The 53838-nt window shown below is 68.5% G+C and carries 59 protein-coding genes (1 of these 59 only partly in view); 38 read left to right on the top strand and 21 right to left on the bottom strand.

Annotated features, from left to right (window positions below):
* A protein-coding gene (locus P1J78_RS08875) for a response regulator (protein ID WP_374213214.1) crosses the window boundary here: on the top strand, positions 1-243 show its end. 570 nt of this gene lie to the left of the window's left edge; the window shows 243 of its 813 coding nt (coding positions 571-813); its start codon lies off the left edge, out of view; the stop codon is at positions 241-243.
* Positions 244-340: 97 nt separating this feature from the next.
* Here the strand turns inward: P1J78_RS08875 and P1J78_RS08870 are convergent, their stop codons facing one another.
* Positions 341-514, bottom strand: a complete 174-nt coding sequence (locus P1J78_RS08870; RefSeq protein ID WP_275566983.1) for a DUF1328 domain-containing protein — start codon at positions 512-514, stop codon at positions 341-343.
* Positions 515-785: 271 nt separating this feature from the next.
* Between P1J78_RS08870 and P1J78_RS08865 the strand changes: the two genes are divergently transcribed.
* From P1J78_RS08865 to P1J78_RS08855, 3 genes are all read left to right on the top strand, one after another.
* Positions 786-1127, top strand: a complete 342-nt coding sequence (locus P1J78_RS08865; RefSeq protein WP_275566982.1) for an ElaB/YgaM/YqjD family protein — start codon at positions 786-788, stop codon at positions 1125-1127.
* Entirely contained in the window at positions 1124-1486 is a 363-nt protein-coding gene (locus tag P1J78_RS08860; RefSeq protein ID WP_275566981.1) for a hypothetical protein, read from the top strand. The genes P1J78_RS08865 and P1J78_RS08860 overlap by 4 nt, the downstream gene beginning before the upstream one ends.
* A gap of 141 nt (positions 1487-1627) precedes the next feature.
* Positions 1628-2071, top strand: a complete 444-nt coding sequence (locus P1J78_RS08855; RefSeq protein ID WP_275566980.1) for a hypothetical protein — start codon at positions 1628-1630, stop codon at positions 2069-2071.
* Here the strand turns inward: P1J78_RS08855 and P1J78_RS08850 are convergent.
* Both P1J78_RS08850 and P1J78_RS08845 read right to left on the bottom strand, forming a co-directional pair.
* Positions 2068-3195, bottom strand: coding sequence for an AI-2E family transporter (locus P1J78_RS08850; RefSeq protein WP_275566979.1), 1128 nt, complete (start codon positions 3193-3195; stop codon positions 2068-2070). The genes P1J78_RS08855 and P1J78_RS08850 overlap by 4 nt on opposite strands.
* On the bottom strand, positions 3188-3394 hold the full coding sequence (locus tag P1J78_RS08845; protein ID WP_374213213.1) for a PLD nuclease N-terminal domain-containing protein: 207 nt from the start codon (positions 3392-3394) through the stop codon (positions 3188-3190). Before P1J78_RS08845 ends, P1J78_RS08850 begins: the two co-directional genes overlap by 8 nt.
* Before the next feature lie 146 nt (positions 3395-3540).
* Here P1J78_RS08845 and P1J78_RS08840 point away from each other — a divergent pair, with 146 nt between their 5' ends.
* The gene (locus P1J78_RS08840; protein WP_275566978.1) at positions 3541-3759 is read left to right on the top strand and encodes a hypothetical protein; all 219 of its coding nucleotides are present in this window, start codon (positions 3541-3543) and stop codon (positions 3757-3759) included.
* Positions 3760-3829: 70 nt separating this feature from the next.
* On the opposite strand, the gene P1J78_RS08835 is transcribed toward P1J78_RS08840, so the two are convergent.
* The 4 genes from P1J78_RS08835 to P1J78_RS08820 all read right to left on the bottom strand — a co-directional run bounded on the left by P1J78_RS08835 (position 3830) and on the right by P1J78_RS08820 (position 7857).
* On the bottom strand, positions 3830-5143 hold the full coding sequence (locus P1J78_RS08835; RefSeq protein WP_275566977.1) for an ABC transporter permease family protein: 1314 nt from the start codon (positions 5141-5143) through the stop codon (positions 3830-3832).
* Entirely contained in the window at positions 5143-5826 is a 684-nt protein-coding gene (locus P1J78_RS08830; protein ID WP_275566976.1) for an ABC transporter ATP-binding protein, read from the bottom strand. The genes P1J78_RS08835 and P1J78_RS08830 overlap by 1 nt, the downstream gene beginning before the upstream one ends.
* A 10-nt stretch (positions 5827-5836) precedes the next feature.
* Complete coding sequence (locus tag P1J78_RS08825; protein WP_275566975.1) at positions 5837-6262, bottom strand: hypothetical protein; 426 nt, start codon at positions 6260-6262, stop codon at positions 5837-5839.
* A gap of 107 nt (positions 6263-6369) precedes the next feature.
* Positions 6370-7857 (bottom strand): alkaline phosphatase, encoded by a 1488-nt coding sequence (locus P1J78_RS08820; RefSeq protein WP_275566974.1) that lies wholly within the window; start codon positions 7855-7857, stop codon positions 6370-6372.
* 163 nt (positions 7858-8020) lie between these two features.
* Here P1J78_RS08820 and P1J78_RS08815 point away from each other — a divergent pair, with 163 nt between their 5' ends.
* The 6 genes from P1J78_RS08815 (at position 8021) to P1J78_RS08790 (ending at position 16474) form a co-directional block, all read left to right on the top strand.
* Positions 8021-8938 carry a LysR substrate-binding domain-containing protein gene (locus P1J78_RS08815; RefSeq protein ID WP_275566973.1) on the top strand — a complete coding sequence of 306 codons (918 nt, stop codon included), beginning with the start codon at positions 8021-8023 and terminating at the stop codon, positions 8936-8938.
* Positions 8939-9063: 125 nt separating this feature from the next.
* Positions 9064-10743 (top strand): sulfatase-like hydrolase/transferase, encoded by a 1680-nt coding sequence (locus P1J78_RS08810; RefSeq protein WP_275566972.1) that lies wholly within the window; start codon positions 9064-9066, stop codon positions 10741-10743.
* A 55-nt stretch (positions 10744-10798) separates the two neighbouring features.
* Complete coding sequence (locus P1J78_RS08805) at positions 10799-11857, top strand: TAXI family TRAP transporter solute-binding subunit (RefSeq protein WP_275566971.1); 1059 nt, start codon at positions 10799-10801, stop codon at positions 11855-11857.
* A gap of 56 nt (positions 11858-11913) precedes the next feature.
* Positions 11914-14247: a TRAP transporter permease gene (locus P1J78_RS08800; RefSeq protein ID WP_275566970.1), complete on the top strand. Its 2334-nt coding sequence runs from the start codon at positions 11914-11916 to the stop codon at positions 14245-14247.
* Between the two features lie 104 nt (positions 14248-14351).
* The gene (locus P1J78_RS08795; protein WP_275566969.1) at positions 14352-15116 is read left to right on the top strand and encodes a BUD32 family EKC/KEOPS complex subunit; all 765 of its coding nucleotides are present in this window, start codon (positions 14352-14354) and stop codon (positions 15114-15116) included.
* Between the two features lie 134 nt (positions 15117-15250).
* Entirely contained in the window at positions 15251-16474 is a 1224-nt protein-coding gene (locus tag P1J78_RS08790; protein ID WP_275566968.1) for a Hint domain-containing protein, read from the top strand.
* A 113-nt stretch (positions 16475-16587) separates the two neighbouring features.
* Here P1J78_RS08790 and P1J78_RS08785 read toward each other — a convergent pair whose 3' ends face one another.
* Positions 16588-17586 carry a phosphotransferase gene (locus tag P1J78_RS08785; protein ID WP_275566967.1) on the bottom strand — a complete coding sequence of 333 codons (999 nt, stop codon included), beginning with the start codon at positions 17584-17586 and terminating at the stop codon, positions 16588-16590.
* Positions 17587-18123: 537 nt separating this feature from the next.
* Here P1J78_RS08785 and P1J78_RS08780 point away from each other — a divergent pair.
* The 7 genes from P1J78_RS08780 (at position 18124) to P1J78_RS08750 (ending at position 23477) form a co-directional block, all read left to right on the top strand.
* Positions 18124-18582 (top strand): hypothetical protein, encoded by a 459-nt coding sequence (locus P1J78_RS08780; protein ID WP_275566966.1) that lies wholly within the window; start codon positions 18124-18126, stop codon positions 18580-18582.
* On the top strand, positions 18579-18980 hold the full coding sequence (acpS, locus tag P1J78_RS08775) for a holo-ACP synthase (RefSeq protein ID WP_275566965.1): 402 nt from the start codon (positions 18579-18581) through the stop codon (positions 18978-18980). The genes P1J78_RS08780 and acpS overlap by 4 nt, the downstream gene beginning before the upstream one ends.
* 56 nt (positions 18981-19036) lie before the next feature.
* Entirely contained in the window at positions 19037-19822 is a 786-nt protein-coding gene (lepB, locus tag P1J78_RS08770) for a signal peptidase I (protein ID WP_275566964.1), read from the top strand.
* A 221-nt stretch (positions 19823-20043) separates the two neighbouring features.
* Positions 20044-20706: a signal peptidase I gene (gene lepB, locus P1J78_RS08765; protein WP_275566963.1), complete on the top strand. Its 663-nt coding sequence runs from the start codon at positions 20044-20046 to the stop codon at positions 20704-20706.
* Complete coding sequence (gene rnc / locus P1J78_RS08760) at positions 20703-21386, top strand: ribonuclease III (RefSeq protein ID WP_275566962.1); 684 nt, start codon at positions 20703-20705, stop codon at positions 21384-21386. Before lepB (P1J78_RS08765) ends, rnc begins: the two co-directional genes overlap by 4 nt.
* A 798-nt stretch (positions 21387-22184) precedes the next feature.
* Positions 22185-23093: a GTPase Era gene (gene era / locus P1J78_RS08755; RefSeq protein WP_275566961.1), complete on the top strand. Its 909-nt coding sequence runs from the start codon at positions 22185-22187 to the stop codon at positions 23091-23093.
* A 51-nt stretch (positions 23094-23144) separates the two neighbouring features.
* Complete coding sequence (locus P1J78_RS08750; RefSeq protein WP_275566960.1) at positions 23145-23477, top strand: DUF1491 family protein; 333 nt, start codon at positions 23145-23147, stop codon at positions 23475-23477.
* On the opposite strand, the gene P1J78_RS08745 is transcribed toward P1J78_RS08750, so the two are convergent.
* Entirely contained in the window at positions 23444-24106 is a 663-nt protein-coding gene (locus P1J78_RS08745) for a Pr6Pr family membrane protein (protein WP_275566959.1), read from the bottom strand. The two genes, P1J78_RS08750 and P1J78_RS08745, sit on opposite strands and share 34 nt — an antisense overlap.
* Before the next feature lie 171 nt (positions 24107-24277).
* Between P1J78_RS08745 and recO the strand changes: the two genes are divergently transcribed.
* Together recO and P1J78_RS08735 are read left to right on the top strand one after the other, a co-directional pair.
* Positions 24278-25003, top strand: a complete 726-nt coding sequence (recO, locus tag P1J78_RS08740) for a DNA repair protein RecO (protein ID WP_275566958.1) — start codon at positions 24278-24280, stop codon at positions 25001-25003.
* Between the two features lie 62 nt (positions 25004-25065).
* Positions 25066-26232 carry a pyridoxal phosphate-dependent aminotransferase gene (locus tag P1J78_RS08735; protein ID WP_275566957.1) on the top strand — a complete coding sequence of 389 codons (1167 nt, stop codon included), beginning with the start codon at positions 25066-25068 and terminating at the stop codon, positions 26230-26232.
* Positions 26233-26450: 218 nt separating this feature from the next.
* Here the strand turns inward: P1J78_RS08735 and P1J78_RS08730 are convergent, their stop codons facing one another.
* On the bottom strand, positions 26451-28133 hold the full coding sequence (locus P1J78_RS08730; RefSeq protein ID WP_275566956.1) for an acyl-CoA dehydrogenase family protein: 1683 nt from the start codon (positions 28131-28133) through the stop codon (positions 26451-26453).
* A 168-nt stretch (positions 28134-28301) separates the two neighbouring features.
* Here P1J78_RS08730 and P1J78_RS08725 point away from each other — a divergent pair, with 168 nt between their 5' ends.
* Positions 28302-29081, top strand: coding sequence for a sulfite exporter TauE/SafE family protein (locus P1J78_RS08725; RefSeq protein WP_275566955.1), 780 nt, complete (start codon positions 28302-28304; stop codon positions 29079-29081).
* A 29-nt stretch (positions 29082-29110) separates the two neighbouring features.
* Here P1J78_RS08725 and P1J78_RS08720 read toward each other — a convergent pair whose 3' ends face one another.
* Together P1J78_RS08720 and P1J78_RS08715 are read right to left on the bottom strand one after the other, a co-directional pair.
* Positions 29111-29674, bottom strand: coding sequence for a DUF3859 domain-containing protein (locus P1J78_RS08720; protein WP_275566954.1), 564 nt, complete (start codon positions 29672-29674; stop codon positions 29111-29113).
* Between the two features lie 38 nt (positions 29675-29712).
* Positions 29713-31311: a phosphoenolpyruvate carboxykinase gene (locus tag P1J78_RS08715; RefSeq protein ID WP_275566953.1), complete on the bottom strand. Its 1599-nt coding sequence runs from the start codon at positions 31309-31311 to the stop codon at positions 29713-29715.
* A 357-nt stretch (positions 31312-31668) separates the two neighbouring features.
* Between P1J78_RS08715 and P1J78_RS08710 the strand changes: the two genes are divergently transcribed.
* The 8 genes from P1J78_RS08710 (at position 31669) to P1J78_RS08675 (ending at position 37602) form a co-directional block, all read left to right on the top strand.
* On the top strand, positions 31669-32370 hold the full coding sequence (locus P1J78_RS08710; protein ID WP_275566952.1) for a response regulator transcription factor: 702 nt from the start codon (positions 31669-31671) through the stop codon (positions 32368-32370).
* Positions 32370-34112, top strand: a complete 1743-nt coding sequence (locus tag P1J78_RS08705) for a sensor histidine kinase (protein ID WP_275566951.1) — start codon at positions 32370-32372, stop codon at positions 34110-34112. Before P1J78_RS08710 ends, P1J78_RS08705 begins: the two co-directional genes overlap by 1 nt.
* Positions 34113-34200: 88 nt before the next feature.
* Positions 34201-34614 carry an HPr kinase/phosphorylase gene (locus P1J78_RS08700; protein WP_275566950.1) on the top strand — a complete coding sequence of 138 codons (414 nt, stop codon included), beginning with the start codon at positions 34201-34203 and terminating at the stop codon, positions 34612-34614.
* On the top strand, positions 34611-35540 hold the full coding sequence (gene rapZ / locus P1J78_RS08695) for an RNase adapter RapZ (RefSeq protein WP_275566949.1): 930 nt from the start codon (positions 34611-34613) through the stop codon (positions 35538-35540). The genes P1J78_RS08700 and rapZ overlap by 4 nt, the downstream gene beginning before the upstream one ends.
* Positions 35537-35923, top strand: a complete 387-nt coding sequence (locus P1J78_RS08690) for a PTS sugar transporter subunit IIA (RefSeq protein WP_275566948.1) — start codon at positions 35537-35539, stop codon at positions 35921-35923. Before rapZ ends, P1J78_RS08690 begins: the two co-directional genes overlap by 4 nt.
* 16 nt (positions 35924-35939) lie before the next feature.
* A complete protein-coding gene (locus P1J78_RS08685) occupies positions 35940-36218 on the top strand; it encodes an HPr family phosphocarrier protein (protein WP_275566947.1) in 279 nt (92 codons plus the stop codon).
* Positions 36219-36278: 60 nt separating this feature from the next.
* The gene (locus P1J78_RS08680; protein ID WP_275567009.1) at positions 36279-37169 is read left to right on the top strand and encodes a lysophospholipid acyltransferase family protein; all 891 of its coding nucleotides are present in this window, start codon (positions 36279-36281) and stop codon (positions 37167-37169) included.
* Positions 37170-37263: 94 nt separating this feature from the next.
* The gene (locus P1J78_RS08675) at positions 37264-37602 is read left to right on the top strand and encodes a VOC family protein (protein WP_275566946.1); all 339 of its coding nucleotides are present in this window, start codon (positions 37264-37266) and stop codon (positions 37600-37602) included.
* Between the two features lie 7 nt (positions 37603-37609).
* Here P1J78_RS08675 and P1J78_RS08670 read toward each other — a convergent pair whose 3' ends face one another.
* Positions 37610-38518, bottom strand: coding sequence for a LysR family transcriptional regulator (locus tag P1J78_RS08670; RefSeq protein ID WP_275566945.1), 909 nt, complete (start codon positions 38516-38518; stop codon positions 37610-37612).
* Between the two features lie 110 nt (positions 38519-38628).
* Between P1J78_RS08670 and P1J78_RS08665 the strand changes: the two genes are divergently transcribed.
* On the top strand, positions 38629-39804 hold the full coding sequence (locus P1J78_RS08665; RefSeq protein WP_275566944.1) for a cytochrome P450: 1176 nt from the start codon (positions 38629-38631) through the stop codon (positions 39802-39804).
* Between the two features lie 11 nt (positions 39805-39815).
* Entirely contained in the window at positions 39816-40139 is a 324-nt protein-coding gene (locus P1J78_RS08660; protein ID WP_275566943.1) for a 2Fe-2S iron-sulfur cluster-binding protein, read from the top strand.
* A 94-nt stretch (positions 40140-40233) separates the two neighbouring features.
* On the opposite strand, the gene P1J78_RS08655 is transcribed toward P1J78_RS08660, so the two are convergent.
* Positions 40234-41109 (bottom strand): 3-hydroxybutyryl-CoA dehydrogenase, encoded by an 876-nt coding sequence (locus P1J78_RS08655; RefSeq protein ID WP_275566942.1) that lies wholly within the window; start codon positions 41107-41109, stop codon positions 40234-40236.
* 167 nt (positions 41110-41276) lie between these two features.
* On the opposite strand from P1J78_RS08655, the gene P1J78_RS08650 reads away from it, so the two are divergent.
* Complete coding sequence (locus P1J78_RS08650) at positions 41277-42122, top strand: DUF6473 family protein (protein ID WP_275566941.1); 846 nt, start codon at positions 41277-41279, stop codon at positions 42120-42122.
* A 70-nt stretch (positions 42123-42192) separates the two neighbouring features.
* Here P1J78_RS08650 and P1J78_RS08645 read toward each other — a convergent pair whose 3' ends face one another.
* A complete protein-coding gene (locus P1J78_RS08645; RefSeq protein ID WP_275566940.1) occupies positions 42193-42660 on the bottom strand; it encodes a c-type cytochrome in 468 nt (155 codons plus the stop codon).
* Between the two features lie 217 nt (positions 42661-42877).
* On the opposite strand from P1J78_RS08645, the gene idi reads away from it, so the two are divergent.
* Positions 42878-43402: an isopentenyl-diphosphate Delta-isomerase gene (gene idi / locus P1J78_RS08640; protein ID WP_275566939.1), complete on the top strand. Its 525-nt coding sequence runs from the start codon at positions 42878-42880 to the stop codon at positions 43400-43402.
* 173 nt (positions 43403-43575) lie between these two features.
* On the opposite strand, the gene P1J78_RS08635 is transcribed toward idi, so the two are convergent.
* From P1J78_RS08635 to P1J78_RS08610, 6 genes are all read right to left on the bottom strand, one after another.
* The gene (locus tag P1J78_RS08635; RefSeq protein WP_275566938.1) at positions 43576-44502 is read right to left on the bottom strand and encodes an electron transfer flavoprotein subunit alpha/FixB family protein; all 927 of its coding nucleotides are present in this window, start codon (positions 44500-44502) and stop codon (positions 43576-43578) included.
* Positions 44502-45263, bottom strand: a complete 762-nt coding sequence (locus P1J78_RS08630) for an electron transfer flavoprotein subunit beta/FixA family protein (protein WP_275566937.1) — start codon at positions 45261-45263, stop codon at positions 44502-44504. The genes P1J78_RS08635 and P1J78_RS08630 overlap by 1 nt, the downstream gene beginning before the upstream one ends.
* Positions 45264-45406: 143 nt before the next feature.
* Positions 45407-45979 (bottom strand): cob(I)yrinic acid a,c-diamide adenosyltransferase, encoded by a 573-nt coding sequence (locus tag P1J78_RS08625; RefSeq protein WP_275566936.1) that lies wholly within the window; start codon positions 45977-45979, stop codon positions 45407-45409.
* Positions 45979-46188: a twin transmembrane helix small protein gene (locus P1J78_RS08620; RefSeq protein WP_275566935.1), complete on the bottom strand. Its 210-nt coding sequence runs from the start codon at positions 46186-46188 to the stop codon at positions 45979-45981. Before P1J78_RS08620 ends, P1J78_RS08625 begins: the two co-directional genes overlap by 1 nt.
* Before the next feature lie 95 nt (positions 46189-46283).
* Entirely contained in the window at positions 46284-47117 is an 834-nt protein-coding gene (locus P1J78_RS08615; protein WP_275566934.1) for an SDR family NAD(P)-dependent oxidoreductase, read from the bottom strand.
* Between the two features lie 60 nt (positions 47118-47177).
* On the bottom strand, positions 47178-47975 hold the full coding sequence (locus P1J78_RS08610) for an SH3 domain-containing protein (RefSeq protein WP_275566933.1): 798 nt from the start codon (positions 47973-47975) through the stop codon (positions 47178-47180).
* A 242-nt stretch (positions 47976-48217) separates the two neighbouring features.
* Here P1J78_RS08610 and P1J78_RS08605 point away from each other — a divergent pair, with 242 nt between their 5' ends.
* The 5 genes from P1J78_RS08605 to P1J78_RS08585 all read left to right on the top strand — a co-directional run.
* On the top strand, positions 48218-50521 hold the full coding sequence (locus P1J78_RS08605; protein WP_275566932.1) for a DNA topoisomerase IV subunit A: 2304 nt from the start codon (positions 48218-48220) through the stop codon (positions 50519-50521).
* Between the two features lie 169 nt (positions 50522-50690).
* Positions 50691-51878, top strand: a complete 1188-nt coding sequence (locus P1J78_RS08600; protein WP_275566931.1) for a DUF898 family protein — start codon at positions 50691-50693, stop codon at positions 51876-51878.
* Positions 51875-53026 (top strand): M48 family metallopeptidase, encoded by a 1152-nt coding sequence (locus P1J78_RS08595; protein WP_275566930.1) that lies wholly within the window; start codon positions 51875-51877, stop codon positions 53024-53026. The genes P1J78_RS08600 and P1J78_RS08595 overlap by 4 nt, the downstream gene beginning before the upstream one ends.
* A 67-nt stretch (positions 53027-53093) precedes the next feature.
* On the top strand, positions 53094-53633 hold the full coding sequence (locus P1J78_RS08590; protein ID WP_275566929.1) for a hypothetical protein: 540 nt from the start codon (positions 53094-53096) through the stop codon (positions 53631-53633).
* Between the two features lie 110 nt (positions 53634-53743).
* The coding region (locus P1J78_RS08585; RefSeq protein WP_018590913.1) for a GTP-binding protein at positions 53744-53838 on the top strand (95 nt) is incomplete at its 3' end.

The following is a 53838-nucleotide window of genomic DNA, read 5'->3' as shown; positions in this document are numbered from 1 at the left end:
GACCTGATCCTGTCGGATATCCAGCTGGCCGACGGCTCCTCCGGCATCGACGCCGTGAACGAGATCCTGCAGGCGGCGGCGGACATTCCGGTGATCTTCATCACCGCCTTCCCGGAACGCCTGCTGACCGGGGAGCGGCCCGAGCCGGCCTTTGTCATCACCAAGCCCTATTCCGAGGATCAGGTGCGCTCCGCCATCAGCCAGGCGATGTTCTTCTCCAGCACCGAGACGCTCCAAGCGTGATCGAACGGCCCGAACGGAAACACCTCCCACCACGGGGAGGCGTTTCGCGTGAATCGTAGTTGCGCGGAGCGGCGAACCGCTCCGCGCTTTCTTCACCCTACACTGGCGGTTTGCCGCGGACCGCGCGGGCGATGAGCGCGACCACGAACAAGACCAGGAAGATGAAGAACAGAACCTGGGCGACGCCGGCCGACGCCGATGCGACGCCGCCAAAGCCGAATACGGCCGCGATCAATGCGACCACCAGAAATGTCAGGGCCCAACCAAGCATGGCGAGTACCTCCTAAAGGGTTCGATTTCCCGCACCTCTCGGCGCTTCGTTTGACGGATCAACGCGCCGCAGGACGCCTGGTTCCCAGCCAATGCCGACTTCGGGGATTGTCGTCCGGCAGATCTCCGGCCCGTTCGGGCGCGGGACGGAACCGAGCGGTTCGCATGCGCGTTGGCCCGCGAGACACAGCCGGGACAGGTCGCTTCGGCCTGCCCGTCCGACATGCAACGCACGACACGCAACGCCCGAAACGCAACGAAGGAGTGAAGAGATGGCCAACACGACGACGAACGGTCCGCAAGCGTCGCCGGTCAAGACGAGCGACATCGACGAACTGAAAGCGCAGATCGAGACGCTGAAGGCGGATATGTCCTCGCTCACCGGCACGGTGCGGGACATGGGCCGCACCCGCGCCGAAGCGCTGCGCGGTGCGGCGAGCGAGCAGGCGAATGCCTGGCGCGGCCAGGGCGAAGAGGCCGTGCGGCGCGCCCGGGCGAAGGGCCAGGAGGCCTATGGATCCGCAGAGGCGTCGATCCGCGAGAACCCGGCCACGGCCGTGGGCATCGCCGCGGGCGTCGGCTTTCTGACCGGCCTGATCCTTAGCCGCAAATGATCCCGGGCACCGCGAACCTCGCCTACGCGGCGCGCCGGGCGGCCCTGCGCTCCTCGCTGGGGCTGGTCGGCGCGCTTTGCCTGTGCGTCGGGCTGGGCTTCCTTACGGTCGCGGCCTGGATCGCGCTGACCGTGGCGGCGGACGCCCTGACCGCGGCCCTGGTCATCGGCGGGGCCTATGCCGGCCTCGGTCTGATCGTCCTGGTGATCTCGCGTCTGGCGCGGCCCCGGCCGCCCGCTCCCGCGGCCCCGGCCGCGGCGCCGGCGGCCCAGCCGGCCCTGGCGCCGGCCCTGGTGGGAGTCGCGGCGGCGTTCCTCCAGGGCGTGGGCGCCGGCCTCGCATCGCGGCGCCGGCCCTGATCGGGCGGCTCCCCTTACCGGCAAACCGCGCCCTTCCGGCGCGGTTTTTTTCCCAGGCCAAGCCATGGAATCTAAAGGAACATCCTCGACCGCGTCCGCGTTTCGCCTGCAACGATCCGATTGTTTTGGAAGAGGTGACAGATGCTGACCAGAACCGCAGTTCTTCTATCCGCACTGGCGATGCCGGCCGCCGCCGGTTTCATGACCGGCTCCGATGCTGTGCAGGAGCAGGTCGAGGCGTCGATGGCGGTCGATACGCCCGGGGCGCAGACAGACATCGTGCCCGACGACCGGCTCTATTTCACCACCGTCGATGTCGACGCGATGATGCGCGCGCCGGTCATCGACCCGCAGGACCGGGTCGTCGGCAGCGTGGCCGAACTCATGGTCAGCGGCACGGGCCAGATCACCGATGCGGTCGTCCGCCTGACCGGCGGTCCGCTGGGGCTCAGCGGCGAGCGCATCGTCGTGGGGTTCGACCGGCTGACGGTAAAGGACACCGGGGCGCCCGGCGATGAGACCTATGTGCTGCACGCCGCGCAGGAGAAGGCCGCGCTGGAAAACCTTCCCCGGTTCGAAGGCTAGAGACCTTCGGCGCGCTCCGTCTCGGCCTCCGGCTCCGGATCGGCGTCGCCCAGCACCAGCAGCCACACGAGCAGCGGGATCGCCACGATCCCCCCGACCGGGCCCCACATCCAGATCCCGAACACCACCGACAGGAACACGACCAGCGGATTGAGCTGCATCTGCCGCCCGACGAGCGACGGCGTGACGAACTGTGCCTCGGTGAAGTTGAGCGCGACGTAGCACAGCGCCGGCACGAGAGCCATCGGCCCGTCGAAATTCGCGACCCCTGCATAGAGCATCGCCAAAAAGAAGCAGGCCGGCCCGAGATACAGCACGAAATTGGCCAGAAACGCCACCAGCCCCCAGACCGGCGCGCCGGGCAGGCCGAGCTGGCGCAGCGCGATGAAGACGGCCAGGCCGAGCCCGGCATTGATCATCGAGATCGTCAGGAAGTAGCGCGACACACGGCGCTCTGCTTCCAGAAGCATCTCGGCCCGGTCTTCCGGGGATTTGCCCAGCGGCAGGCGCCGGGCGGTCCAGCGATAGATGTCCCCTCGGGTGGCGAGGAAGAAGAACAGCGTGCCCGCGAAAACGGCCATCTGGCCCAAGATCGACGGTGCGAGCCATAACGCATCGGCAACGCTGGGCACCGCGTCGGCCGCTTCTTCTTTCGGCGAGTCCTCGGCGGTCTCCTCCGGCGGAGCGCTTGCTGGCGGGCTGTCTCCCTCGCCTTCGCCCTCTTCCATCAAGATGGCATCGGCCACGTCCTTCGACACTTCCTCCACCCCGCGCATGGCGTCGCGCACGTCTTCCAGGGTCTCCTCGACATCGGCGATGACCTTCGGAGCCTGCTCGACCAACCGCATCGCGACGGGCTGCAGCAGGAACAGGATGCCGCCGATCGCGACGAGCGCCACGAAAAGATTCAGCGTTGCGCCGAGGGCGGAGGGAATGCCGATGCGCTCCCACGACACGGCGATCGGGGACAGGATGACGCCGGTCACCAGCGCCAGCGTCATCGGCGCCAGCACCGGTTCCGCCAGGTGCAGGATCGCGCCGATCGCGACGGCGCCGACGGCGACCAGGACGACGATCAGGAAACCGGGCAGAGTGAGTGGGCGGTCCGGGTCGTGCTCAGACATGCCGTTCGGCGCCGCGCGGGCCGAAAAGCAGCCAGATGATGAAGCCGAGAAGCGGGAAGACGATCACGCCCAGCGACCAGAGAACCTTTTTCCCGGTCGAGGCGCGGGAGGAGAAGATCTGGACCAGCGCGTAGATGTCGAGGGCCAGAAGGATCAGCCCACCGATACCGCTCAGTTCGAACATGCTCAACTCGCCCATTCCTGACTCCGATCGACGTCGGCCCCGTCCCGGGCCGCCGTGTTCATAACGCGCGATATGCGACGCGGTTCCCTTCGTTGACCTCGGGGCCGAGGCGGGCAATCCCGCTTTACCGAATCGTGAAAGCGGGCCATACGAGATTCGTGATGAAGGATAACACACTCGCGAAGGGCGCCCCGCTCGGGCTTGCGCGCAGGATCAACGATCTTACGGCAAGCGAACTGCATGAATTCGTGCAGGCGCGTTTGTACGAACGCGAATTGCACCTGATCGTGCGCCAGCTGAACGACGCGGTGCTGTCGCGCGTCCCCGATCAATCGAGCGCCGCGCGCGCCGCCCTGTCGCGGCTTGGCTTCGCCGACTGACAAAGTGTTCAGCCCGACGGGGGTAGCGGCCGGGTGCAACAGGGGAGTGACAGATGCGGATCCGGCCCCGTCAGGCGCGCAGGTTGGCGACGATCGGCTGCCGCAGCAGCGCCAGCGCCGGGATCAGCGCCAGGACCGAGGTCGCCGACAGGAAGGCCAGCGCCAGGGGCACCTCGCTCCAGCCCAGCGAGGCGTTGACCAGGATGTCGGTGCGCACCGTCACGATCCGCGACAGCACGGCCGAGGCGACGAACCCCAGCCCGACGCCTAGCGCCGCTCCCAGCGTCAGCAGGGTCGCGCCGTAAAGCCAGACCACAGCCGCCACGAATCGCAGCGGCGCCCCGAGCGCCCGCAGCATCGCCACCTGCCGCTGGAACAGGCGCGACAGGATGAACAGGCCCAGCAGCACGCTGGCCGCCACCAGCACCTGCGTCACCGCCGACATCAGCGACATCGCCTGCCGCACGTCCCCCATGATCCGGTAGAGGTTGCCCAGCACTGTGCCCGGAAAGAACGCCATCATCTCGCTGTCGCGGGTGAATTCGGAGCGCAGCGCGTAGTTCGCCCAAAGCTCTTCGGCCCGCACGATCACCGCCGGCGTGCCCGGAAAGTACTTCGCGTCGAAGGGCGGGCCGATCCGGTCGCCGGCCTCCGGCGCGTGGCCATTGGCCAGCCCGTGGACCTCCCAGACCGTTTCCACCGGGATCAGGATCGCCCGGTCCCAGGGCGTGCCGGTGCGCGGCATCCGCCCGACCACCTGCATCTCGACACCGGCATGCGCCCCGGCCTCGGCAGCGGCGCCGACACCGTGGGCCGGCACAAAGCCGTCGCCGAGGCCAAGCGGCACCGCGGGGCCGACAATGGCCTCGCCCGAGCGTTCCCACATCCGGCCCTCCAGCCGGTCGTCGGTCAGGTAGCGGACGAACTCCGCCGTGGTGCCGACCACCGGCGCGTCGCCGTAGCTGTCGCCGAAGGCGAGCGGCGCCGCGATATCCACGTTCTCGTGCCCGGCGATCTCGGCATAGGCGTCCCCGTCCAGAAGCCCGACGTCGGAGGGTTGCAGGAACACCGCCGCCAGCATCATCGTCAACTCGCTGCCCGGCGCGCTGACGACGAGATCGAACTTGTCGGCCGCCTGCGCCATGCCCTGGCGTAACCCGCGCTCCTGCGCGATCAGGCCGATGCCCATGCCGACCGACACGGCGATCAGCAGCACGAACAGCAGGTTGGCCCAGCGGAACCGCCACAGGATCGCGCGGGTCAGCGGGAAGGGGGCATAGCCGCGCAACAGAACGAGCGCGACGATCAGGATCGGCAGCAACAGCACCGCCGAGATGAAAAGGTCCTGCGCCAGAACCGGAAGACCGTCCCAGACATCCCGCATCAGGCTACCCCGCTTTCGCCACGCGCGATCCGCCCGTCCTGCACGGTCAGCACCCGGTCCATCCGCGATAGAAGCGCCACGTCGTGGCTGACCGCGATCAACGTCGTGCCGCTGTCCTTCGCCAGCGCCGTCAGGTCGTGGATCAGCCGGTCGGCCGCCTCGCGGTGCAGGCTGGCGGTCGGCTCGTCGGCCAGCAGGATGGCCGGATCGTGCGCCAGCGCCCGCGCGACCGCGACCCGCTGGCGTTCGCCGCCGGAAAAACTGGCGACCGGCCGCGCCGTTTCGGGCAGGCTCAGCGCCGCCAGCCGGGTGCGGGCGCGCTCGCCCACTTGGCGGCGCCTGTCGCGCGGGCGGAACAGGCTCGTGAGCGCGGCGTTGTCCTGCGCCGACAGCTCCTCGAACAGCAGAAAATCCTGGAAGATCATGCCGATATTGGCGGCGCGGAACGCCGTCCGCCGCGCTTCGCCCAGCCCCATGACGTCGGTGTCCCCCCAATGCACCGCACCGGCCGCCTGCGGCCACAGCCCGGCAATGGCGTAGAGCAGCGTGGACTTGCCGGCCCCGGACGGGCCGCGCACCCCCAGGAGCGCCCCGGCGGGGAGCTGCAGGTCTTCGACGGACAGGATCGTCCGGCCGCGCGGGCTGCGCACGTCGAGGCCGGTGACGCGGAGGGGAAGGGCCATGCGCGCCGGCTCAGGTTTCGTAATAGGTGGCGTCGGTCAGACGCACGCGGCTGACGAAGCCTGTCTCGGGGTCCTTGAACGTGCCCAGCTCCAGCACGCCGCGCGTCTCGATGTTCACGTTGAACGGGATTACGTCGATGGTGCGCTTGGCGTAGATCGCCAGGATGTCGTCGGGCCACTCCGCCTCGGTCTCGCAGAACGGGCAGACGGCCATCGGCATCTTGGTCAGCACGAAGAAGTTGGTCTCGGCCTTCAGCGGCGGCGCCATGTAGCCCTCGACCGTCACGCGCTGGCCCTCCATCGTCTGCGCCAGGTCGGAGAAGCTCTGATCGCGGTTGTAAAGCTCGCGCAGCTTGATCGGGCCGTCCTGCGCCAGCGCCGGGGCGGCGAGCGGCAGCGCGGCCGCGGTGGTCAGGAAAGTGCGGCGGGAGAGCATGCTCTTGATCCTCCATTCGGTCGCCGAGCGGTCCCGGCGATATTAACGACGAAGGGCCCCGGGTTCAGGGGGCCCTCCGCGAATTTTTTGTGACAGGGCCGGGTTTACTACTCTTCGGCGGTCATCGCGTGCAGCATCACGTGGAAGATCACGTTCTGCTCGATGGTGCCGTCCAGCAGGTGCGCCCAGGGGCCCTTGGCGTAGACCGCGACGTCCTCGCCCGAGTGGGTCTCGGAGGACAGCGGGATCAGCGCTTCCTGGGTATAGTCGATATCGGTCGCCTCGTCCTCGGTCATCGCCGAGCGGGTGCCGGTCCAGTCCTTGTCCTCGCGCAGGACCGACCCGGCGCCGTTCAGGTAGCCGGCCACGGTGTAGGGCTTCTCGTCGCTGCCCGTGTTCGGCTCGCCGGTATGCTCGATGCCGGCGCCGTCGATGCCCATGCACAGGCCCAGGATGTCCGAGCCGCGGCCGCAATAGCCGTTGAAGGCGATCGCGTGCTCGTGGTCGGCGGTGACGATGATCAGCGTGTCCGCGTCGTCCGTCATCTCGTCGGCCATGGCGACGGCTTCGGCGAACGCCTTCTGGTCGCGCACCACGCGGGCCAGGTTGCCGCCGTGGTTGGCGTGGTCGACGCGGCCCGCTTCCACCTGCAGGAAGAAGCCGTTGTCGCCGCCGGAGGCCGTCAGCGCCTCGATGGCGGTGGCGGTCATCTCGGCCAGCGAGGGCTCGCCGGTGCGGTCGGCCTCGTACATCATGTGGCTGTCCTCGAACAGGCCCAGCAGCGGCGTGCCGTCCTTCGGCAGCTCGGCGAAGGTCTCGTCGTTCCAGGCATAGGCGATGCCCATCCCGGTCGCGTCCTCGATTAGGTTCTCGCCCGCGGCGCGGCGGCCGTTGCCGCCCTCGTCACCGGTGATGTCCTCGCCGATGAAGTTGCGGCGGCCGCCGCCCAGGGCGACGTCGATCCAGCCGGCTTCCATCGCCTCGATCAGCTGCGTGGCGATGTCGGTCTGCGTGTCGCAGCCTTCCGGCACGGACGCCTCGTAGTTGCGGTCGACGGTCTTGGCATAGGCCGAGGCCGGGGTCGCGTGGGTGATCCGCGCGGTGGAGACAATGCCGGTGGCCTTGCCCATCTCGTCGGCGATCTGGTTCATCGAGGTGACGGTGTTGCCCGGCAGGGTCGAGCAGTCGCCGCGGTCGACGTCGGCGGTCACGCCGATGATGCCCGCCTTGGTCTTGACGCCCGACATCATCGCGGTGCCGGTGCCGGCGGAGTCCGGGGTCTGGGCGTTGACGTTGTAGGTCTTGACCAGCGCCAGTTCCGGGAAGGTCTCATGATGCTGGACGTATTCGTCGCCGAAGCCGCCGTCCTGCTGGCCGGCGAACACGCGCGAGGCATAGTTGGTGCCGACGCCGTTGCCGTCCGAGATCAGGATGATCACGTTTTTGGCCTGACCGGTGTTCATCATCCTCTCGATTTCGGCCTGCAGGCGGTCCTGGCCGGCGACGTACCAGTCGTTGTCGGTCTGAACGACCGTCTGGCCGGAAGCGGCGGTCGCGGCCGCAAGCGCGAATGCGGAGATCGCAAGAGTTTTCATCGGAAGCTCCCCTGGTTGGTTCCGGCCTGCTCCATCGGCCCCCGGTGTGTGGATGCTGTAAAAGGCCGGCGAAGCTTTTGTGACACTCGCCGCGCGGCGGTCTCTGTCCACAAAGTTGCCCACAGCCCTTTGCCTCCGCCCCCGGTCCGCGGATAATGGCGTCATGAGTTCCAGCCGCATTCGCATGCGCCACCTGCGCTGCTTCCTCGCCGTCGCCCGCCTCGGCTCGGCCACCCGCGCGGCGGACGCGCTGGGCACGGTGCAGCCCTCGGTCTCGCGCAGCCTGCGGGAGTTCGAGGAGGAGATGGGCGCCACCCTGTTCGAGCGCACGGCCACCGGGCTGGAGCTGAACGAGGCCGGGCGCACCCTGTTCTCCTATGTCAGCGCGGGGCTCGGGCAGGTCGACCGCGGCATCGACACGATGCGCGGCCAGCTTCGCGCCGAGAAGGTCGTGGTCTTCGCCATGCCCAACGTGGTGCGCGTGGTGATGCCGGGGGCGGTGCGCCGGTTCAAGGCGCTCTACCCCGAGATCGACGTCGAACTCGACACCGTCGCCAGCGGCCGATCCGCCGACCGGCTGCGCGACGGGATGATCGACTTTGCCTTCGGGCGGCTGCAGTCGCCCGAGAGGATGGCGGGCCTCAACTTCGAGCATCTCTACAGCGAGCCGCTGGCCTTCTTCGTGCGGGCCGGGCATCCGCTGATCGGGACGCCGGACATCGACATCAGCGATATCGACCGCTACTCGGTGGTCATCCCGTCCACCAACACCATCATCCGCGATGAGATCGACCGCTTCGTCATCGGCCAGGGGATCAGCCGGTTCAGCAACCTGATCGAGACCGTGTCCTTCGAGTTCGCGCGCAACTACCTGCAGACCACCGACGCCATCGTCTGCCTGCCGCTGGGCGGCTTCCGGCGCGAGATGGAGCTGGGCCGCGTCGCCGCGCTGGACTTCGGCGCGCCGCAGCTGATGGGCGCGGTCGGCATCACCTCGCTGGCCGACCAACAGCTTTCGGCACCCGCGCAGCTGATGGTCCAGACGATCCGCGACGAGGTGAAGGCGCTCGGTCTGTCATAGCGATCGCGTTATGATGCGGGCGAAATGACTATTTCCCAGTGCCGGACCCGCCGGTTACGGTGCCGGGCAGCGAAAAGGGGAGGAGGATACCGGCGGCCGTGTCAGGCGGCGCCGGCACGACACGTATGGCCAAGCCCAAGAATATCCTGTTCATCATGTTCGACCAGCTGCGCTGGGACTATCTCAGCTGCTACGGTCACAAGCACCTACACACGCCGCATATCGACCGGCTGGCCGCGATGGGCGTGCGGTTCGACCGCGCCTACATCCAGTCGCCGATCTGCGGCTCGTCGCGCATGTCCACCTATACCGGCCGCTATGTCCACAGCCACGGCGCCAGCTGGAACTTCATTCCGCTCAAGGTCGGCGAGAAGACCATGGGCGACCACCTGCGCGAGGCCGGCATGGACTGCTGGCTTGTCGGCAAGACCCACATGGAAGCCGACGAAGACGGCATGGCCCGCCTCGGCCTCGACCCCGACAGCAAGATCGGCGCCCGCGTGGCCGAATGCGGCTTCGACGTGTGGGAGCGTGACGACGGCATGGTCGCCGTGGGGCCGGAGGGCAGCTATTCCGAAGGCGGCCTGAACAACCCGCACAACTACACCAACTATCTCAAGGCACGCGGTTACGACTCGGAAAACCCCTGGCACGACTTCGCCAATTCCGGCGTCGATGCCGAGGGCAACGTCCTGTCGGGCTGGTTCCTGAAATACTCGAACGAGGCCGCCAACATCCTCGACCGCGACAGCGAAACCCCCTACATGACCACGCGCGGCATGGAGTTCATCGAGAGCCACGACGGCCCCTGGTGCTGCCACCTCTCCTATATCAAGCCGCACTGGCCCTATATCGTGCCCGAACCCTACCACGACATGTACGGGCCGGAACACATCCAGCCCCCGATCCGCAGCCAGGCGGAATACGACACCGCCCACCCCGTGCTGAAGGGCATGATGGAAAGCCCGGTCGGCGCGGCGTTTTCCTCCGACAAGGTGCGCGAGGCGGTGATCCCGGCCTATATGGGCCTGATCAAGCAGTGCGACGACCAGATGGGCCGCCTGTTCGACTGGCTGGAGGAGACCGGGCGGATGGAGGACACGATGATCGTGCTGACCTCCGACCACGGCGATTTCCTGGGCGATCACTGGATGGGGGAGAAGCAGTTCTTCCACGACACCTCGACCAAGGTGCCGCTGATCGTCTACGACCCCTCGCCCGAGGCGGACGCGACGCGCGGCACCGTCTCGGACGCGCTGGTGGAATGCATCGACCTTGCGCCGACCTTCGTCGAGGTCGCGGGCGGAGAGGTGCCGGGGCATATCCTCGAAGGCCACTCGCTGCTGCCGATCCCGCGCGGGCAGGCGACCGAGATGCCGCGCGACAGCGTCATCTGCGAATACGACTATTCCGCCACGCCCTTGGCCGACAAGCTGGGCCTCGGCGTGCGCGAGGCGGTGCTGTTCATGGTCGCCGACAAGCGGTGGAAGCTGGTGCATGCCGAGGGCGGGTTCCGGCCGATCCTGTTCGACCTGGAGAACGATCCGCAGGAACTGACCGACCTGGGCGACCGCGAAGAATATGCCGAGGTGATCGAGGCGATGTACGACAAGCTGTTCCGCTGGGCGCGCCGCCCGTCGCAGCGCACCACGCGGACCGAAGCGCAGCTCAAGGAGATGCGCACCAAGACCCGCAAGCGCGGCGTCGTCATCGGGGTCTATGACGAAAACGACATACCACTGGAGCTCACGGTGCATTATCGTGGGCGCAAGGCCCCGGACATGAAGCAAGGGCCGCAAGGCTGACGGAACGGCCCGTCGGGGAGGGCGGGCCGCAAGGCAAACCCAAAGGGAGGACCACATGAAACCCATTCTGCAAGGACTGGCCGCAACCTGCATCGCGGCCGTCGCCGCCACGGGCGCGCTCGCCCAGGCGAACCTGACCGCCGAGACCTCCAGCCCGGGCAACAGCCCGCACGTCTCGATCCTGCACCTGGCCGAAATCGCCAGCGCGAACGGAATCGCCAACCTGCAGGTGCAGGAAGGCCAGACCCTGACCAACTCGCTGGTCAACGTGGCCGAGGGCAAGACCGACATCACGGCGATGCCGCTGATCCTGCCGTTCCTGCTGAACGCCGGGCGCGGCCCGTTCTCGTCGATCGGCGAGGAGCGCGGGGCCGAGCTCGCCTCCAACGTCCGCGCGCTCTACCCCTACAACGCCGGCGCCTTCGGGCTGATCGCGCTGGAAAGCGAGGGCATCGACAGCTGGGAGGACCTCGAGGGCAAGAACGTCTGGAACGGCCCGCCCCGCGGCGCGGCGCTGGTCAACGCGCGGCAGGCCATCGCCGGCGTCACCGGCTTCGCCGACGGCGAGGACTATACCGGGCACCAGTCCAACTGGGCGCAGCTCGCCACGCTGCTGGTCGACGGCTCGATGGACGCCTTCGTCGTGCCGCTCACCTTCCCGTCGTCCCGCGTGACCACGATGCAGGCCGCCGGTGACGTCGTCATCGTCTCGACGCCCAAGGACGTGTTCGAGGGCGACGCCTATCAGCGCCTGTTCAACGCGCCCGGCAACGTGCCGATCGTCGTCGCGTGGGAGGATATGGGCTATTCCGACGGCGTGCGCCTGATCTCCGAGGACGCGACGTTCCGCGGGCTGGGCACCGCCTTCGCCGACCTCGTCCACAAGGACATGCCCTTCGACAGGGCCAAGGCGCTGACGACGGCCTATATCGAGTCGATGGAAGAGCTGAAGAGCAAGACGCCCTATGCCGGCAATATCGGCGTCGGCGTCCTGGATCCGAAGCTCAGCGGCTTCTGCGGCGTCAACCCGCTGAAATACCACGCCGGCGCCGTCGCCGCGTGGGAGGAAGCGGGCTACGACGTGCCCGACTGCGCCAAGCCCGAAGCGTCCTGACCGCTTGACCCGGCCGGGCGCCGCATGCGCCCGGCCCATCCCCCGGGGAGGCATCCATGACGGAGACCCAGACGCGCGACCTGTTCCGGACGCTGGCCCGCGTGCTCGGCCTGATCCTGGTGGTCATCGGCATGCTCAACACGCTGCCGGCGATCCCGGGCCTGGACGACGCGGTGACGGCGGCCTTCGGCCCTAACGTCTCGATCCGCCGCTTCCCCTACGAATACCTGTTCCCGCTGGTCTTCGTCGTCATGATGACGGTCGTGGCGATGGAGCACTCCTTCGCCCGCCAGTTCCGCGATGCCGCCCCGGCGAAACGCGGCTTCGGCCTGTTCATGGACGCCGCACTCGTCGCCATGGCCACGCTCGTCGCGCTGGGCTACCTGATCGAGATCGACGCCGTCTGCCTGGTGGACCGCATCACCGGGGAACGCGCCGCGCTGATCGAGAAGTCGCTGCGCGAAGAGATCGAGTTCGCCGAGATGATGGGCCTGCCCGCGCCCACTACCGTCGACGACCCGTCCTGCATCAACACGCTGGGCTTGTGGATCTTCCCGATGATTGCCGCCGCGGTCGCGGTCTTTCTCGGCTACAACATCCGCGTCTGGGGCCTGTCGCTGGTCATGGTCGCCATCGTGATCGCCGCCTACACGCTGCTGACCGTGCTGGTGTGGTACTTCCAGGGCGCCGAGGACATGAACAAGTACCTCGTCACCAAGCTCGGCGGCGAACCGCGCCGGCTGATCGACGGGCGCCCGAATGTCGAGGATATCCTTGTCAACAACGGCCAGGGGCTCCTGGGCCGGTTCATGGGCATCCTGCTGAACACGGTCTTTCCCTATATCGTGCTCGGCTCGCTGTTCGGCGTCTCCGCCGGGGGGCGCTCGCTGATCAAGGTGGCGTTCCTGTGGACCCGGCGCCTGCGCGGCGGCCCGGCGCATGCCGCCATCGTGTCCTCGGCGATGTTCGGCACGATCTCCGGCGGGCCGGTCGTCAACGTGCTCTCGACCGGCGTGCTGACCATCCCGATGATGCTGAAACGCGGCTTTCACCGGCGTTTCGCCGGCGGGATCGAGGCCGCCGCGTCCTCCGGCGGACAGATCATGCCGCCGGTCATGGGGGTCGCCGCCTTCGTGCTGTCGGCCATGACCGTCGTGCCCTACCGCGAGGTCATTATCGCCGCCGCCATTCCCGCCGTCGCCTATTTCGGCTGTCTGTTCCTCACCGTCGTCTTCCAGGCGCGCAAGCAGGGGATCGAAGCCGTGGGCGAGGCCACCGAAGACATGCGCCTGACGCGCGAGGACAAGATCCACCTGCTGATGATCTTCGCGCCGATCCTGCTGATCCTGATCCTGCTCTTGACCCCCAAGGAGGCGATCGGCTGCGGCCCCCTCGCCGGGCTCTGGGGCGTGACGCAGATCGTCACCGACACCGGCTGCCGGGCGGAGAACCTGCCCTGGCTGCTGCAGCTGATCCAGAATTCGGCGGGCGACGCGGGCTCGGCCGGCTGGTGGGCGACCGCGTTGCTGATCGTGCTGTTCTTCCTCGACCGGGAGATCCGCCGGCAGCCCGGCAAGATCGTCGCGGCGCTGGCCGAGGCGGGCATCCTCGTCAGCACGCTCTATCTGATGTTCCTGGCGGTGTCGGTCATCGACTTCTGTCTGAACCTCACGGGGCTGTCGAACTATATCGCCGTCGACATCATCTCTTGGCTGCGCGGCTCCGGCGGCCTGATCGGGGAAAGCGGGCTGTTCCTGTTCGCCGCGCTCGGCGCGACGATGGTCATGGCGATCATCCTTGGCATGGGGATGCCGACCGTGCCGGCCTATATCAACGTGGCGCTGCTGATGGGGCCGATGCTGGTGGGCCTCGGCATCGCCACCTTCACCGCGCATATGTTCATCTTCTACTTCGCCGTGGCCTCGGCCATCACGCCGCCGGTGGCCGTGGCCGCCTTCGCCGCGGCCTCGATCACCAAGGCCGACCCGATGTCGACGGGTTTCGCCGCCGTGAAGGCCGGCATCGTGATGTTCGTCATCCCCTTCGTCTTCGCCTTCTACCCCGAGCTTCTGCTGATCGAGCCGGCCCAGCTGAACCCGGCGGGCGGCGGCGAACGCTATCTGCCGGGGCTGGACGGCACGGTCCACTGGGGGACGCTCGCGCTCATCGCCCTGCGCGTGGCCGTCGGGCTTTACCTGCTGGCCACCGTGCTGGCCCGGTTCGACGCCCGGCGTATCGGGCGGGTCGAGGCCATTCTCCGGCTGGCGCTCGCCGCGCTCGTGGTCGCCAAGCTGCCAGCGATATGGGGCGTCGCCCTGGCCGCGACCGTTCTGCTGCTGATCTGGCACTGGCGCCGCGGCCCGGCGCCCGCGCCGGCCGACGCCAAGTAGGCGCGGCGCGAGCGCCGGGCCGTTGCCCACTCGCGACATCGGCGCCATATGCGTGCCGCATTCGTCGCGCACGGTCCGCGACATAACAAGAGCAGGAGACCCACATGGCCGTTTTGCGCGAACTCGCCGGTGACATCACCAAGGCCGTCGGCATCAACCACCTGGACGTGGAACCGATGGCGCGGTCCGCTTCGAACATGACGATGCTGCTGCGCGGCGGCGGGCAGGTGTTCTTTGCCAAGATCTACACCGATGCCGACCTGAACGCGCTGGATGCCAACCTGCGCTACGACCGCGAGAAGGAAATCCTGTCCCAGCGCTGGCCGGTGCCGACCCCGACCATGGTCTATTCGGCCGATGTCGAGCGCGTGATCGTCACGCGCGAGGTGCCGGGCCACGGGTTCAAGCATTTCATGGACGAAGGCCGGACGCTGGAGGCGCTGGGTATGATGGCGCGCTGGATCGCGGGCTTTCACGCCTCGGCCGATCCGCAGCCGCGCGACGAGACGCTCTGGGACCATTTCAGCCAGTACGAGGAACTGGAGGGCAACGCCGCCTTCGCCGACCTGCGCGGCCTGCTGCAGTCGGTGCCGCTGACCGAATACGTGCTGACCAAGGGCGACTGCACCGCGCATAACTTCAAGTTCAACGAGAACGGCGCCATAGGACTCGATTTCGAAGGCGCCGCCTATCGCGCCAAGGAATACGATCTCGTCAGCATGATTCGGGGCCTCGCGTCGCTCACCGGCGAATCGATTGAGGCGATGACGGACGTGGTTGTGCAACAATATGCAACCGTGCGCGACATTGACGATCAGGAAGCAACCAAGGCCGCGGTGCGTGCGCTGGTGGAGGTAACTGATTATTGAGATAAAGATTTCTGCAAATTCTTGATTTCATGAGGGAAATGAGCCCCTGACGTTGAAATCGGGCGAAATCTTGGCTTTGTTGGGGCCACCCTGCGGCATATAAGTTTCTCCATATGTAACGGGGAAACGCTGCCATGACTTATTCACTTTTCGGCCACTGGTACTGGGGTGGGGATTCCAAGGGCTGGTGCGACTCGAAAGGCGATCCGGTTTCGGGCTCGGGCGTCTACGAGGCCGACATCAATTCCGCCGATCAGGTCCTTATCGACAATCCGGGCGGATCCTTCGACGACAAGTCGATTCGGACCATGCAGCAGAACGTGGACAAGGACACCAACGTCTATCTCGACGGCACCGGCCACGACGCCGGCGAGTTCGTGGAGCTGAAGTGGGACTCGAAGGGCGACGACGTCGATACCGTCACCGTCGATGCCAGCCATTTCGAGGGCGACTTCTGCCTGAGCGTGCACAGCATCCAGACGATCGACAAGCTGTACATGTCGAACGTCGTGTCCTTCACCGGCCTCGACGAGCATGGCAACCCGATCACGCCCGTCTACTCGGCGAACAACGTCTTTGGCGGCGGCGAGACCGGGGACCAGAACGGCGGCGAATTCGGCGACGGCAGCTATGAGCTGAAGGAAACCGACGGCGGGTCGAACCCGGATTACTACGAGATCACCTATATCGACCGCAACGGCGAGACCAAGACGATCCAGATGAACGTCCATGTCGACTATGGCGACACGACGAACATCTCCATCGACTATATCTGTTTCGCCCGCGGCACGCTGATCGAGGTCGAGGGCGGCTTCAAGCGGGTCGAGGAGCTGACGCCGGGCGACATGGTGATGACCAAGGACAGCGGCTATCAGCCGCTGCAGTGGATCGCCTCGCGCAAGCTGGGCCGGGCCGACCTGGCGCGGAACCCCAAGATCCGGCCGATCACGATCAAGGCCGGCGCGCTGGGCGAGAACCTGCCCGAGGCCGACCTGACCGTGTCGCCGCAGCACCGGATGCTGGTGAAGGACTGGCGCTGCGAGGCGCTGTTCGGCGAGACCGAGATGCTGGCGCCGGCGAAGGCGCTGGTGAACGATCACACGGTCACGGTGGATCACGCGGCCGAGGAGGTGGAATACTTCCACTTCATGTTCGAGCAGCACGAGATCGTCTATGCGAACGGGGTGGAATCGGAAAGCTTCCATCCGGGCGACTTCGGGCTCTCGACCCTGGACCAGGCGACGCTGGAAGAGCTGTTCCAGATCTTCCCGCATCTCGAGCAGGACGTGGATGCCTTCGGCGCCCCGGCGCGCCCGGTGCTGCGGACCTTCGAAGCCCAGGCGATGATGTCGGCCTGAGGGGTCCGCATCATCGAAGGGGGAAATCGGCCGGCACGGGGGCGCCGGTCGATTTTCTTTTCACAGGGGTGTCCGAGGTTGGACGCCCCCTCAAGTTCCTGAAATCGTTATAGTTAGCGGTAACTGTCCACGGCCTGTCCGCGCTCGTCCGCGCTGTCGGAGAGCCGCGTCAGGAAGGTGGCCAGGTAGAACTGCAGCAGGCCGTGATAGGTCGGGGGCAGGGTCGGGTCGGCCGTGGGGCGGGCGTGGATCAGGCCGTGGGCGTAGAGCAGCGGATAGGCCACGCGGCACAGGCGGCGGGCCGCGTGGAGCGCCGGTGCGGCCGCGCGGTCGGTCCAGGGCGCGACGGCGGCGTCGACCAGCGCCCGGCTTTCCGCCTGGGGCAGGTTCAGCGTGGCGATCTCGCTGAAGAGCGGCACCGGGTCCAGGAAGGCGGGGCCGAGCCCGGCATCGCCCCAATCGATCACCGCCACGCGGCCGCGCCGCTCAAGGACGTTGATCCGCCGCAGGTCCATGTGAGCGAGCGTTTCCGGCGGGGCGAGCGTCTCCAGCTGCGCGCAGAGGCGTTCCAGCGCGGGGCCGGCCCGGGCCAGCCCGTTCACCACCTCCTGCGTCACCTTGTCGGCGTCCAGCGCGGCGCGGGCGGCGCGGATGTCTTCGAGATAGCCGGGCCAGCGTGCGATGCGCAGGTTCTTGGCGCCGCGCGCCAGCCAGCGCTCCGGCGCGCTTTCCGTCTGTCGTTGTAGCGCCGAATGGCGGGAGAGCAGGTCGCGCAGCAGGCCGTCCCGCAGGGCGGCGCGCAGGTCGATATCGTTGCCCGCGTCGCGCACGACCCAGCAGCCGAGATCGGCGTTCTCGGCCAGCACCTCGGGCACGTAATCCGGCGCGAGCGCGTGCAGCGCCCGGGTCAGGCCCGGTTCGTGGCGGAAGGCGCCGCGGACGTATTTCAGGAAGACGGCGCCCTCGCCGGTGCGGATCGGGACGATGACGGACCAGGCCTTGTGGATCGGCTGCATCGGGCCGTCGACCGACAGGCCGCGGGCGCGCAGGGCGGCGGCGGCCCAGCGGAGGCGCGGGTCGATCTCGGTGGCGGGGATGCGGCCGGGGGTCATTCGGTGGAGCCGGGTTGCGATGGCGGTTGGAACGACGTGCGGAGCCGCGCGAGGGCCGACGCGCGCGGTGGCGCTCCGGTGGTTGTGCTTTGCGCTTTATGGCTGCCAGACGCGGGCGACCTCGGAGCTCTGCGATAACGTCGACCACAGCGCCGCCGCTCTGGGGCGGGTCTCTCGGGCATTTCGTTCCGAAATGCCCTGCCGACAGGCGATTGCTGCGCAATCGCCGAGAGGCGGCGCTTGCGCGGCGGCCTGTCGGCCTTGTTCCGCGCAGGGCAGGGGGGCGAGCACCGGGCCAAGGCGACGCGGAATACACCGAGGGTCGAGGCGGTCATTGCGGTCTCCTTCCGGGCGCCGGCTCAGGAAACCGGATCGCGGCCGGATCGGCCAGCCCTTTTCCGCGTGGCCGCCCCCCGTTCGCCGGCCCCTGCCGCCCCTCGCGGGGCGCCGGGCCCTTCTCACGGCGGAACGGCCCGGGTTTGCCAAGCGCGGCCGCTCCGTGCAAAAGCTGGTCCATCGCAACCGGAAGGAATTGCCATGCTGAAGTTCGTTCTTGCCGCCGCCGTCGCGCTTTGCGGCCTGCCCGCCGCCGCGCAGACCGTCATTCCCTGCGACGGCTGGCAGGCCTCGGCCCGCAACATCGCCGAGCCGTGGTCGGCCCATACCCGTACCTTCGCCAACGGCGATGTCCGCGTCGCGCTTCTGGACACCATCGAGCCGGCGGCGGGGGCGTTCTATCTGCTCGTGCTGACGCCGCCCTATGGCGAGCTGGGCAGCCGCACCTGCGGGCTGGTCGCGGCCGACGGGGGCAGCATGGGGCTCGCCGGGCTGGATTTCGGCAATGTCGGGGCGAGCTATGACCCGGCGACCGGGCTGACCCTGCGGTTTCCGGCGCAGCGCTATGCCCCGGCGACCGGCGGCTACGACCCGGCGATCCTGGCGGTGACGATCAACCAGGCGACGGGCGCGATCACCCCGCGGTTCGAGGTGCCATGATCCTGGGGATCGGCACGGATCTCGCCAATATCGAGCGGATCGAGCGCACGCTGGAGCGGTTCGGCGACCGGTTCCGCAACCGCGTCTTCACCGAGGTGGAGCAGGCCAAGGCCGAGCGGCGGCGAGACACCCCCGGCACCTATGCCAAGCGCTGGGCGGCGAAGGAGGCCTGTTCCAAGGCGCTGGGCACCGGCCTGCGCATGGGGATCGCGTGGAAGGACATGGCCGTGTCGAACCTGGAGACCGGGCAGCCGGTGATGGCGCTGACCGGCTGGGCGGCCGACCGCCTGGCCGGGATGACGCCGGCGGGGCACGAGGCGATCGTGCATGTCACCCTGACCGACGATCATCCCTGGGCTCAAGCCTTCGTGGTGATCGAGGCGCGTCCGCTGACTTGACAGCCCGGGCCGGCGCGCCCATCACCACCGCGACAGAAAAGAGGCAGGGCATTACCATGGCTGAGAAGACCGGCATCGGCAGCGGGATCGTGGAGACGGTCAAGACGATCGTCTACGCGCTTCTGATCGCGGGCGTGTTCCGCACGCTCTTTTTTCAGCCCTTCTGGATCCCGTCGGGGTCGATGAAGGACACGCTGCTGATCGGGGACTTCCTGTTCGTCAACAAGATGGCCTACGGCTATTCGCAATATTCCTGCCCGTTCGCCATGTGCCCGTTCACCGGCCGCATCCTGGGCGACGAGCCGGAGCTGGGCGATGTCGTGGTGTTCCGGCATCCCACGACGGGGTCGGATTTCATCAAGCGGGTGATCGGCCTGCCGGGCGACAAGGTGCAGGTGCAGGACGGGATCCTGTATCTCAACGGCCAAGAGGTGCCGCAGGAGCCCGACGGCGTCTTCGTGGAGACGTTCGAGGCTCAGGGCCCGGCCGGAAGCCTGCCGCAATGCTCCAATCCCAGCCCGGGGCTGGGGGCCGACTGCATCAAGGAAAAGGCGGTCGAGACGCTGCCGAACGGGATCGCGCATTCGGTGCTGAACATCGGCGACACGCGGCTCGACGACACGCCGGTCTTCACCGTGCCCGAGGGGCATTTCTTCTTCATGGGCGATAACCGGGACAATTCGACCGACAGCCGCGTGGCGCAGGGCGCCGGCGGCGTCGGGATGGTTCCGTTCGAGAACCTGATCGGCCGCGCGGATCGGGTGATGTTCTCCTCGGCGGGCCGGTCGATGCTGTTCTTCTGGACCTGGCGGAGCGACCGGTTCTTCGAGGCGATTGAGTAGGCAGGCTTCTTGCCGGTTGGACCGGGGCGGGCGGACCTGTCCGAGGTCGCTGGTCTTTCGCTGCGGCACCGGCCGGCCGCCGGTCGCGAATGTGGTTGCGCGGGCGCGCCGCGTCCTGTTCTCTTTCGACGGGCGGGCGACGCGCGGTGGAGGCCTGGCGGCCCGGCAGGTCTTCCCCGGCGTCGACCGAGCCGCCCGGCCGCTGCGCGTGAGACCGATCCATGCTGCACTACCTGACCTTCGTCCTCTGGTCGCTGGCCGTCTGGGACACCTACTGGATCCCCGCCGGCTCGATGAAACCGACGCTTCTGCCCGGCGACTATGTCGCGGTCCTGCCCGCGACGCGCGCGACGCCCGGGGATGTCGTGGTGTTCACCCATCCGGTGCAGGGGACGGCCTATGTCAAGCGGGTGATCGCCGTCGGCGGGGACCGGGTGCAGATGCGAGGCGGGACGCTTTTCGTCAACGAGGTCGCCGTGGCGGCGACGCCGGTGGCGGATTTCGTCGAGCCCTATGCGCCGCAGGGGCCGGCGGGGCTGCGGCCGCGCTGCGATGCGCCGGTGGCGGCGGGCGCGCCCTGCCACAAGCGGCAGGCGGAGGAGGTGCTGGCCAACGGGCGCCGCTACAACGTGCTGGACATCCGCGACGGCCCGGCCGATGACACGGCCGTCTTTACGGTGCCGGAGGGACATGTCTTCGTGATCGGCGACAACCGCGACAACTCGGTCGACAGCCGCTTCGCGTCGGATCGCGGCGGGGTCGGCTTCGTGCCGGTCGAGGCGATCCGCGGCCGGGTGCGCTGGGTCGTGTTCTCCTCGTCCGGGGCGAGCCTCTTGGCGCCCGGGAGCTGGCGCGACGGACGGTTCCTGAGGGCCGTGCGGTGAAGCTGTCGGCGGAACAGGCGGCCTTTGCGAAGCGGCTGGGGCATCGGTTCGCGGACCCGGGGCTGTTGCAGCGCGCGCTGACCCATGCCTCGATGTCGACGCCGACGCGGCCCGACAACCAGCGGCTGGAGTTCCTGGGCGACCGGGTGCTGGGGCTGGTGATGGCCGAGGCGCTGCTCGCCGCCGATCCGGAGGCGACCGAGGGCCAGCTGGCCCCGCGCTTCAACGCGCTGGTGCGCAAGGAGACCTGCGCAGAGGTGGCCGGGCAGCTGCGGCTGGGCGAGGTGCTGCGGCTGGGCCGGTCCGAGATGATGTCGGGCGGGCGGCGCAAGCAGGCGCTTCTGGGCGACGCGATGGAGGCGGTGATCGCGGCGGTCTATCTGGATGCCGGGTTCGAGGCGGCGCGCGGCGTGATCCTGGCGGCCTGGGGCGACCGGGTGAGCACCGTCGAGGAGGATGCGCGCGACCCGAAGACCTCGCTTCAGGAATGGGCGCAGGCGCAGGGGCAGAAGCCGCCGAGCTATGACGAGGTCGCCCGCAGCGGGCCGGACCATGCGCCGGTCTTCACCATCGAGGTCCGGCTGGAAAGCGGCGAGACCGGCCGCGCCGAGGCGCCGTCGAAGCGGCGGGCGGAGCAGGCGGCGGCGCAGGCGCTGTTGAAGCGGGTGCAGGGGGTGTAGGCGCGGCACGGGCCGGGTGAGGAGCCGCGCGAGGGCCGACGCGCGCGGTGGCGCACCGGCCGGTGAGCTTTGCACTTTATGGCTGCCAGGTCCGGGCGACCTCAGAGCTCTGCGAAAACGTCGACCACAGCGCCGCCGCGTGGGTGCGCGTCTCTCGGGCATTGCTATGCAATGCCCTGCCGACAGGCGATTGCAGAGCAATCGCCGAGAGGCGGCGCTTGCGCGGCGGCCTCCGGCCTTGTTCCGCGCTGGACATCGTTCAAAGGGGGTTATCGTGCATGCCCCATACGTCTCGCACCGGCGCGCGCGAGGGTTCGCGGCGATGAAGAGAATATGCAGTGGACGTTGGTCGGTGCGAACGGGCGGAGCCCCGGAGGCGCTGGGTTCCGTTCAGCGCGTTCGAGCGATGTGAGGAGCCGCACAAGGGCCGACGCGCGCGGTGGCGCACGGGCCGGTGAGCGGTGCGCTTTATGGCTGCCAAACGCGGGCGACCTCGGAACTCTGCGATAACGTCAACCACAGCGCCGCCGCGTGTGGGCGCGTCTCTCGGGCATTGCTATGCAATGCCCTGCCGACAGGCGATTGCAGAGCAATCGCCGAGAGGCGGCGCTCGCGCGGCGGCTTCGCCTCGTTCCGCGCGGCCATCGATCAAAAGGGGTTATCGCACATGCACCACTCCACACCCGTCGCCGCTCGCGCGGCGGCCTTCGGCCTTGTCCCGCGTCCCCCCTCACTGGCCTCTGGCGCCGGCGCACGCCATCATGTAGAGGCACGCCTTTGACCGACACGGAACCTTCCATGACCCAACGCGCCGGATTCGTCGCCCTGATCGGAGAGCCCAACGCGGGCAAATCCACCCTGCTGAACGCGATGGTCGGCAGCAAGGTTTCCATCGTCACCCACAAGGTGCAGACGACGCGCGCCCGCATCCGCGGCGTGGCGATCGAGGGCGAGGCGCAGATCGTCTTCGTCGATACGCCGGGCCTGTTCCGCCCGCGCCGCCGGCTCGACCGCGCGATGGTCGCCGCCGCCTGGACCGGGGCGGCCGATGCCGACGTGGTGGTCCTGATGATCGAGGCGCATCGCGGCCTGACCGAGGGGGTCGAGGCGATCCTGGAAGGGCTGGAGGAGCGCGCGGGCGATCGCAGCGTGGCGCTGGTGATCAACAAGATCGACCGGGTCGAGGCGCCGAAGCTGCTGGGCCTGGCGAAGGAGATGAACGACCGGTTCGCCTTCGACGAGACCTTCATGATCTCGGCCGAGAAGGCCCGCGGGGTGGACGACCTGCGCGCCTGGCTCGCGGGCAAGATGTCCGAGGGGCCGTGGCTCTACCCCGAGGACCAGATCGCCGACCTGCCGATGCGGATGATCGCCGCCGAGATCACGCGCGAGAAACTGACCCTGCGGTTGCACCAGGAGCTGCCCTACCAGCTGACGGTCGAGACCGAGTCGTGGGAGGAGCGCAAGGACGGCGCCGCCGCGATCCACCAGACGATCTATGTGGCGCGCGACGGCCACAAGGGGATCGTTCTGGGCAAGCGGGGCGAGACGGTGAAAGCCGTGGGCAAGGCGGCGCGCGAGGAGCTGACGGCGATGCTGGACCGGCCGGTCCACCTGTTTCTGCAAGTGAAGGTGCGGCCGAACTGGCTGGACGAGGCGGAGCGGTATTCCGCGATGGGGCTGGACTTCTCCGATGGCAATGCCTGAGCCACGCCACCGGCAGGGACAAATCCCGCAACGGCCGACGCGCGGGGCGCGATGGCGCGGCTGAGCGCGGAGCTCTGGGTGCAGGCCTACCTGACCCGCCTGCGGCTGGCGGACATCCCGGCCTTCGTCGTGGCCAAGGGCGACGCGACGGCCGGCGCCGTGCTGGTCAAGCAGAACCCGCTCGACGGCACGGCCCGGCTGTTCCAGCGGTCCGTCGACCTGATGACCGGCGCCCGCACCTGGGTCGTGCTGGCCGACGGCCCGGAGGCCGGGGTCGACGCCTCGGTCGCGAAACAGCGCGGCTTCGACCCGGATCTGTGGGTGATCGAGGTGGAGGACCGCGCCGGCCGTCACCTGCTGGACGAGCCCGGCCTCGACGCCTGAGCGCGCTTCGCCCGCCACAGCAGCCGCAGGCGCAGGCGGGCAAGGCCCAGAAGCACGTAGCCGGCCGCGGCGAACCCCTCCATCAGTCGGGCGACGTTCCAGACCAGCTGTGTCGAGGACAGCCGCCCGGGATCGAGGAACGGATAGGGATAGATCCCGTCCACCCCGGCGCGGGCCAGCGCGTAGGCGAGATAGGCCAGCGGCCAGGCCAGCCAGATCACCGGGTCCAGCCACCACAGCCGCGCCGTCCCGGCGAAGGCCAGCCACCAGCCCAGCACCGCCAGCGGCACCACCGTGTGAACCCCGAGGTCGGCCAGGTATTCCAGCCCGCGCGGCTCCCACAGCTCGGCCAGCAGCAGGCGATAGACCAGCCCCACCGCCATGATCCACACCACCAGCCCCGCCGCCAGCCGGTCGCCGATGCGCCGCCCGGTCAGCGCCATATAGCCGAAGACCGCCAGCACCAGCGCGTTGGTGAGGATCGTGAAGTAGCGGGCGAGGCTCCAGACGATGTCGGGCAGCGTCCCGCCGGTCTCCGACACGGCCACGGCGTATTTCATCGCAAGCGCGAGGAACGCCAGAACGGCGGTCGCGGCGGCGCAGAACCGGGCGGGCGGGGCAAGCAGCATGGTCGAATCATGCGTCGCCCCCGGCCCGCGACAAGGGCCGGGCCGAGATTTCCTGGCCCGGCGTGTCCCGTTTCCGCCACATGCCCGCGCTGCCACGGGCCGCCGTGCCGGGCGATTGCAGCCCAGGGGGCGCCCCCTTGCCGCCGTGTCGCAAAGCCGGATAGTGGCGCCATGGACTGGCGCGATCAGGGGATATTGCTGTCGTCCCGCCGCCACGGCGAGACCAGCGCGATCATCGAGGCGTTCACGCCCGACCACGGCCGCCACATGGGCGTCGTGCGCGGCGGCGCCGGCCGCCGGATCGCGCCCATCCTGCAGCCCGGCGCCCAGCTCGACCTTCACTGGCGCGCGCGGCTGGAGGACCACCTGGGCAGCTTCACGGTCGAGCCGGTGAAAAGCCGCGCCGCCGCCGTCATGGGCGACCGCCTGGCGCTGTCCGCGCTGAACGCCGTCACGGCTTTGCTGTCCTTCTCGCTGCCCGAACGCGAGCCGCACCCGCCGCTCTACCACCGCAGTGTGGCGCTGCTCGACATGCTGGGCACGTCCGAACTCTGGCAACTCGCCTATCTGCACTGGGAGCTGGCGCTGCTGGACGAGATGGGCTTCGGGCTCGACCTGTCGGCCTGCGCGGTGACCGGCGCGACCGAGGGGCTGGCCTATGTCTCGCCCCGCTCGGGCCGGGCGGTGACCGCCGAAGGCGCGGGGGACTGGAAGGACCGGCTGCTGCCGCTGCCCGGCTGCCTGCGCGTGCTGCGCCCGGCGCCCGCGGCCGAGATCGCCGAGGCGCTGCGCGTCACCGGGTATTTCCTGGAAACCAACCTGGCCCCGTCCCTTGGCGACCGCCCGTTGCCGGCGGCGCGGCAGCGCTTCGCCGACCTGCAGGCGCGGCAGGGCTGACCGCAGGTCTTGTCTTCGGCGCCCCGGTCCGAAATGAAGGGGCCAAACAGGAGGACATGCCCATGCAGACCGTCGCCGCCTTCGACCGCATCGGGGAGGAAAACGCCTTTGCCGTGCTGGCCCGCGCCGGGGAGCTGGCCGCCGGGGGCATGGATGTCATCAACCTCGGCATCGGCCAACCGGATTTCCCGACACCGCCGAACATCGTCGAGGCCGCGGTGAAGGCGCTGCGCGACGGCCAGCACGGCTATACCGCCGCCACCGGCATCCCGCCCCTGCGCGAGGCCGTCGCCGCCGACCTGCACCGCCGCTTCGGCGCCGAGGTGGACCCGGGCAACGTGCTGGTCGTCCCGGGCGGCAAGGTGACGATGTTCGCCGCGATCCTGATGTTCGGCGAGCCGGGGGCCGAGATCCTCTATCCCGACCCGGGCTTTCCGATCTACCGCTCGATGATCGAGTTCACCGGGGCGAAACCCGTGCCGATCCCGATCCGCGAGGAGAACGGCTTCGCCTTCTCGGCCGAGGAGACGCTGTCGCTGATCACCGACCGCACCCGTCTGATCATCGTGAACTCGCCCGCCAACCCCTGCGGCGGGGTCACGCCCAAGGCCGAGGTCGACAGGCTGGTCGCGGGTCTCGCCGACTGGCCCGAGGTCGCGGTGATGTCCGACGAGATCTACGACCAGATGCTCTATGACGGCGAGAAGCACGTCACGCTGCTTGACTACCCCGAGATCCGCGACCGGTTGATCCTGCTGAACGGCTGGTCGAAGACCTACGCGATGACCGGCTGGCGGCTGGGCTACTCGGTCTGGCCCGACGGGCTCTACGACAAGGTACGCAAGCTGGCGGTCAATGCCTGGTCCTGCGTGAACACGCCGGCGCAATACGCCGCGCTCGAAGCACTGACCGGCCCGCAGGACGCGGTGGCCGAGATGGTGGCGGCGTTCGACGCGCGCCGCCAGCTGGTGGTGGACCTGGCGAATGATTTACCGGGGGTATCCTGCATCACGCCCAAGGGCGCCTTCTATGCCTTCCCGAACATCAAGGACACCGGCTGGAAGGCCAAGGCGCTGGCCTCCACGCTGCTGGAGGAGACCGGCGTGGCGACCGTCGGCGGCCCGGATTTCGGCGTGCTGGGTGAAGGCTACATCCGCCTGAGCTATGCCAATTCGCAGGACAACATCCGCGAGGCGCTGGGGCGGATGAAGGCGTTTCTGTCGAAGTGAACGCCCCTTCGGGCCGTGCCTCCGGCGGGCGTACTTGCCGACGAGAAGAAGTCCGGGCGCGCGCTCCTGCTTCTTCTCGTTCCAAATACGCAAATGGCGCCCCGGCGACGGCAAGCGCGACCGCGGAGGGTCAGCCCAGCAGCCTCCTCGCAATCACTTGCGCCTGGATCTCGGCGTGCAGCCGAGGGCGCCGTCCACTGGACGCCGCCTGACATCGGCTACCCGAGGAGCCTTCGTGCGATGACCTGAGCCTGGATCTCGGCTGCACCCTCAAAGATGTTCAGGATGCGCGCGTCGCAGAGGATCCGGCTGATCTGGTATTCCAGCGCAAAGCCGTTGCCGCCGTGGATCTGCAGGGCGTTGTCAGCCGCGGCCCAGGCCACGCGGGCGCCCAGCAGCTTGGCCATCCCCGCTTCCAGGTCACAGCGGCGGCCCTCGTCCTTCTCGCGCGCCGAGTAGTAGGTGAGCTGGCGGGCCACCATGATCTCGACCGCCATCATCGCCAGCTTCGAGGCGACGCGCGGGAAGGCGATCAGCGGTTTGCCGAATTGCTTGCGGTCCTCGGCGTATTGCAGCCCCACCTCCAGCGCGTTCTGCGCCACGCCGATGGCGCGGGCGGCGGTCTGGATCCGGGCGCTCTCGAAGGTCTGCATCAGCTGCTTGAAGCCCTGGCCCTCGTTGCCGCCCAGCAGGTCTTCGCCCTTCACCTCGAAGCCGTCAAAGCTCAGCTCGTATTCCTTCATGCCGCGATAGCCCAGCACCTCGATCTCGCCGCCGGTCATGCCGGGGGTGGGGAACGGGGCGTCATCCGTTCCGGGCGTTTTCTCGGCGAGGAACATCGAAAGGCCGCGGTGGTCGGTCGTGTCGGGGTCGGTGCGCGCCAGCAGCGTCATCACATGGGTGCGCGCGGCGTGGGTGATCCAGGTCTTGTTGCCGGTGATCCGCCAGTCGTCGCCGTCCTTCACCGCGCGGGTGCGCAGGGCGCCGAGGTCGGACCCGGTGTTGGGTTCGGTGAACACGGCCGTCGGCAGGATTTCTCCGCTGGCGATCTGCGGCAGCCACTGCGCCTTCTGGTCGTCGGTGCCGCCGCAGAGGATCAGCTCGGCCGCGATCTCCGACCGGGTGCCCAGCGAGCCGACGCCGATATAGCCGCGCGACAGCTCCTCGCTGACCACCACCATCGACGCTTTCGACAGGCCCAGCCCGCCATGTTCCTCCGGAATGGTCAGCCCGAACACGCCCATCTCGGACAGCTCGGACACGATCTCCATCGGGATCAGCGCGTCCTTCAGGTGCCAGTCATGGGCGAAGGGCGCGACGCGCTCGTCGGCGAAGCGGCGGAACTGGTCGCGGATCATCTCCAGCTCGTCGTCGAGTCCCGTCGCGCCGAAGGTCGCGTGGCCGTGGTTGGCGCGCATCAGCTCCACCAGCCGCATTCGCGCGGCCTGGGAGTTGCCCGACTGCGTCAGCGTCATCACCTCGGGCGCCATCAGCGCGCGCTGGTCGTCCTGGGTCAGGTACATGTCCTGCGGCCGCGCGATCTCGCCCTGGCTCATCGGGAGGCCGCCGTAGATCTGCCACAGGTACTCGCCGAAGGCGATCTGCAGGATCAGCCGCTCCATCTCACCGAACCGGCCCTCGGCCTTCAGCCGCTCGGCCCAGCCCTGCATCTCCTTCAGGCTTTCGACATAGGTCGCCAGCCAGGCCAGCGCATGCGCGGCGGTCTGGTGCCGTTCCAGCAGGGCGGGGGCCACGCGGCCGTCCTCCTCCACCTCGGCGCGCACGCGGGTGCGGGCGGTGTCCAGCAGCGCCTGCGCCGGGGCGACGGCGGCGCCGGTCAGCGACAGGAGGTCGGGCAGAATCGCGGGGGCAGAGGGCATGTCCTGTCCATCATGAGGCATCGGGCAACTCCTTCAAGGCGGGTTGCGTCCGGATATCGTCTTCGCAGGCGCAGCGCAACAAGATTTCCAAATCGACATTCAGAACGACCAAAAATGTCGCCATGAATTCCCGCATGCACCGCCCGCCGGAAGCGGGTATGAGCGGCGCAGTGCGGCGAAAGGGACGGAATGCTGGAGATTTTCGCACAGATCGGGCCGGTTCTGATGGCTCTTGCGGTGATCGTGACGCTGTTCGCCGGCTTCGTGAAAGGCGCGGTCGGCTTTGCGCTGCCGATGATCATGATCTCGGGGCTGGGCTCGGTCCTGGCGCCGGATGTGGCGCTGGCGGCACTGATCGTCCCGACGGTGGCCGCGAACCTGTATCAGTCCCTGCGCGACGGCCTCGGCGCCGCGCTGGCCTCGGTGAAGCGGTTCCGCCTCTACATGGCCATCGTGCTGGTCTTCATCGCCGGCAGCGCCCAGCTGGTGCGGGTGATCCCGGACTGGGTGTTCTACATCGCCCTCGGCGTCCCGGTGACCGGCTTCGCGCTGATGCAGATCGTCGGCTGGCGCCTGCGTATCGCGCCCGGCCACCGCCGCCGCGCCGAGATCGTGATCGGCGCCGTCGCCGGGTTCATCGGCGGGCTGTCGGGGGTCTGGGGGCCGCCGACGGTGGCCTATCTCACGGCGATCGAGGTCGAGAAGAAAGAGGCGATGCGGATGCAGGGCGTGGTCTACGGCGCCGGATCGGTCGTGCTGCTGGCGTCGCACCTGCGCTCGGGCGTGCTGAACGCCGAGACGCTGCCGCTATCCTTCGCGATGCTGATCCCCACCGGAATCGGCATGGCGCTGGGCTACTGGGTCCACGACCGGCTGGATCCGGTGCGGTTCCGCCGTGCCACGCTGGTCGTGCTGGTCGTCGCCGGTCTCAACCTGATCCGCCGCGGGGTTGCGGGCCTGCTCGACTGAGACCGCGCAAGCGGTCCGACCGCCGCCTCTCAGGACATCGGCACCATGCCGCAGGAGGCCGGCGGCATCAGCGCCGGATCCAGCACGGTGAAGGCCACGCGGTAGATCAGCCGCCCGTTCGACCGGGCCGACAGCACCCATTCGCCGGGCAGCAGTTCGTAATCCTCGTCGAAGGTGTAGCCGAAATAGTCCAGATCGCCCGACACCTCGGTGACCCACCGCTGTTCGGTCACGCCCTCGGGCCCCATCGGCGGATGCGTCACCAGCATGTCGGCCACGCCGGCATGGCTCGGCTTGGCCTCCACCAGCACGCCGAAGCCCAGCCCGATCTGCGCCGGCACCAGCGGCCCGGTCTTCAGAAAGTCCGGCCGCCCCTCGATCAGGTTGACCACGCCGGCGACGGTCTCTTCCGCCACGCCGTGATCCACCGGTTCCAGCGCGCAGAAATAGCCGTATTCGAAACGCGCGGCGCCGGGCGTCTCGGGCGCGGCGCGGGCGGCGGCGGCGGTGAGCAGAAGGCAGGCGGCGGCGAGGCACAGGATCGCGGCGCGCGCGCGAAGGGTCAGGTCATGAAAAAGGCCGGGTCCGAACATGGACCCAGCCTAACCGTGCCGTACCTGCGCGAAAAGCGTCAGCCGATCGCGACGGCCTTCACATCCTCGTGGATATACGCCTCGTACTGCGCGAAATTCTCGGCGAACATGCCGACAAGCTTGCGCGCCTGTACGTCATAGGCCTCGTGGTTGTCCCAGGTCCGGCGCGGGTCCAGCAGGATCGACGCGACGCCGGGCACCGAGACCGGAACCTCGAAGCCGAAGTTCGGGTCCTTGCGGAACTGCGAGTCGGCGAGGCTGCCGTCCAGCGCGGCGGTCAGCAGCGCCCGGGTCGCCCGGATCGGCATCCGCGAGCCCTCGCCATAGGCGCCGCCGGTCCAGCCGGTGTTGACCAGCCAGCAGGTGGCGCCGTGCTTGTGGATCTTCTCGCGCAGGAGCGCGCCGTAGACCTCCGGCCGGCGCGGCATGAACGGCGCGCCGAAGCAGGTGGAGAAGGTCGGCTCCGGTTCGGTCACGCCCTTCTCGGTGCCCGCGACCTTGGACGTGAAGCCCGACAGGAAGTGGTATTCCGCCTGCGCCGGCGACAGCCGGGCGATCGGCGGCAGCACGCCGAAGGCGTCGCAGGTCAGCATGATGATGTTCTTCGGGTGCCCGCCCAGCGCCGTGTCGGAGGCATGCGAGATGTAGTGCAGCGGATAGGCGCAGCGCATGTTCGCCGTCAGCGAATCGTCCTCGAAGTCGAGCTCCAGGGTCTCGTCGTCGTAGACCATGTTCTCGATCACGGTGCCGAACATCGAGGTGGTGCCGTAGATCTCCGGCTCCGCCTCGGGCGACAGGCTGATGGTCTTGGCATAGCAGCCGCCCTCGAAGTTGAAGGTGCCGCGCGGCGACCAGCCGTGTTCGTCGTCGCCGATCAGCACGCGGTCGGGGTCAGCCGACAGGGTGGTCTTGCCGGTGCCCGACAGGCCGAAGAAGATCGCGGTGTCGACCGGGTTGCCCTCGGCATGGTTGGCCGAGCAGTGCATCGCCATCACGCCGTCGCCGGGCAGGATGTAGTTCAGCAGCGTGAAGACGGACTTCTTGTTCTCGCCCGCGTATTCGGTGCCGCCGATCAGGATCAGCTTCCTGTCGAAGTTCAGCGCGATGACCGTCTCGGACCGGCAGCCGTGCTTTTCGGGATCGGCGCTGAAGGACGGGCAGTTGATGATCGTGAACTCCGGCGCGTAGTCGTCCAGTTCAGCCCGCGCCGGGCGGCGCAGCATGTGGCGGATGAACAGGTTGTGCCACGCCATCTCGTTGATCACGCGCACGTCGAGCCGGTATTGCGGGTCGGCGCCGCCATAGAGGTCCTGGACGAAATAGTCCTTGCCCTTCATGTGCTCCAGCATGTCGGCGTAGAGCCGGTCGAAGGCGTCCGGCGCCATCGGCTTGTTGTTTTCCCACCAGATCGTGTCCTCGACGGCGGGGGTGCGGACGACGAACTTGTCCTTCGGCGAGCGGCCGGTGTGCTTGCCGGTGTTCACCAGGAGCGTGCCGCCCTGGCCCAGGTCGCCCTCCTTCCGCTCCAGGGCTTTCTGGACGAGCGTGGGTTCGGTCAGGTTGTAATACACATGGCCGAGCCCCGTCATGCCCTGGTCCTGCAAGCGTTGGTTCGGATTGACCCGTCCGGTTTCCATGCGATGTGTCTCCCTCGCCACTGAGATCGGCGTCTGGCTAACGTTCCCGGCGCTGGTGAAAAATGCGCCGCCCGGCCCAGGAACGGGCCGTGCCCTGCGGCTATATCACGTCGTTTTCAGACATGAACAGGACGCATACGCACAGTTAGCGCAACCACCCCCAGGTTAGCGCAATCACCCGGTGGATCGGCAGTTGACTGCCGTCGGGTGAGACATATTAGCAATTGGTTACCACTTTTTGTGTCCCAATTGGGGCGGCGCGCCTGCCGATTCGCAATTGGTTGTTGATTTGCTGCCGCGGAGTGGCGACTATGCCTCGAAAAAGCAGGCAGAATTGAGCAGTAGAGGGACCCTCTCATGTCGCGGATTGCTTTGGTGGACGACGACAGGAACATCCTGACGTCGGTATCCATGACGCTCGAGGCCGAGGGCTTCGAGGTCGAAACCTATAACGACGGCCAGGCGGCGCTGGACGCTTTCAACAAGCGGATGCCCGACATGGCCGTGTTCGACATCAAGATGCCGCGGATGGACGGCATGGACCTGCTGCAGCGGGTGCGGCAGAAGACGGCGATGCCGGTCATCTTCCTGACCTCGAAGGACGACGAGATCGACGAGGTGCTGGGCCTGCGCATGGGCGCCGACGACTACGTGAAAAAGCCGTTCTCGCAGCGCCTTCTGGTAGAGCGTATCCGCGCGCTGCTGCGCCGGCAGGAGGCCATCGACTCGGGCGAGCAGGGCGAGACCGAAGCCTCGAAGGTCATGCAGCGCGGCAACCTGACGATGGACCCGCTGCGCCACGCGGTGACCTGGAAGGGCCAGGACGTGTCGCTGACGGTCACCGAGTTCCTGCTGCTGCAGGCGCTGGCCCAGCGCCCCGGCTTCGTGAAGAGCCGCGACCAGCTGATGGACGTGGCCTATGACGATCAGGTCTATGTCGACGACCGCACGATCGACAGCCACATCAAGCGGCTGCGCAAGAAGATGCGGTCGGTGGATACCGAGTTTTCGGCGATCGAGACCCTCTACGGCATCGGTTACCGCTACAACGAGGAATAATGAACGCCGCGTCAGACATCGACGTGAACGAGTCCCAGCGGGCCGCCGACGCCGACCTCGACGATCTGGTTCTCGGAGAGGACTGGGTCCGCCCGGAGTCGGAGGTCGGCGACGACGTGCGCGAACGCCGGCGCCGACGCGGCTTCATCTCGATCAACCGCTCGCCGCTGGCGCGCAAGATCATCACCTTCAACCTGCTGGCCATGCTGATGCTGGTGGCCGGCGTGCTGTATCTCAACCCGGTGCGCGACAACCTCGTGCTGCAGCGCGAGGCGGAGCTTGTCGCCGCGGCGCATCTCGTCGCCGACGTGTTCGAGGCGCAGCTTCCCGAGGGCGCGGCCAGGGAGCTCGGCGCCGGGGCGCAGCCGGACGTGCCCGCCACTCTGGCCGGACTGCGCCTGGCCTCGGGGATCGACGTCTACGTCTATGCGCCCGACGGCAGCCTGATCGCGGATACCGTGGGCCAGACGCGCCCGCCGATCGACGGTCTGCCGGACATGTCGGACGCCCGCGGCTCCACCGTCCTGACCGACTCGCTGAACTGGGTCTGGGAGGCGCTCTCGGGCCTGTTCCACGCGAATGACGAGGATATCGCCGCCCAGGACATCGAGACGACGCTGCGCACCATGGCCGTCCGGGCCGCCACCGGCGGGACCGAGGTGCAGAGCGATATCTATCGCAACGGCGGCACGATCTTCTCGGTGGCCACGCCGGTGCTGCAGGGCGGAGACGCCGTGGGGGTCGTGGCGCTGTCCTCGCCCGCGGGCGAGATCGACGAGCTGGTCCGCTCGGAGCGGGAGCAGGTGCTGCAGATGTTCGTCATCGCCATCCTCGTCTCCATCGGCCTGAGCCTGGTGCTGGCCTCCACCATCGCCAATCCGCTGTCCGACCTCGCCGCCGCGGCGGAGATCGGGCGCGACCGCAGCGCGACCCGGCGCAAGAGCCCGGCGCGGGTGCGCATCCCCGATCTCAGCGGCCGGCCCGACGAGATCGGCCGGCTGTCGGCGGCGCTGCGCGGCATGGTCGGCGCGCTCTACGAGCGCATCGACGCGAACGAGCAGTTCGCCTCGGACGTCGCGCACGAGATCAAGAACCCGCTCGCCTCGCTCCGCTCGGCGATTGGCACCCTGCGCGTCGCCAAGCGCGAGGATCAGCGCGAGCGTCTCCTGGAGGTGATCGAGCACGACGTGCGGCGGCTGGATCGGCTGGTCAGCGACATCTCCAATGCCTCGCGGCTCGACAGCGAGCTGGTCAAGGAGGACGAGGAGAATTTCGATCTTCTCGCGATGCTGCGCAACCTGACCGACTATCTCGGCAACGAGGCGCGCGAGAAGGGGATCGAGTTCATCACCGACATGCCGACCGACCCGATCCAGATCCACGGGCTGGAGGCGCGGCTGGCGCAGGTCTTCGTCAACCTGATCTCGAACGCGATCTCGTTCTGCGAGGACGGCGACGCGATCCGCGTCTGGGTGCGCCGCCGCGAGAACCGCGTGCTGGTGGTGGTCGAGGATACCGGGCCGGGCATCCCCGAAGAGGCGCTGACCAAGATCTTCAACCGCTTCTACTCGGAGCGGCCGGCGGGGCAGTTCGGCAACAATTCCGGCCTGGGGCTCGCCATCTCCAAGCAGATCGTCGAGGCGCATTCCGGCGTGATATGGGCCGAGAACATCCGCCCCACCGATGCCGACGTCACCTCGGACCCGCTGGGCGCCCGCTTCGTCGTCGGCCTGCCGGTCTGAGGATGCCGGGCCGGGCGGGGCGGTTCATCAATCCCTGCCGGGCTTTCTTCACCGGTGAGGAAGGCCCCGACGGGGCTGACGAACCGCCATGCTGATCCATGCGAGCTGCGTCGCCCTGGACGGCCGCGCCGTGCTGATCCGCGGCGCCGCCGGCAGCGGCAAGTCGGGCCTCGCGCTGCAGCTCATGGCGCTGGGCGCCGCGCTGGTCGCCGACGACCGCACCGAGATCACGCTGCATGACGGCTGGCCCGTCGCCGCCTGTCCCGCCGCGATCCGCGGCCGGATCGAGGCGCGCGGCCTCGGCCTCCTCGCCGCCGACCCGGCGCCGCCCGCCGTCGTGCGCCTCGTGGTCGACCTCGACCGTGTGGAGACCGACCGCCTGCCGCCGGAACGCCACACCGACCTGCTCGGCGTGCCGCTCCCGCTGTTTCACAAGGTGGAGAGCCTTCATTTCGCGCCGGCAATCCTGCAGTATCTAAGGGCTGGACCTGCAATGATGTGACCTCCGTGCTTCCCGACCCCGACGATCATCCGCAAACCAACCGGATCGTTCTGGTGACCGGCCCCTCCGGCGCCGGCCGCTCCACCGCGATCAACGTGCTGGAGGATCTGGGCTACGAGGCGATCGACAACATGCCGATGCGCCTCCTGCCGCGCCTGCTGGACGGCCCGCCGATCGACCGGCCGATGGCGCTTGGCCTCGACGTGCGCAACCGCGACTTCAGCGTCGACGCGATCCTCGACCTCGCCCGCCGCGGCCACGCGGCCGCGCCGACGGTGCAGTTGCTGTTCCTCGACTGCAGCACCGACGTCCTTTTGCGCCGCTACTCGGAGACCCGCCGCCGCCACCCGCTGGCTCCGGCCGAGGATCCGGGGCTGGGCATCGCCCGCGAGGCCGACCTGCTGGCGCCGATCCGCGCCATCGCCGACATCCTGATCGACACCTCCGAACTGACGGTCCACGACCTGCGCGACGAGCTGCAGACCTGGTTCGACGGCACGCCCGAGGCGCGGCTCGCCGTCTCGGTCCAGAGCTTTTCCTACAAGCGCGGCGTGCCGCGCGGGGTCGATACGGTGTTCGACTGCCGCTTCCTGCGCAACCCGCACTGGGAGCCGGCCCTACGCGGGATGACCGGCCTCGACCCCGAGGTTCTGGCCTATGTCGAGGCCGATCCGATATTCGACGAATACTTCGCCAAGGTCACCGACCTGATCACGCTGCTGCTGCCCGCCTACCGCGACGAGGGCAAGGCGCACCTGACCATCGGCATCGGGTGTACCGGCGGGCAACACCGGTCGGTCGCGCTGACCGAGAAACTGGCGAATGCCCTTGCAAAGCAGGGGTGGCAGGTTTCTAAGAGGCACAGGGAACTGGAGCGCCGGGCGCCGACGAGCACGGCAGGCGCCCATGGGGTAAGCGTACCGTGATCGGCATCGTGATCGTCGCACATGGCGGCCTGGCCCGCGAATACCTGAGCGCCGTCGAGCATGTCGTCGGGCGCCAGAACGGCATTCGCGCGATCTCCATCGAACCCGACCACGACCGCAGCCTGAAACAGACCGAGATCTGCGCCGCCGCCGACAGCGTCGATGCCGGCGACGGGGTGGTCGTGGTGACCGACATGTTCGGCGGTTCGCCCAGCAACCTGAGCCTCCGGGCCTGCACGCCGCAGGACCGCAAGATCATGTACGGCGCCAACCTGCCGATGCTGATCAAGCTGGCGAAGTCGCGCCACCTGGCGCTGGGCGACGCCGTCGACGGGGCGCTGCGCGCCGGCCGGAAATATATCGACAGCTACGACGTCGCGTGACAGAACCGGCCCCGTCATGAGCGCTGCCACCAAACGCACCCTGTTGATCGTGAACGAAAAGGGCCTCCACGCCCGCGCCTCCGCCAAGCTCGTCGAGGTGGTCGAGGAACATGACGCGACGGCCGCGGTGTCGAAGGACGGGCAGAGCGCCTCGGGCGACAGCATCATGGGCCTTTTGATGTTGGCAGCCTCGAAAGGAAGCACTATTGAGGTCGAAACCAGCGGACCGGAGGCGGAAAAGCTCGCCGACGCGCTGGAGGCGCTCGTGGCCGACCGGTTCGGCGAGGACTTGTAGTCCAGTCCCGCAAGGAGGCAGTTTGGCTTGTCCGACCCCACGCCCGAAAGGCATCGGCTGATGCGCGCGGGCGGCGAGAGCAAAGCGGTGCGCGGCCTGGACGCCAGCAAGCCGCCGGGCGCGCAGGGCTACGACCGGCGCCGGCTGACCTATGCCAACACCTTCGACAGCCCGCTGCGCGCCTTCACCATCCGCGCGACCGAATGGCTGACCGGCAAGATCACGATCATCCGGATGCTGCGCGAGTTCCAGCGCCGCGCGCCCCACGACCGCGCCGATTTCTGGGCCGATGCGCTGGACGTGATGCAGGTCGATATCGAGACCCCGCAGGACCAGCTGGACCGCATCCCGAAGGAGGGGCCGCTCGTGGTCGTGGCCAACCACCCGCACGGTCTGGTCGATGGCATGGTCCTCGCCCATCTGCTCAGCCGCCGGCGGCTGGACTACAAGTTGCTGGTCCGCGCCTTCCTGACCGGCATCGACGAGATGGCGGCCTCGTTCCTGATCTCGGTGCCGTTCCCGCACGAGGAGGATTCGCAGCGCAAGGGGATCGAGATGCGCGCCGCCGCGATGGATCACCTGGGCGCCGGTGGCGCGGTGGCGCTGTTCCCCTCGGGCGTGGTGGCGCATTCCGAATCCATGTTCGGCCCCGCGATCGAGGCCGAGTGGAACGTCTTCACCGCCAAGATGATCCGCCGCTCCGGCGCCACGATCCTGCCGATCTACTTTCCAGGCTCGAACTCGCGCATCTACCAGATGGCCCACCAGGTCTCGCCGGCGCTGCGCCAGGGCCTGCTGCTGCACGAGATCGTGGCCGCCTGCAAGAAACCGCAGGCCCCGGTGATCGGCCATCCGATCCCGCCGGAAGAGTGGCAGGAGCCGATCAAGGATCCCCGCGCCTATATGGCGTGGCTGCGGACGCACACGCTGGGCCTGCGCTCGGCCGGCTGAGGCATTTCGCCCACACCGCGTTCACATCCTGTCAAGCGTCGGGAACACGCCGGCGGGCGCGCGTGTTCGAAGGATGAGTAGCGAGGCATCCGACATGCAAATATCCGCGATATATGCGAATCTGTGCTGCACGAACATCCAGCGCAGCGCGCGCTGGTTCGAGACCCTGTTCAACCGGGATCCGGACCGAAAGCCCATGCCCGGGCTGCTGGAAGGGCGCCATCGGAACGGCTGCGGCTTCCAGCTCTACGAGGACGCCGAGGGCGCCGGCGACGGCACGGTGCAGTTGATCGTCAAGGACGTCCGGTCCGAGCACGAGCGGCTGCGCGGCATCGGCCCCGGCCAGGTGGAGCTGGGCGGCGACCGGATGGTGCTGCGTCTGCGCGACCCCGACGGCAATCTCGTGATGCTGACCGAGGAGCGCGGCGCCTAGGACGTGCCTAGGACGGGCCGAGGGTGGCGCGCGTGGTCCGGCGGATCAGGTCGCGCAGCCAGACATGCATCGGCGCGGCATGGGTCCGCGCCGTCCACACCAGGTCGATCTCGAACGGCGCGGGGACCGGGCAGGGCGCGATGTGGACCCGGCCGGGCAGGTTCCGCGCCAGACGCTCCGGCAGGGTGGCCACCATGTCGGTCCCGGCCAGCATCGCCTCGATGCCGGACGGGCTGGGCACGGTCAGCACTTCGGCCAGCTTGCGGCCCGCGGCTTCCAGCTGCACCAGATACCCCGACTTCCAGCTTCCGGCATAGGTGATGACGGCATGGCGCGCGGCGGTGTAGCGCGCCAGCGTCAACTCCGTCCCCGCCAGCGGATGTTCGGGGTCCATGACACAGACATAGCGGTCGCCCAGCAGGTTGCGGCAATAGAAGCCGTCCTCTTCGGGGCGGATCGGGCCGATCAGCAGGTCGGCCTCGGACCGCAGAAGCTGGGTGCGCCCCTGGGCGCTGGACTGGATCAGGGACATTGTCAGCCCGGGCGCGTCGCGGCGCAGGGCGCGGATCACCGGCGGCAGGATCAGTTGGCGTTCATAGTAGTTGCAGGCGATGGCGACGGTGGCGCGGGCCTGCGCCGGATCGAACTCGGCCGGCGCGGTGATCGCCTCCAGCCGCTCCAGCATCTGCACCGCTTCGGCGACGATGGCGGCGCAGCGGTCGGTGGCGGCAATCCCGCCGCCCTGGCGCACGAAGAGCGGGTCGCCCAGACAGCGGCGCAGCTTGTCGATGGTATAGCTGACGGCGGACTGGTTGACCTCCAGCGCCTGCGCTGCCGCGGTAAAGGAGCCGGTCTCGTAGACCAGCCGCAGGGTGCGCAAGGCCGCGAAGTCGATGGAATGGGGATCGGTCTGCATGGCGCGATACTATCAGAATTTCCGATAGGGGGCATCAATTGCATCAGATTGTCAGGTTGGCGCGTCGCGTCTAACTCTCCTGCCAGCCAGGCCAGAGGGAGGAGACGGCCATGCCACAGGCCCCGTTCGACGACACGATCACCTACAACCAGCTGGTGAACGACCCCTATGCGGTCTATCGCCGCCTGCGCGCCGAAACGCCGGTGGTCCGGGTCAAGGCCGTCGGCCGCACCATGATCACCAAGGCGGCCGACACCCGCGCGATCAAGGACGACGCCGCGCTGTGGAGCTCCGACGACCCGAACACGCCGATGGAGCGCGCCTTCCACGCCCACACGCTGATGCGCAAGGACGGCGAAGAGCACAAGCGCGAGCGCATGGCGATGGCGCCGACCTTCTCGCCGAAGAACCTCAAGACCATCTGGGGCCCGGCCTACGAGAAGCTGGCCAACGAGTATCTCGACCGCCTGCCGCGCGACGAGGTGGTGGACCTGTTCCCCACCCTCGCCGGCCCGCTGGCGGCGCGCATCCTCGCGGTGATCCTCGGCATCCCGGGCGCGTCCGACGACCAGATGCAGCACTGGAGCCAGGCGCTGATCGACGGCGCCGGCAACTTCGGCTGGGACCGCGAGCCGTTCGAGCGGGTCGACCACGCCCATGTCGCGATGAACGCCGAGATCGAGCGGATGATCCCCAAGCTCAAGGCGGAGCCGGACGAGACCGCGCTGTCGGTGATGATCAACGCCGAGGATCCGCTGCGCATCAGCCAGATCTTCGGCAACATCAAGATCGCCATCGGCGGCGGCATCAACGAACCGCGCGACGCGCTGCTGACCATCCTCTACGGCCTGCTGACCAATCCCGAGCAGCTGGAAGAGGTCAAGCGCACCGGCGCCTGGGGCGACGCCTTCGAGGAGGGCGTGCGCTGGGTCGCGCCGATCCAGGTGTCCTCGCGCCGCGCGACCGAGGACGCGGTGGTCGGCGGCTGCGACATCCCCAAGGGCGACGTGGTGATGACGATCCAGGCCTCGGCCAACCACGACGAGGACATCTGGGACGCGCCGGAGAAATACGACGCCCTGCGCAAGCGCAGCCCGCACCAGTCCTTCGGCAGCGGCCCGCATCACTGCCTGGGCACGCATCTCGCGCGGATGATGCTGGGCAAGATCATGCTGCCGCTGATCTTCGAGCGTTTCCCGAACATCGAGCTGGTCGCGCCGGAAACCGTGGTCTGGAAGGGTTTCGGCTTCCGCGGCCCGCTGAACCTGCCGGTCCGGCTGAACTGAAGGAGGAAGACATGATCGAACTGACTTTCGTCGGCGCCGACGGCGCGAGGAAGACCGTGACCGCGCCCGAGGGCACCAGCGTCATGCAGGCCGCCCGCGACCACGACATCGAGGCGATCCGCGCCGAATGCGGCGGCGCGATGGCCTGCGCCACCTGCCATTGCTACGTGGACGACGCCGATGCCGGCAAGGTCGGCACCGCCTGCGAGGACGAACGCGACATGCTGGACTTCGCCGAGACCGAGCTGCGCGAGACCAGCCGGCTGTCCTGCCAGATCCGGCTGACGCCGGCGCTGAACGGCCTGACCGTCCACCTGCCCGACGCGCAGATCTGAACGACTGGCGGCCGCTGGCCGCCAAGTAACAGAATTTTCTAGAAAATTCTGCCCGGCACGATCTTCTAGAAGATCGTGCCCCCGTGCCGCCCGCCTACCGCGTCGGCACCGGTTCGTCGCCGCGATAGTCGTAGAAGCCGCGCTCGGTCTTGCGGCCGAGCCACCCCGCCTCGACATATTTCACCAGCAACGGGCAGGGCCGGTACTTGGTATCCGCCAGCCCGTCATGCAGCACGTTCATGATCGCCAGACAGGTATCCAGCCCGATGAAATCGGCCAGCTCCAGGGGCCCCATCGGATGGTTCGCCCCCAGCTTCAGCGACTGGTCGATCGACCGTACGCTGCCGACGCCCTCGTACAGGGTATAGACCGCCTCGTTGATCATCGGCACCAGGATGCGGTTGACGATGAAGGCCGGGAAATCCTCGGCGCTCGCGGCGGTCTTGCCCAGCCGTTCCACCACCTTCAGGCAGGCCTGATAGGTCGCCTCGTCCGTCTGGATGCCGCGGATCAGTTCCACCAGCTTCATCACCGGCACCGGGTTCATGAAGTGGAACCCCATGAACCGCTCGGGACGGTCGGTGCGGCTGGCCAGCCGGGTGATCGAGATCGACGAGGTGTTCGAGGTCAGGATCGTGTGCGGCTGCAGATGCGGCACCAGATCCTCGAAGATCGCCTGCTTGATCGTCTCGCGCTCGGTCGCGGCCTCGATCACCAGGTCCGTCTTGCCCAGGTCGGTCAGCGTCATCGTGGTGCCGATCCGCTCCAGCGCCGCGTCCTTCTCGGCCTCGGAGATCTTCTCGCGCGACACCTGGCGGTCGAGATTCTTGCCGATCAGCGCCAGCGCGTGGCTCAGCGCCTCTTCGCTGATGTCGTTCAGCAGGACCTCGTAGCCCGCCAGCGCCATGACATGAGCGATGCCGTTGCCCATCTGCCCCGCCCCGACGACGCCGATCCGCGAAATCTCCATGGCGCTTTGCCCCTCTGCCTGATTGCGCGCGACCATATGCGCCGGTTTCGCCGGCGTGCAAGGGCCAAAGGTGCGTCGAATCTACCGAAAATGCCGGGTTTAGCCGGATCGCAAGAGGTTTCCGCGAATCTGCCCGACGGGTGGATGACACAAAGAGTGTGGGTGGAATGGATTACGCGAACCTGGATCAACCGGCGCTGGATTATTTCCCGTGCCGCTACGGCACCTCGAAACAGCTGTTCCGGGGGCCGCGCCGGCGCCTGGACGGCGACTTCGCCGTCTTTCTCGGCGGGACCGAAACCTATGGCAAGTTCATCGACACGCCCTATCCCGCGCTGGTCGAGGTGGACAGCGGCCTGCGCGCGGTGAACCTCGGCTGCATCAATGCCGGGATCGACGCCTATTTCAACGACAAGGCGCTGATCGACATCTGCAACAGGGCGAAGGTCACCGTGGTGCAGGTGATGGGCGCGCAGAACATGTCGAACCGGTTCTACGCCGTGCATCCGCGCCGCAACGACCGGTTCCTGCGCGCCTCGCCGCTGTTGGAAAAGATCTACCCCGAGGTCGACTTCACCGAGTTCAGCTTTACCCGGCATCTGCTGACCTCGCTGATGCGGAGATCGCCGGAGAAATTCGCGCTGCTCCGGCAGGAGCTGAAGGAGGCGTGGGCCGCCCGGATGCGGATGCTGCTGTCGCAGATCGACGGCAAGGTCGTCCTGCTGTGGCTGTCGGACCATGCGCCGATGGCGCCCGACGATTCCAGGTCCGAGGTGTTCGAGAGGTGCGGCAGCGATCCGATCTTCGTCGATCGCGCGATGCTGCGGTCGCTGACCGGCGACGTGGCCCGGGTGATCGAGGTGGTCGCGACGGACCGCGAGCGCCTCGAGGGGCTGGACGAGATGTATTTCGGAGAGCTGGAGCGGCCGGCGGCCCAGGAGATGCTGGGCCCGGTGGTCCACCGCCGGGTGGCGCAGGCGCTTGTCCCGGCGCTGGAGGAGGTGCTGCGGTGACCGGGCCGGCCGGCCGCCGCGCCGTCCGGCCCGGTGCCGAGGCATCCGGGCCGGGCAATGGGGTCGCGACTTAGGAGTCGGCGTCGGCCTCTTCCGGGCAGACCTCGGCCAGGAAGGTCGCGAAGGCGGCGGCGACGTCCTCGGGCGACCGGTCGCCGTCCTTGCGGACCTTGTAGGTCATCTTCGACCGCGCGCCGCTGTCGTCGAGGTAGTCGCGCAGGAAAGCGCGGGGGTCCTGCAGATAGCTGGTCATGTGCTCCTCGTCCCAGACCAGCCCCGCCTCGCCGGCCTCCTCGAGCGAGTTGCTGTAGCGGAAGTCCTCGACGCTGCCCGCCTGACGGCCGATCACGCAGTACAGGTTCGGCCCGGTGCGCGCCCGGCGGCCGTACAGCGTCTCGTCCTCGTTGGCGATGACGTGGCAGGTCGCGCATTGGCGGAATTCGTCGGCGGCATAGGCGGCTTCCTCGGACAGATCCTGTGCCAGGGCCGGGGCGGCCAGGACAGAGGCGGTCAGACAGGTGGCTGCAATGCGTTTCATGGGTTCCTCGCTTGTCGGTTCCGGGTCTCGAAAGGCCCGATGATCGCCCCGGTCGCGCGACGGTCGCGGGACCGCCGCCCGTCGGGGATGCGGGGGACAATCTGTCGGAGGCAGCGCCCAGATCAAGGCAAAACTTCTGCGGCGAAGTGACCCCCGGAGGTCGTCCGCGCACCGGCCGCTCTGGTCAGAGCCGGCGAAACCGCCTATCTGCCGTCCGATGCAGGACAGGATCCCGGCCTGGGTGAACGGCGAACTGACCCCGGTGGACAAGCTTGCGGCGCACCGCCAGGGACTGCGCCACAAGGCGGTCTCGGTCTTCGTGCTCGACGGCGCGCGGCTGCTGATCCAGCAGCGGGCGGCGGGCAAGTACCACACGCCCGGGCTCTGGGCGAACACCTGCTGCACGCATCCGCTGTGGGGCGAGGGCGACGCCGACTGCGCGTTGCGCCGCCTGTCCGAGGAGCTGGGGATCGGCGGGCTGACGCCGGTGCATCGCGGCGAGCTGCGCTACCGCGCCGATGTCGGGGACGGCATGGTCGAGGACGAGGTCGTGCAGGTCTTCACCTGCGCGGCCGGGGCCGGGCTGAGGGTCGAGCCGAACCCCGCCGAGGTGCAGGCGGTCCGCTGGGTGGGTCTGGACGACCTGCGCCGCGAGATCGCCGAGCGGCCGGAGCGCTTCACCCCCTGGATGCGCATCTACATGGCCGAGCACGCCGCGCAGATCTTCGGCACCGCCGTCTGACGCGCGCCGGTCGCGGTACCGGCCCCGGAACAGCAAAAGGCCCGCCGGTTTGGCGGGCCTCTGGTTTCGCTTTGGACGGCCCGGGCGGGGCTTGGTCTGTTACCGCTATCGGAAGGAATATCAGTGGCTTGGACCCCCGTCCAACCTTGGACACCCCAACCTTGGACACCCCGTCACAGCTTCTCGGTCAGCTCCGGCACCACGTCGAACAGGTCGCCCACCAGGCCGTAATCGGCCACCTGGAAGATCGGCGCCTCCTCGTCCTTGTTGATCGCCACGATCACCTTGGAGTCCTTCATCCCCGCCAGGTGCTGGATCGCCCCCGAGATGCCCACGGCCACGTAGAGCTCCGGCGCGACGACCTTGCCGGTCTGCCCCACCTGCCAGTCGTTCGGGGCATAGCCCGAGTCCACCGCCGCCCGGCTCGCGCCCACGGCGGCGCCCAGCTTGTCGGCCAGCTTCTCGATCAGCTCGAAGTTCTCCTCCGACCCCAGGCCGCGGCCGCCCGAGACGACCCGGCCTGCCGAGGTCAGCTCCGGCCGGTCGCTCTCGGCCACATGGTCCTCGACCCATTCCGACAGCCCCGGATCCGCGGCCGCCGACACGGTTTCAACCGCCGCCGCCGCCTGCTCGCCGGCGGCGTCGAAGGTCGAGGTCCGGATCGTGACCACCTTCGTCGCGTCCTTCGACTTCACCGTCTGCACCGCGTTGCCGGCATAGATCGGCCGCTCGAAGGTGGCGCCGTCGACGATGCCCGAGACGTCCGAGATCACCATCACGTCCAAGAGCGCCGCCACCCGCGGCATCACGTTCTTCGCGTCGGTCGTGGCCGGGGCGACGATATGCTCGTAGTCGCCTGCCAGGCTGACGATCAGGGCCGCGGTCGATTCCGCCAGCCGGTGGCCCAGGCTGTCATCCTCGGCGACCAGCACCTTGGCGACGCCGTCGATCTTCGCCGCCGCCTCGCCCGCGGCCGCCGCCGAGGCGCCGGCGCAGAGCGCGGTGACCTCGCCCAGCTGGGCCGCCGCCGCGACCGCCTTGGACGTCGCGTCGAGGTTCAGCTCGCCGCCCGTCACTTCGGCCAGAAGAAGAACAGCCATCAGAGAACCCCCGCTTCGGTCTTCAGTTTCTCGATCAGCTCGTCCACCGAGCCCACCATGACGCCCGCCTTGCGTTCGGCCGGCTCCTCGGTCTTGAGGATCTCCAGCCGCGGCGCGACGTCGACGCCGTAATCCCCGGGCGTCTTCTCGTCCAAGGGCTTCTTCTTGGCCTTCATGATGTTCGGCAGCGAGGCATAGCGCGGCTCGTTCAGCCGCAGGTCGACGGTCACGATGGCCGGCATCTTCACCTTGATCGTCTGCAGCCCGCCATCGACCTCGCGGGTCACCTTCGCGTGCTCGCCCTCGATCTCGACCTTCGAGGCGAAGGTGGCCTGCGACCAGCCCAGCAGCGCCGAGAGCATCTGACCGGTGGCGTTCATGTCGTTGTCGATGGCCTGCTTGCCGGCCAGCACCAGGCCCGGCTGCTCCGCGTCGATCACGCCCTTGAGGATCTTGGCCACCGCCAGCGGCTCGATGTCCTGGTGCACGTCCTCGGCGGCCACGACCAGGATCGCCCGGTCCGCGCCCATCGCCAGCGCCGTGCGCAGCGTCTCCTGCGCCTGCTTCACGCCGATCGACACCGCCACGACCTCCTCGGCCGCGCCGGATTCCTTCAGGCGGATCGCCTCTTCCACCGCGATCTCGTCGAAGGGGTTCATCGACATCTTCACGTTCGCAAGATCGACACCGCTTCCGTCCGATTTCACCCGGACCTTCACGTTGTAGTCGATCACGCGCTTCACAGGCACGAGCACCTTCATGCGGGATCTCCCATCGGTTTCCTGCCCGCCGCGGCGGGCCACAGGTTATCGCGCCGAGTGTTAGCCGCTCCGGACGGCGGGAAACAGGGCAAAATCGACAGATACCCGCCCCGGAACGCCGCGTTTGGAAGCTGCGAGCGCTATCAGCGGTTGGCGCCCGGCTGCCACAGCACGTCGGCGCGGCCCTCGTCGTTGGCGACGCGGGCGGCGACGAAGAACCAGTCGGACAGCCGGTTGAGATACTTGACCGCCGCGGGGTTCACCGATTCCACGGCGGCAAGTTCGATCGTCTCGCGCTCGGCCCGCCGGGCGACGGTGCGGGCGACGTGCAGATGCGCGGCCAGCGCCGTGCCGCCGGGCAGGATGAAACTGCGCAGCGGTTCCAGCCGGGCGTTCATCGCGTCGATCTCGGATTCCAGCCTTGCGACCTGGGCGTCGACGATGCGCAGGGGCGTGTACTCCGCCTCGCCGTCCCTTTCCATGTCGGGGCGGCAGAGGTCGGCGCCCACGTCGAACAGGTCGTTCTGGATGCGCGCGATCTGCTCGGCCAGGTCGCCCTCGGCATGAAGCCGCGCCACGCCGAGCGCCGCGTTCAGCTCGTCCACCGTGCCGTAGGCGGAGACGCGCGGGCTGTGCTTGGCGACGCGGGTGCCGTTGCCCAGCGCGGTCTCGCCGGCGTCGCCGGTGCGCGTGTAGATCTTCGACAGAACGACCATCAGTTGCCTCCCATCCGCCGGACCGCGACGAAGAGCAGGATCAGCAGCACCGCCACCGCCTGTGCGATGATGCGCCAGCGCATGATGCGGTTGGCGTTCCTGCGGTGCCAGTCCCCGCCCTTGCCGAAGCTGCCCACGCCGATCATCAGGATGACCAGCACCACCAGGCAGGCGACGACGACGAGGATGAAGAGCGGGTCCTGCCACATGGGCGCGGTCCTTTCCGTTTCGACTGCGGCCGATGTAGCCGGAATGAGCGGGAAACCAAACCGGCATTTTGGCGCGGGGGCGCGCGCCGCGCCGGTCAGGAGGCGCGGCGGATCACCCAGTCGGTCGCACGGGTCGGCAGGAGGCGGGTGAGGAGCTTCGCCACATGCGCCAGCCGCGTGACCTTGTAGCGCGGATGCGGGCGCGGGCTTTCCAGCGCGTGGATCAGCTTGGCCGTGACGTGGCTGGCCGGGACTTCCAGCGCGCCGTGCGGGTTCTTGCCGCGCCATTTGCGCATCAGGTCGGATTCGTAGCGGTCGGCGTGGGCCGAGGCCCGCCAGTCGATCCACTTGTCGAACTGGAGGCGGCCGTTCTCGCCGAACTTCGTGGTGATCAGGCCCGGCTCGATCAGCACGACGTGGATCGGCTCGCCGTGCAGCTCCAGCCGCAGCGTGTCGGTCAGCCCTTCCAGCGCGTATTTCGTCGCGACATAGGCGCCGCGCCAGGGATAGGCGGTGTAGCCCATGACCGACGAACAGTTGACGATCCGCCCGTGCCCCTGCGCGCGCATCACCGGGATCAGCCGGCGCGTCAGGTCGTGATAGCCGATCAGGTTCGCCTCCAGGATGGTGCGCAGGGCGTCGGTCGGCAGATCCTCGACCAGCCCGGGGATGCCGTAGGCGCCGTTGTTGTAGACGGCGTCCAGCGTGCCGCCGGTGGCCTGAAGCACCTCGTCGACGGTCTGCGCGATGCTGGCCGTGTCCTCGTAGTCGAGCCGCGGCGCCTCGAAGCCTTCGTCGCGCAGGCGGGCGCAATCCTCGGCCTTGCGGCAGGCGGCGAAGACGCGCCAGCCGCGCGCCTTCAGCGTCTGCGCCGCGTCATAGCCGATACCGGAGGAACAGCCGGTGATGAGAACGGATTTCTGCGCCATGATCGCCCCCTTCGCCCCTCGATTAGAGCATGCGGGCGGCCGGCGAAAGCCGTCGCCGGATCAGCCCGGCATATCGGCCGACAGGTAGTCGGCGGACATGAACCCCTCCTCGCCGGTGGCGATGTCGCGGATCCGCAGCCAGCCGTTGCCGATGCGCGCCAGAAGCTCGGCCGCATCGCCCTTGTCGAGCCGCAGGACGACCCCGGCGTCGGTATCCGGCGCCGCGCGCAGGTTCACCCGGCTGCCGGTGACATACAGCGTCTCGGCGGTCACCGGCGGCGCGTCGGCCAGCGCCTCGACCACGGCCAGGGTCACGGGGGTCTCGGTCTCCTCCAGCGGCGCCAGCGCCTTTTCGACGGCGAGCGCCATGGCGGTGGGTTCGACGGCGGTCAGCTCGATCTCCGGCCGAGGCGGCGTGTCGGCCACGATCTCGGCCTCAGGCTCCGGCGCGGTCAGGCGCAGCGGGCGCGGCCGGGGAATCGCCGAGCGGGCGACGGCGAGCGCCGGGTCCGGCTCTGTCTCGGGCGGCGGCGCGGGCGCCGGGGCCTCCGTGACGGGCAGGGCGGCGGTATCTTCCGGCGCGGTCTCCTCGACCGTCAGGACCGGCTCCGCCGGGGCGGCAACCGCGATCGGCCGGGAGGTGCCGGCGGTGTCCACGATCGCGACCCGGGGCGTATCGACGGCGGGCAGTTCGGCCACCAGCGGCACCGGCCGCTCGATCCGCGCCGCCGCGATGTCGTGGCCCGGCACCGGCGCCACGTCCGGAAGGGAGGTGACCTCGATCTCCGGCCTGTCGGACGGATCCGATCCCGCGACGTCCGGCGGCCCGTCGGGCCGGCCGCGTCCCCAATGCAGCATGGCGGCCAGGAGTCCCACGGCCAATAACAATGTCAATTTCTTCAGCATCTGCCCCAACCCCGCGACTTCGGGCCTCTGTTCGTGCGGGCCCTTCTGCGCGGGGCGAAGACTAACGCGGTCCGCCGCGGCGCCGGAGGGCGAATTTCTCATGATGAATGACTTTTCCACAACCTGATGCAGCGAGGACTCAGCCCGGTGATCGCCGCTTGTCCGGCCGGCGCGAGAGGCGTATCACAGCATCTATGAGCGATCCCACCGACGACCCCAATATCGACCCACCGGAGCTGGCCGAACCGCTGCGCCGGGCCATCGGCGAGCGCTATCTGACCTATGCGCTGTCGACGATCATGCACCGGGCGCTGCCGGATGCGCGCGACGGGTTGAAGCCGGTGCATCGCCGGATTCTCTACGCGATGCGCGAGCTGCGGCTGTCGCCGGACGGGCGCTATCGCAAGTCGTCGAAGATCTCGGGCGACGTGATGGGCAACTATCACCCGCATGGCGACGCCGCGATCTACGACGCGATGGCGCGGCTGGCGCAGGATTTCAACGTGCGCTACCCGCTGGTCGACGGGCAGGGGAACTTCGGCAATATCGACGGCGACAACCCGGCCGCCAGCCGCTACACCGAGGCGCGGCTGACCCCCGCGGCCGAGGCGCTGATGGAGGGGCTGACCGAGGACGCGGTCGACTTCCGCGACAACTACGACGGGACGCTGACCGAGCCGGAGGTGCTGCCCGCCTCCTTCCCGAACCTGCTGGCGAACGGGGCGAGCGGGATCGCGGTGGGCATGGCCACCAACATCCCGCCGCACAACATCGAGGAGTTGTGCAACGCCTGCCTGCATCTGATCAAGACGCCGGATGCGCGCGACGACACGCTGCTGAATTACGTGAAGGGGCCCGATTTCCCCACCGGCGGCGTGATCGTCGAGCCGCCCGAGAGCATGGCGCAGACCTACCGCACCGGGCGCGGCGCCTTCCGGCTGCGCGGCACGCATCACGTCGAGGATCTGGGCCGCGGCCAGTGGCAGATCGTGGTCACCGAAATCCCCTACCAGGTGCAGAAGTCCAAGCTGATCGAGCGCATCGCCGAGCTGATCCAGACCAAGAAGATCCCGCTGCTCGCCGACATCCGCGACGAGAGCACCGAGGACATCCGGATGATCCTGGAGCCGCGGTCGAAGAACGTGCAGCCCGACGTGCTGATGAACATGCTGTACCGCAACTGCGACCTGGAGCTGCGGTTCAGCCTGAACATGAACGTGCTGGTAGACGGGCGCACGCCCAAGGTCTGTTCGCTGAAGGAGGTGCTGCGCGCCTTCCTCGACCACCGCCGCGACGTGCTGTTGCGCCGGTCGCGGCACCGGCTGGCCAAGATCGACCACCGGCTGGAGGTGCTGGAAGGCTTCATCACCGCGTTCCTCAACCTCGACCGGGTGATCGACATCATCCGTTACGACGACGCGCCCAAGGCCGCGCTGATGCGCGAGGACTGGTCGCGCGACTTCGTGAAGGCGACGTCGGAGGAGGACTATGTCTCGCCGCCGCCGGGCGAGGGCGAGCTGACCGAGGTGCAGACCGACGCGATCCTGAACATGCGGCTGCGGTCGTTGCGCCGGCTGGAAGAGCTGGAGCTGAAGCGCGAGCATGACGAACTGACGAAGGAGCGCGCCGAGATCGAGGATCTGCTGGAGGACGAGGGCCTGCAGTGGAACCGCATCGCCGACCAGATCCGCGAGACCCGCAAGACCTTCGGCAGCGGCTCCGAGGGCGGCGCGCGGCGCACCCAGTTCGCCGAGGCCGGCGTGGTCGAGGAGGTGCCGCTGGAGGCGATGATCGAGCGCGAGCCGGTCACGGTCGTCTGCTCGAAGATGGGCTGGATCCGGGCGATGAAGGGCCACATCCCGCTGAACCAGGAGCTGAAATACAAGGACGGCGACGAGGGGCGGTACATCTTCCACGCCGAGACGACCGACCGGCTGCTGCTGTTCGGCTCCAATGGGCGGTTCTACACCCTGTCGGTGGCGAACCTGCCGGGCGGGCGCGGCATGGGCGAACCCGTGCGGCTGATGGTCGATTTGCCGAACGAGGCCGACATCGTGGCGCTGTTCATCCACGACCCGGCCGCACGCCTGCTGGTGGCGTCGAGCGCCGGCGACGGGTTCGTCGTGTCCGAGCCGGACGTGGCGGCGCAGACCCGCTCGGGCAAGCAGGTGCTGAACGTGCGCGGCGAGGTGAAGGCGAAGGTCTGCCGCCGGGTGACCGGCGACCACGTGGCCGTCGTCGGCGAGAACCGCAAGGTGCTGATCTTCCCGCTGGAGGAACTGCCCGAGATGGCGCGCGGCAAGGGCGTCCGGCTACAGCGCTACAAGGATGGCGGGATGTCGGACGTGACGACCTTCACGCTGGCCGAGGGGCTGAGCTGGCAGGACCCGGCGGGGCGGACCCGGACGCAGACCGACCTCGCCGAATGGCTGGGCAAGCGCGCCGGCGCAGGGCGCATGGCGCCGCGCGGGTTCCCGCGGGACAACCGGTTCACCTGAGGCCGGCGCCCGCGCCTGCGAGAGCGCGCCCGCCCGCCCACCCCGCGCTCTCGCAGGCGCGGGCGCGGGCGGGCCGGCCGCGGGCCCCCTGCAACGGTGTCCCTGATACGCCGGTCTCGGCCTGTCGAAAGGCTTTGCCTTTGCCGCCCGGCCGGGTCACGATTCCGGCATGGAGGAGGTTCTGGATACCGAATTTCGCGGGCGGCGCGGGCGGCTGTTCTGGATGGCGCTGCGGTTCTCGATCCTGAACGTGCTGACGCTCGGGCTCTACCGGTTCTGGATGAAGACCCGGCTTCGCCGCTACTACTGGTCCTCGGTCCGCCCGGGCGGGCTGCCGCTGGAATATACCGGCCGGCCGCTGGAGAAATTGCTGGGCTTCCTGATCGCCGTCACCTTCCTGGCCTTCTACATCGGGCTGGTGAACCTCGTCCTGATGTTCCTCAGCCTCAGCCTGCTGAACCACGACTACGGCGCCTATGCGATCTCCTTCGTGGGCGTGATCCCGTTTATCTTCTATGCGGCCTATCGCCGGCGCCGCTATATGATGGCGCGCACCCGCTGGCGCGGCCTGCGTTTCGGGCTGGCGCCGGGGGCCTGGGGCTATGCCTGGCGGGCGATAGGGCACTGGCTTCTGACGATCCTGACGGCCGGGCTGCTCTGGCCGCGCATGACCTTCTGGCTGGAGAAGTACCGCACCGATCGCACCCATTACGGCAACCTGCGGCTGGAACAGACCGGGCGCTGGACCATGCTGTTCCCGGCCATTGTGCCGCTGATCCTGGGCCTGCTGTTCTGCGCCGCGGTGATCGTCGTGAGTATTTGGCAGGAGGAGCGGCAGGTGATGACCGGGCTGGTCCTCGGGCTGCCATGGCTCGTCTACGGGCTCGCGCATTACCGGACCGTGACGTTCCGGCGCCTGACCGAGGCGAAGACCGCCGGCGCGATCGGGTTCCGCGCGGCGCCGCGGCCGTGGCGGGTGTTCCGCATCTACATGCTGGGCACAACGCTGATCGTCCTGGCGGTGCTGGCGTTCTTCTCGCTTCTGGGGCTGGTTCTGGCGGCGTTCTTCGCCGGCAACCTGGACGAGCTCGGCGTGATCGCGGAACTGCCCGAACGGCTGCGCGGCCTGCCGACCTGGGCCAAGGCCGTGCTGGCCCTGGTCGTCTATTTCAACGCTTTCGTGTTCTGGGACGTGCTGACCCACGTCTTTCTGACCTTCCCGCTCTGGCGGCACTTCGCCGAGACGCTGCAGGTCACCGGCGCCCCGGCGCTGGCCGCCGTGCGTCAGCGGCCGCGCGACGCCGCGCAGGAGGCCGAGGGCTTTGCCGAGGCGCTGGACGTGGGGGCGGCGATATGACGGCCGTGCTGCGCGTCGGGGCGAAACCGGAGCCGTTCCGCGGCGCCGGCGTCCTGCTGGACGGGACAAGCCCGGTGCCGCGCCCGGTGTCGCTGGCGATCGACGAGGACGGCCCGGCGCTGATCCTGTCGCGCCCGGATGCGTCAGACGAACGCTGGCCGCTCGCCGCGCTCCGGCAACTGCGCGACCAGGCCGACCGGGAGGAGATGGTGCTGCGGACCGCGGAGGACGACGATGCGCGCCTCGTGGTGCGCGAGGCCGAGAGCCGCCGCATCCTGGCCGCCCGCGCCCCCGCGCTGCACCGGCGCCCGCCGGTGACCGGGACGCGGCGCCTGATCCTGTGGGGCGCTGCGGCGATTCTGTCGGTGGCGGCGATCATCTGGTATCTCGTCCCGCTGATGGCCGACCAGCTGGCCGAATACCTGCCGCCCGAGGGCGAGCGGGTGCTGGGCGAACGGACCCTGGAGCAGATCCGCGGCGCGCTGGACGAGACTGGATTCGGCCTCCTCCGCCTGTGCGACGACCCCGCCGGCGACCGGGCGCTGGCGGCGCTGACGGCGCGGCTGACCGACGAGGCGGCGCTGCCCTATGACGTGACCGCCCGGGTGCTGGACCTCGACATGGTGAACGCGCTGGCCCTGCCCGGCGGGATCGTCGTGCTGTTCCGCGGCCTGATCGAGGCGGCCGAGACGCCCGAGGAGGTGGCCGCCGTGCTGGCGCACGAGCTGGGCCACGTCGCGGCGCGCGATCCCACGCGCATGGCGCTGCGTACGGCGGGCAGCGTCGGTGTCCTGGGCCTGCTGCTGGGCGATTTCGCGGGCGGGACGGTGGTCCTGTTCCTGACCGAGCGGCTGATCCGCGCCGAGTACAGCCGCGCCGCCGAGGCCGGGGCGGACGCCTACGCGCACGGCCTTCTGGCGGAGGCCGGTCTGAGGCCGTCGGCGCTCGCGGACATGTTCGACCGGCTGCGCGCGGAGCAGGCCGGCGACGGCGCCGAGCCGCCGGGCTTCCTGCGCCATTTCGCGTCGCATCCGGCGCTGGGCGACCGCATCGCGGCCGCGCGCACCGCCGATGCCGCGCTCTCCGGGCCGTCGCGCGCCGCTCTGGCGGCGGAGGACTGGCGCGCCCTGCGGTCGATCTGCCAATGAGCCCGCGGCGTTGCACATGATCCGGGCCTGCGCTAAGCCCGGTCGGACGATTGCAGGAGGGCCAGCCATGAACCGCGCGGTACAACTCGTTCTTGCGCTCGCTGCGATGGCGGTGCTGTCCGCCTGCGACTATGCCGCCGACCTGGACAAGCCGCCGGTCGATCTCGGGCCGTTCAAGCTGGGCCACAACCTCGTCGTCGCGCGCGACCCGACCGTCGGGCCCGGCTCGATCAAGGTGACCGAGGCCGAGTGGCAGGAGGCCATCGAGGGCGCGGTCGACGCGCGGTTCGGCCGGTACGACGGCGACCGCCTCTATCACCTGGGGATGAGCGTCGACGGCTATTTCCTCACGAGCCTTGACGCCGGCGTTCCGGGGGTGCCGTCGCTGAAATCGGTGCTGCTGATGACGGTCACGCTCTGGGACGATGCGCTCGGCCGCAAGCTGAACGAGGAGGCGCACGAGATCAGCGTGATCTCCGCCTTCTCCTCGGCCGGGCCGTTCCCCACCAAGGACCGGATCCTCGAAGCGCTGTCGGCCCAGGCCGCCAAGCAGATCGAGGCCTGGCTGCGCAAGAACCCGGAGTGGTTCGAACCGCCGTTCGAGTAGCGCCGCAGCCGGCGAAGACGCGCTTGATTTTCCGGGTTTCAGCCGATAATCGGGCGCGCGTACTGAACCGGGGCACATCTGCCCCCTTATGACGATGAGGCGCCCTGAGGATGGCAAAGGCAAAGTTCGAACGTAACAAACCGCACGTGAACATCGGGACGATCGGTCACGTTGACCACGGCAAGACGACGCTGACGGCGGCGAT

It is taken from the genome of Psychromarinibacter sediminicola (assembly GCF_029168335.1).
Taxonomy (GTDB): domain Bacteria; phylum Pseudomonadota; class Alphaproteobacteria; order Rhodobacterales; family Rhodobacteraceae; genus Psychromarinibacter; species Psychromarinibacter sediminicola.
This window is presented reverse-complemented; position numbering and strand designations above follow the sequence as displayed.

What these genes read in the sequence shown, in the direction of transcription:
- P1J78_RS08870 (WP_275566983.1), bottom strand. Translation starts at nt 514, where the DNA reads ATGCTTGGTTGGGCCCTGACATTTCTGGTGGTCGCATTGATCGCGGCC.
- P1J78_RS08865 (WP_275566982.1), top strand. Translation starts at nt 786, where the DNA reads ATGGCCAACACGACGACGAACGGTCCGCAAGCGTCGCCGGTCAAGACG.
- P1J78_RS08860 (WP_275566981.1), top strand. Translation starts at nt 1,124, where the DNA reads ATGATCCCGGGCACCGCGAACCTCGCCTACGCGGCGCGCCGGGCGGCC.
- P1J78_RS08855 (WP_275566980.1), top strand. Translation starts at nt 1,628, where the DNA reads ATGCTGACCAGAACCGCAGTTCTTCTATCCGCACTGGCGATGCCGGCC.
- P1J78_RS08850 (WP_275566979.1), bottom strand. Translation starts at nt 3,195, where the DNA reads ATGTCTGAGCACGACCCGGACCGCCCACTCACTCTGCCCGGTTTCCTG.
- P1J78_RS08845 (WP_374213213.1), bottom strand. Translation starts at nt 3,394, where the DNA reads ATGGGCGAGTTGAGCATGTTCGAACTGAGCGGTATCGGTGGGCTGATC.
- P1J78_RS08840 (WP_275566978.1), top strand. Translation starts at nt 3,541, where the DNA reads ATGAAGGATAACACACTCGCGAAGGGCGCCCCGCTCGGGCTTGCGCGC.
- P1J78_RS08835 (WP_275566977.1), bottom strand. Translation starts at nt 5,143, where the DNA reads ATGCGGGATGTCTGGGACGGTCTTCCGGTTCTGGCGCAGGACCTTTTC.
- P1J78_RS08830 (WP_275566976.1), bottom strand. Translation starts at nt 5,826, where the DNA reads ATGGCCCTTCCCCTCCGCGTCACCGGCCTCGACGTGCGCAGCCCGCGC.
- P1J78_RS08825 (WP_275566975.1), bottom strand. Translation starts at nt 6,262, where the DNA reads ATGCTCTCCCGCCGCACTTTCCTGACCACCGCGGCCGCGCTGCCGCTC.
- P1J78_RS08820 (WP_275566974.1), bottom strand. Translation starts at nt 7,857, where the DNA reads ATGAAAACTCTTGCGATCTCCGCATTCGCGCTTGCGGCCGCGACCGCC.
- P1J78_RS08815 (WP_275566973.1), top strand. Translation starts at nt 8,021, where the DNA reads ATGAGTTCCAGCCGCATTCGCATGCGCCACCTGCGCTGCTTCCTCGCC.
- P1J78_RS08810 (WP_275566972.1), top strand. Translation starts at nt 9,064, where the DNA reads ATGGCCAAGCCCAAGAATATCCTGTTCATCATGTTCGACCAGCTGCGC.
- P1J78_RS08805 (WP_275566971.1), top strand. Translation starts at nt 10,799, where the DNA reads ATGAAACCCATTCTGCAAGGACTGGCCGCAACCTGCATCGCGGCCGTC.
- P1J78_RS08800 (WP_275566970.1), top strand. Translation starts at nt 11,914, where the DNA reads ATGACGGAGACCCAGACGCGCGACCTGTTCCGGACGCTGGCCCGCGTG.
- P1J78_RS08795 (WP_275566969.1), top strand. Translation starts at nt 14,352, where the DNA reads ATGGCCGTTTTGCGCGAACTCGCCGGTGACATCACCAAGGCCGTCGGC.
- P1J78_RS08790 (WP_275566968.1), top strand. Translation starts at nt 15,251, where the DNA reads ATGACTTATTCACTTTTCGGCCACTGGTACTGGGGTGGGGATTCCAAG.
- P1J78_RS08785 (WP_275566967.1), bottom strand. Translation starts at nt 17,586, where the DNA reads ATGACCCCCGGCCGCATCCCCGCCACCGAGATCGACCCGCGCCTCCGC.
- P1J78_RS08780 (WP_275566966.1), top strand. Translation starts at nt 18,124, where the DNA reads ATGCTGAAGTTCGTTCTTGCCGCCGCCGTCGCGCTTTGCGGCCTGCCC.
- acpS (WP_275566965.1), top strand. Translation starts at nt 18,579, where the DNA reads ATGATCCTGGGGATCGGCACGGATCTCGCCAATATCGAGCGGATCGAG.
- lepB (WP_275566964.1), top strand. Translation starts at nt 19,037, where the DNA reads ATGGCTGAGAAGACCGGCATCGGCAGCGGGATCGTGGAGACGGTCAAG.
- lepB (WP_275566963.1), top strand. Translation starts at nt 20,044, where the DNA reads ATGCTGCACTACCTGACCTTCGTCCTCTGGTCGCTGGCCGTCTGGGAC.
- era (WP_275566961.1), top strand. Translation starts at nt 22,185, where the DNA reads ATGACCCAACGCGCCGGATTCGTCGCCCTGATCGGAGAGCCCAACGCG.
- P1J78_RS08750 (WP_275566960.1), top strand. Translation starts at nt 23,145, where the DNA reads ATGGCGCGGCTGAGCGCGGAGCTCTGGGTGCAGGCCTACCTGACCCGC.
- P1J78_RS08745 (WP_275566959.1), bottom strand. Translation starts at nt 24,106, where the DNA reads ATGCTGCTTGCCCCGCCCGCCCGGTTCTGCGCCGCCGCGACCGCCGTT.
- recO (WP_275566958.1), top strand. Translation starts at nt 24,278, where the DNA reads ATGGACTGGCGCGATCAGGGGATATTGCTGTCGTCCCGCCGCCACGGC.
- P1J78_RS08735 (WP_275566957.1), top strand. Translation starts at nt 25,066, where the DNA reads ATGCAGACCGTCGCCGCCTTCGACCGCATCGGGGAGGAAAACGCCTTT.
- P1J78_RS08730 (WP_275566956.1), bottom strand. Translation starts at nt 28,133, where the DNA reads ATGCCTCATGATGGACAGGACATGCCCTCTGCCCCCGCGATTCTGCCC.
- P1J78_RS08725 (WP_275566955.1), top strand. Translation starts at nt 28,302, where the DNA reads ATGCTGGAGATTTTCGCACAGATCGGGCCGGTTCTGATGGCTCTTGCG.
- P1J78_RS08720 (WP_275566954.1), bottom strand. Translation starts at nt 29,674, where the DNA reads ATGTTCGGACCCGGCCTTTTTCATGACCTGACCCTTCGCGCGCGCGCC.
- P1J78_RS08715 (WP_275566953.1), bottom strand. Translation starts at nt 31,311, where the DNA reads ATGGAAACCGGACGGGTCAATCCGAACCAACGCTTGCAGGACCAGGGC.
- P1J78_RS08710 (WP_275566952.1), top strand. Translation starts at nt 31,669, where the DNA reads ATGTCGCGGATTGCTTTGGTGGACGACGACAGGAACATCCTGACGTCG.
- P1J78_RS08705 (WP_275566951.1), top strand. Translation starts at nt 32,370, where the DNA reads ATGAACGCCGCGTCAGACATCGACGTGAACGAGTCCCAGCGGGCCGCC.
- P1J78_RS08700 (WP_275566950.1), top strand. Translation starts at nt 34,201, where the DNA reads ATGCTGATCCATGCGAGCTGCGTCGCCCTGGACGGCCGCGCCGTGCTG.
- P1J78_RS08685 (WP_275566947.1), top strand. Translation starts at nt 35,940, where the DNA reads ATGAGCGCTGCCACCAAACGCACCCTGTTGATCGTGAACGAAAAGGGC.
- P1J78_RS08680 (WP_275567009.1), top strand. Translation starts at nt 36,279, where the DNA reads ATGCGCGCGGGCGGCGAGAGCAAAGCGGTGCGCGGCCTGGACGCCAGC.
- P1J78_RS08675 (WP_275566946.1), top strand. Translation starts at nt 37,264, where the DNA reads ATGCAAATATCCGCGATATATGCGAATCTGTGCTGCACGAACATCCAG.
- P1J78_RS08670 (WP_275566945.1), bottom strand. Translation starts at nt 38,518, where the DNA reads ATGCAGACCGATCCCCATTCCATCGACTTCGCGGCCTTGCGCACCCTG.
- P1J78_RS08665 (WP_275566944.1), top strand. Translation starts at nt 38,629, where the DNA reads ATGCCACAGGCCCCGTTCGACGACACGATCACCTACAACCAGCTGGTG.
- P1J78_RS08660 (WP_275566943.1), top strand. Translation starts at nt 39,816, where the DNA reads ATGATCGAACTGACTTTCGTCGGCGCCGACGGCGCGAGGAAGACCGTG.
- P1J78_RS08655 (WP_275566942.1), bottom strand. Translation starts at nt 41,109, where the DNA reads ATGGAGATTTCGCGGATCGGCGTCGTCGGGGCGGGGCAGATGGGCAAC.
- P1J78_RS08650 (WP_275566941.1), top strand. Translation starts at nt 41,277, where the DNA reads ATGGATTACGCGAACCTGGATCAACCGGCGCTGGATTATTTCCCGTGC.
- P1J78_RS08645 (WP_275566940.1), bottom strand. Translation starts at nt 42,660, where the DNA reads ATGAAACGCATTGCAGCCACCTGTCTGACCGCCTCTGTCCTGGCCGCC.
- idi (WP_275566939.1), top strand. Translation starts at nt 42,878, where the DNA reads ATGCAGGACAGGATCCCGGCCTGGGTGAACGGCGAACTGACCCCGGTG.
- P1J78_RS08635 (WP_275566938.1), bottom strand. Translation starts at nt 44,502, where the DNA reads ATGGCTGTTCTTCTTCTGGCCGAAGTGACGGGCGGCGAGCTGAACCTC.
- P1J78_RS08630 (WP_275566937.1), bottom strand. Translation starts at nt 45,263, where the DNA reads ATGAAGGTGCTCGTGCCTGTGAAGCGCGTGATCGACTACAACGTGAAG.
- P1J78_RS08625 (WP_275566936.1), bottom strand. Translation starts at nt 45,979, where the DNA reads ATGGTCGTTCTGTCGAAGATCTACACGCGCACCGGCGACGCCGGCGAG.
- P1J78_RS08620 (WP_275566935.1), bottom strand. Translation starts at nt 46,188, where the DNA reads ATGTGGCAGGACCCGCTCTTCATCCTCGTCGTCGTCGCCTGCCTGGTG.
- P1J78_RS08615 (WP_275566934.1), bottom strand. Translation starts at nt 47,117, where the DNA reads ATGGCGCAGAAATCCGTTCTCATCACCGGCTGTTCCTCCGGTATCGGC.
- P1J78_RS08610 (WP_275566933.1), bottom strand. Translation starts at nt 47,975, where the DNA reads ATGCTGCATTGGGGACGCGGCCGGCCCGACGGGCCGCCGGACGTCGCG.
- P1J78_RS08605 (WP_275566932.1), top strand. Translation starts at nt 48,218, where the DNA reads ATGAGCGATCCCACCGACGACCCCAATATCGACCCACCGGAGCTGGCC.
- P1J78_RS08600 (WP_275566931.1), top strand. Translation starts at nt 50,691, where the DNA reads ATGGAGGAGGTTCTGGATACCGAATTTCGCGGGCGGCGCGGGCGGCTG.
- P1J78_RS08595 (WP_275566930.1), top strand. Translation starts at nt 51,875, where the DNA reads ATGACGGCCGTGCTGCGCGTCGGGGCGAAACCGGAGCCGTTCCGCGGC.
- P1J78_RS08590 (WP_275566929.1), top strand. Translation starts at nt 53,094, where the DNA reads ATGAACCGCGCGGTACAACTCGTTCTTGCGCTCGCTGCGATGGCGGTG.